52 protein-coding genes, 1 tRNA gene and 2 pseudogenes are annotated in these 57671 nt (G+C 69.6%); 26 read left to right on the plus strand and 29 right to left on the minus strand.

All coding sequences use genetic code 11. The annotated features are described in order from the left end of the window. Nucleotides 1–218: 218 nt before the first annotated feature. From ABT245_RS09390 to ABT245_RS09405, 4 genes are all read left to right on the plus strand, one after another. Nucleotides 219–902, plus strand: a complete 684-nt coding sequence (locus ABT245_RS09390; RefSeq protein ID WP_351730853.1) for a PadR family transcriptional regulator — start codon at nucleotides 219–221, stop codon at nucleotides 900–902. 43 nt (nucleotides 903–945) lie between these two features. After that, the gene (locus ABT245_RS09395; RefSeq protein ID WP_351730856.1) at nucleotides 946–2028 is read left to right on the plus strand and encodes an inositol-3-phosphate synthase; all 1083 of its coding nucleotides are present in this window, start codon (nucleotides 946–948) and stop codon (nucleotides 2026–2028) included. Between the two features lie 87 nt (nucleotides 2029–2115). Next, nucleotides 2116–3393 carry an MFS transporter gene (locus tag ABT245_RS09400; RefSeq protein ID WP_351730858.1) on the plus strand — a complete coding sequence of 426 codons (1278 nt, stop codon included), beginning with the start codon at nucleotides 2116–2118 and terminating at the stop codon, nucleotides 3391–3393. Between the two features lie 98 nt (nucleotides 3394–3491). Next, the gene (locus ABT245_RS09405; RefSeq protein ID WP_351730860.1) at nucleotides 3492–3998 is read left to right on the plus strand and encodes an LppU/SCO3897 family protein; all 507 of its coding nucleotides are present in this window, start codon (nucleotides 3492–3494) and stop codon (nucleotides 3996–3998) included. Between the two features lie 109 nt (nucleotides 3999–4107). Here the strand turns inward: ABT245_RS09405 and ABT245_RS09410 are convergent, their stop codons facing one another. Continuing rightward, the gene (locus ABT245_RS09410) at nucleotides 4108–5550 is read right to left on the minus strand and encodes a CCA tRNA nucleotidyltransferase (protein ID WP_351730863.1); all 1443 of its coding nucleotides are present in this window, start codon (nucleotides 5548–5550) and stop codon (nucleotides 4108–4110) included. A 253-nt stretch (nucleotides 5551–5803) separates the two neighbouring features. On the opposite strand from ABT245_RS09410, the gene ABT245_RS09415 reads away from it, so the two are divergent. The 7 genes from ABT245_RS09415 (at nucleotide 5804) to trxA (ending at nucleotide 15759) form a co-directional block, all read left to right on the plus strand. After that, nucleotides 5804–8185, plus strand: a complete 2382-nt coding sequence (locus ABT245_RS09415; RefSeq protein ID WP_351730865.1) for a DUF6049 family protein — start codon at nucleotides 5804–5806, stop codon at nucleotides 8183–8185. A gap of 46 nt (nucleotides 8186–8231) precedes the next feature. Beyond that, complete coding sequence (murJ, locus tag ABT245_RS09420; protein WP_351730868.1) at nucleotides 8232–10691, plus strand: murein biosynthesis integral membrane protein MurJ; 2460 nt, start codon at nucleotides 8232–8234, stop codon at nucleotides 10689–10691. A 119-nt stretch (nucleotides 10692–10810) separates the two neighbouring features. Beyond that, nucleotides 10811–12535 (plus strand): protein kinase family protein, encoded by a 1725-nt coding sequence (locus ABT245_RS09425; RefSeq protein ID WP_351730870.1) that lies wholly within the window; start codon nucleotides 10811–10813, stop codon nucleotides 12533–12535. A 26-nt stretch (nucleotides 12536–12561) separates the two neighbouring features. Continuing rightward, the gene (sigM, locus tag ABT245_RS09430) at nucleotides 12562–13287 is read left to right on the plus strand and encodes an RNA polymerase sigma factor SigM (protein ID WP_351730873.1); all 726 of its coding nucleotides are present in this window, start codon (nucleotides 12562–12564) and stop codon (nucleotides 13285–13287) included. Further along, nucleotides 13284–14225, plus strand: coding sequence for an anti-sigma factor family protein (locus tag ABT245_RS09435; RefSeq protein WP_351730875.1), 942 nt, complete (start codon nucleotides 13284–13286; stop codon nucleotides 14223–14225). The genes sigM and ABT245_RS09435 overlap by 4 nt, the downstream gene beginning before the upstream one ends. A gap of 191 nt (nucleotides 14226–14416) precedes the next feature. After that, complete coding sequence (trxB, locus tag ABT245_RS09440) at nucleotides 14417–15385, plus strand: thioredoxin-disulfide reductase (RefSeq protein ID WP_351730878.1); 969 nt, start codon at nucleotides 14417–14419, stop codon at nucleotides 15383–15385. A gap of 41 nt (nucleotides 15386–15426) precedes the next feature. Next, nucleotides 15427–15759 (plus strand): thioredoxin, encoded by a 333-nt coding sequence (trxA, locus tag ABT245_RS09445; RefSeq protein ID WP_351730881.1) that lies wholly within the window; start codon nucleotides 15427–15429, stop codon nucleotides 15757–15759. A gap of 118 nt (nucleotides 15760–15877) precedes the next feature. Here trxA and ABT245_RS09450 read toward each other — a convergent pair whose 3' ends face one another. From ABT245_RS09450 to rpmH, 9 genes are all read right to left on the minus strand, one after another. Then, nucleotides 15878–16495 carry a GNAT family N-acetyltransferase gene (locus ABT245_RS09450; protein ID WP_351730883.1) on the minus strand — a complete coding sequence of 206 codons (618 nt, stop codon included), beginning with the start codon at nucleotides 16493–16495 and terminating at the stop codon, nucleotides 15878–15880. Between the two features lie 363 nt (nucleotides 16496–16858). Continuing rightward, entirely contained in the window at nucleotides 16859–17959 is a 1101-nt protein-coding gene (locus ABT245_RS09455; RefSeq protein ID WP_351730885.1) for a ParB/RepB/Spo0J family partition protein, read from the minus strand. After that, complete coding sequence (locus ABT245_RS09460; protein WP_351731242.1) at nucleotides 17956–19029, minus strand: ParA family protein; 1074 nt, start codon at nucleotides 19027–19029, stop codon at nucleotides 17956–17958. The genes ABT245_RS09455 and ABT245_RS09460 overlap by 4 nt, the downstream gene beginning before the upstream one ends. A gap of 330 nt (nucleotides 19030–19359) precedes the next feature. After that, nucleotides 19360–20076, minus strand: coding sequence for a 16S rRNA (guanine(527)-N(7))-methyltransferase RsmG (rsmG, locus tag ABT245_RS09465; protein WP_351730888.1), 717 nt, complete (start codon nucleotides 20074–20076; stop codon nucleotides 19360–19362). Between the two features lie 114 nt (nucleotides 20077–20190). After that, complete coding sequence (locus tag ABT245_RS09470; protein ID WP_351730891.1) at nucleotides 20191–20703, minus strand: Jag family protein; 513 nt, start codon at nucleotides 20701–20703, stop codon at nucleotides 20191–20193. A 15-nt stretch (nucleotides 20704–20718) separates the two neighbouring features. Then, complete coding sequence (yidC, locus tag ABT245_RS09475; protein ID WP_351730894.1) at nucleotides 20719–21981, minus strand: membrane protein insertase YidC; 1263 nt, start codon at nucleotides 21979–21981, stop codon at nucleotides 20719–20721. A 3-nt stretch (nucleotides 21982–21984) separates the two neighbouring features. Beyond that, complete coding sequence (yidD, locus tag ABT245_RS09480) at nucleotides 21985–22350, minus strand: membrane protein insertion efficiency factor YidD (RefSeq protein ID WP_351730897.1); 366 nt, start codon at nucleotides 22348–22350, stop codon at nucleotides 21985–21987. Next, the gene (gene rnpA, locus ABT245_RS09485; protein ID WP_351730899.1) at nucleotides 22347–22718 is read right to left on the minus strand and encodes a ribonuclease P protein component; all 372 of its coding nucleotides are present in this window, start codon (nucleotides 22716–22718) and stop codon (nucleotides 22347–22349) included. The genes yidD and rnpA overlap by 4 nt, the downstream gene beginning before the upstream one ends. Before the next feature lie 21 nt (nucleotides 22719–22739). After that, a complete protein-coding gene (gene rpmH, locus ABT245_RS09490) occupies nucleotides 22740–22877 on the minus strand; it encodes a 50S ribosomal protein L34 (RefSeq protein ID WP_003956500.1) in 138 nt (45 codons plus the stop codon). Nucleotides 22878–23252: 375 nt separating this feature from the next. Here rpmH and dnaA point away from each other — a divergent pair, with 375 nt between their 5' ends. The 9 genes from dnaA to ABT245_RS09535 all read left to right on the plus strand — a co-directional run bounded on the left by dnaA (nucleotide 23253) and on the right by ABT245_RS09535 (nucleotide 36302). After that, nucleotides 23253–25199, plus strand: a complete 1947-nt coding sequence (gene dnaA / locus ABT245_RS09495) for a chromosomal replication initiator protein DnaA (RefSeq protein ID WP_351730902.1) — start codon at nucleotides 23253–23255, stop codon at nucleotides 25197–25199. A gap of 1036 nt (nucleotides 25200–26235) precedes the next feature. After that, the gene (gene dnaN / locus ABT245_RS09500) at nucleotides 26236–27366 is read left to right on the plus strand and encodes a DNA polymerase III subunit beta (RefSeq protein WP_351730905.1); all 1131 of its coding nucleotides are present in this window, start codon (nucleotides 26236–26238) and stop codon (nucleotides 27364–27366) included. Nucleotides 27367–27509: 143 nt separating this feature from the next. Beyond that, nucleotides 27510–28385, plus strand: a complete 876-nt coding sequence (gene gnd, locus ABT245_RS09505) for a phosphogluconate dehydrogenase (NAD(+)-dependent, decarboxylating) (protein WP_351730908.1) — start codon at nucleotides 27510–27512, stop codon at nucleotides 28383–28385. Between the two features lie 52 nt (nucleotides 28386–28437). After that, nucleotides 28438–29562: a DNA replication/repair protein RecF gene (gene recF / locus ABT245_RS09510; RefSeq protein ID WP_351730911.1), complete on the plus strand. Its 1125-nt coding sequence runs from the start codon at nucleotides 28438–28440 to the stop codon at nucleotides 29560–29562. Then, on the plus strand, nucleotides 29559–30101 hold the full coding sequence (locus tag ABT245_RS09515; protein ID WP_351730914.1) for a DciA family protein: 543 nt from the start codon (nucleotides 29559–29561) through the stop codon (nucleotides 30099–30101). Before recF ends, ABT245_RS09515 begins: the two co-directional genes overlap by 4 nt. 461 nt (nucleotides 30102–30562) lie before the next feature. Continuing rightward, on the plus strand, nucleotides 30563–32626 hold the full coding sequence (gyrB, locus tag ABT245_RS09520; RefSeq protein WP_351730917.1) for a DNA topoisomerase (ATP-hydrolyzing) subunit B: 2064 nt from the start codon (nucleotides 30563–30565) through the stop codon (nucleotides 32624–32626). 42 nt (nucleotides 32627–32668) lie between these two features. After that, nucleotides 32669–35266, plus strand: coding sequence for a DNA gyrase subunit A (gene gyrA, locus ABT245_RS09525; protein ID WP_351730920.1), 2598 nt, complete (start codon nucleotides 32669–32671; stop codon nucleotides 35264–35266). An 18-nt stretch (nucleotides 35267–35284) separates the two neighbouring features. Next, on the plus strand, nucleotides 35285–36091 hold the full coding sequence (locus tag ABT245_RS09530; protein ID WP_351730923.1) for a DUF3566 domain-containing protein: 807 nt from the start codon (nucleotides 35285–35287) through the stop codon (nucleotides 36089–36091). Nucleotides 36092–36225: 134 nt separating this feature from the next. Further along, nucleotides 36226–36302: transfer RNA gene (locus ABT245_RS09535), tRNA-Ile, on the plus strand. A 55-nt stretch (nucleotides 36303–36357) separates the two neighbouring features. Here ABT245_RS09535 and ABT245_RS09540 read toward each other — a convergent pair. From ABT245_RS09540 to ABT245_RS09605, 14 genes are all read right to left on the minus strand, one after another. Then, nucleotides 36358–37515 carry a tyrosine-type recombinase/integrase gene (locus ABT245_RS09540; protein WP_351730925.1) on the minus strand — a complete coding sequence of 386 codons (1158 nt, stop codon included), beginning with the start codon at nucleotides 37513–37515 and terminating at the stop codon, nucleotides 36358–36360. Beyond that, complete coding sequence (locus ABT245_RS09545; protein ID WP_351730928.1) at nucleotides 37515–37703, minus strand: helix-turn-helix domain-containing protein; 189 nt, start codon at nucleotides 37701–37703, stop codon at nucleotides 37515–37517. The genes ABT245_RS09540 and ABT245_RS09545 overlap by 1 nt, the downstream gene beginning before the upstream one ends. Next, nucleotides 37700–39094 carry a replication initiator protein RepSA gene (gene repSA, locus ABT245_RS09550; RefSeq protein ID WP_351730931.1) on the minus strand — a complete coding sequence of 465 codons (1395 nt, stop codon included), beginning with the start codon at nucleotides 39092–39094 and terminating at the stop codon, nucleotides 37700–37702. The genes ABT245_RS09545 and repSA overlap by 4 nt, the downstream gene beginning before the upstream one ends. Continuing rightward, nucleotides 39091–40164 (minus strand): DNA cytosine methyltransferase, encoded by a 1074-nt coding sequence (locus ABT245_RS09555; RefSeq protein ID WP_351730934.1) that lies wholly within the window; start codon nucleotides 40162–40164, stop codon nucleotides 39091–39093. The genes repSA and ABT245_RS09555 overlap by 4 nt, the downstream gene beginning before the upstream one ends. After that, a complete protein-coding gene (locus ABT245_RS09560; RefSeq protein ID WP_351730937.1) occupies nucleotides 40161–40331 on the minus strand; it encodes a hypothetical protein in 171 nt (56 codons plus the stop codon). The genes ABT245_RS09555 and ABT245_RS09560 overlap by 4 nt, the downstream gene beginning before the upstream one ends. Before the next feature lie 5 nt (nucleotides 40332–40336). Beyond that, nucleotides 40337–40519, minus strand: a complete 183-nt coding sequence (locus ABT245_RS09565; protein WP_351730939.1) for a hypothetical protein — start codon at nucleotides 40517–40519, stop codon at nucleotides 40337–40339. Nucleotides 40520–40611: 92 nt separating this feature from the next. Then, a complete protein-coding gene (locus ABT245_RS09570; RefSeq protein ID WP_351730942.1) occupies nucleotides 40612–40986 on the minus strand; it encodes a hypothetical protein in 375 nt (124 codons plus the stop codon). Between the two features lie 16 nt (nucleotides 40987–41002). Further along, nucleotides 41003–41191 (minus strand): mobile element transfer protein, encoded by a 189-nt coding sequence (locus tag ABT245_RS09575; RefSeq protein ID WP_351730945.1) that lies wholly within the window; start codon nucleotides 41189–41191, stop codon nucleotides 41003–41005. Between the two features lie 2 nt (nucleotides 41192–41193). Beyond that, nucleotides 41194–41379, minus strand: a complete 186-nt coding sequence (locus ABT245_RS09580) for a hypothetical protein (RefSeq protein ID WP_351730948.1) — start codon at nucleotides 41377–41379, stop codon at nucleotides 41194–41196. 19 nt (nucleotides 41380–41398) lie between these two features. Then, nucleotides 41399–42052 carry a DUF2637 domain-containing protein gene (locus ABT245_RS09585; protein WP_351730951.1) on the minus strand — a complete coding sequence of 218 codons (654 nt, stop codon included), beginning with the start codon at nucleotides 42050–42052 and terminating at the stop codon, nucleotides 41399–41401. 79 nt (nucleotides 42053–42131) lie between these two features. Beyond that, nucleotides 42132–42299 carry a hypothetical protein gene (locus ABT245_RS09590; protein ID WP_351730954.1) on the minus strand — a complete coding sequence of 56 codons (168 nt, stop codon included), beginning with the start codon at nucleotides 42297–42299 and terminating at the stop codon, nucleotides 42132–42134. Between the two features lie 84 nt (nucleotides 42300–42383). Continuing rightward, the gene (locus ABT245_RS09595) at nucleotides 42384–43730 is read right to left on the minus strand and encodes an FtsK/SpoIIIE domain-containing protein (RefSeq protein WP_351730957.1); all 1347 of its coding nucleotides are present in this window, start codon (nucleotides 43728–43730) and stop codon (nucleotides 42384–42386) included. Between the two features lie 2 nt (nucleotides 43731–43732). After that, nucleotides 43733–44062, minus strand: a complete 330-nt coding sequence (locus ABT245_RS09600; RefSeq protein WP_351730960.1) for an SCO3933 family regulatory protein — start codon at nucleotides 44060–44062, stop codon at nucleotides 43733–43735. Nucleotides 44063–44238: 176 nt separating this feature from the next. Beyond that, nucleotides 44239–44973, minus strand: coding sequence for a GntR family transcriptional regulator (locus ABT245_RS09605; RefSeq protein ID WP_351730963.1), 735 nt, complete (start codon nucleotides 44971–44973; stop codon nucleotides 44239–44241). Between the two features lie 1262 nt (nucleotides 44974–46235). Here ABT245_RS09605 and ABT245_RS09610 point away from each other — a divergent pair. Beyond that, complete coding sequence (locus ABT245_RS09610; RefSeq protein WP_351730966.1) at nucleotides 46236–46553, plus strand: hypothetical protein; 318 nt, start codon at nucleotides 46236–46238, stop codon at nucleotides 46551–46553. A 171-nt stretch (nucleotides 46554–46724) separates the two neighbouring features. Here the strand turns inward: ABT245_RS09610 and ABT245_RS09615 are convergent. After that, nucleotides 46725–50108, minus strand: a pseudogene (locus tag ABT245_RS09615) (WD40 repeat domain-containing protein); the annotation flags it as partial. Between the two features lie 945 nt (nucleotides 50109–51053). Further along, nucleotides 51054–51659: pseudogene (locus tag ABT245_RS46020) on the minus strand (nSTAND1 domain-containing NTPase); the annotation flags it as partial. A 636-nt stretch (nucleotides 51660–52295) separates the two neighbouring features. Between ABT245_RS46020 and ABT245_RS09625 the strand changes: the two are divergent. From ABT245_RS09625 to ABT245_RS09640, 4 genes are all read left to right on the plus strand, one after another. Continuing rightward, nucleotides 52296–52796 (plus strand): hypothetical protein, encoded by a 501-nt coding sequence (locus ABT245_RS09625; protein WP_351730969.1) that lies wholly within the window; start codon nucleotides 52296–52298, stop codon nucleotides 52794–52796. A 144-nt stretch (nucleotides 52797–52940) separates the two neighbouring features. Further along, nucleotides 52941–53132 carry a ferredoxin gene (locus ABT245_RS09630; protein WP_351730972.1) on the plus strand — a complete coding sequence of 64 codons (192 nt, stop codon included), beginning with the start codon at nucleotides 52941–52943 and terminating at the stop codon, nucleotides 53130–53132. A gap of 26 nt (nucleotides 53133–53158) precedes the next feature. Beyond that, the gene (locus tag ABT245_RS09635) at nucleotides 53159–54082 is read left to right on the plus strand and encodes an FkbM family methyltransferase (RefSeq protein ID WP_351731247.1); all 924 of its coding nucleotides are present in this window, start codon (nucleotides 53159–53161) and stop codon (nucleotides 54080–54082) included. A 96-nt stretch (nucleotides 54083–54178) separates the two neighbouring features. Beyond that, the gene (locus tag ABT245_RS09640) at nucleotides 54179–54301 is read left to right on the plus strand and encodes a hypothetical protein (protein WP_502982091.1); all 123 of its coding nucleotides are present in this window, start codon (nucleotides 54179–54181) and stop codon (nucleotides 54299–54301) included. A gap of 296 nt (nucleotides 54302–54597) precedes the next feature. On the opposite strand, the gene ABT245_RS09645 is transcribed toward ABT245_RS09640, so the two are convergent. From ABT245_RS09645 to ABT245_RS09655, 3 genes are all read right to left on the minus strand, one after another. Then, entirely contained in the window at nucleotides 54598–55377 is a 780-nt protein-coding gene (locus ABT245_RS09645; RefSeq protein ID WP_351730975.1) for a glycosyltransferase family 2 protein, read from the minus strand. Between the two features lie 8 nt (nucleotides 55378–55385). Then, complete coding sequence (locus ABT245_RS09650; RefSeq protein ID WP_351730978.1) at nucleotides 55386–56174, minus strand: GntR family transcriptional regulator; 789 nt, start codon at nucleotides 56172–56174, stop codon at nucleotides 55386–55388. 381 nt (nucleotides 56175–56555) lie between these two features. Continuing rightward, the gene (locus ABT245_RS09655) at nucleotides 56556–56900 is read right to left on the minus strand and encodes a DUF6344 domain-containing protein (protein WP_351730981.1); all 345 of its coding nucleotides are present in this window, start codon (nucleotides 56898–56900) and stop codon (nucleotides 56556–56558) included. Nucleotides 56901–57248: 348 nt separating this feature from the next. On the opposite strand from ABT245_RS09655, the gene ABT245_RS09660 reads away from it, so the two are divergent. Further along, nucleotides 57249–57377: a DLW-39 family protein gene (locus tag ABT245_RS09660; RefSeq protein ID WP_003999697.1), complete on the plus strand. Its 129-nt coding sequence runs from the start codon at nucleotides 57249–57251 to the stop codon at nucleotides 57375–57377. Nucleotides 57378–57671 lie beyond the last annotated feature (294 nt).

Raw genomic sequence — 57671 nt, forward strand, 5'->3', positions numbered from 1 at the left:
CCGGTGGCATACATGCCGCACAGACTACGCACCGCCAAAACCCGCCTAGCGTCGAAGTTCACCCCAAATCAGGCAAGTTGCTTCCTACGAATCGGTGATGTGATCCCGTTCACCGTCATCCCTCTTGTCCCATCCGATGCGCCGTTCTATCGTCGTGATGTATCGAGTCGATACATCAGAGCGAGATAAGCGTGTGAGACGGACGAGAGGAGGCGATGATGAGCCGGCGTTCTGGCATCCTTGAGTTCGCCGTGCTCGGCCTGCTCCGCGAATCTCCCATGCACGGCTACGAGCTGCGCAAACGACTCAATACGTCACTGGGGGTGTTCCGAGCGTTCAGCTACGGGACGCTCTATCCCTGCCTGAAGACGTTGGTCGCCAACGGCTGGTTGATCGAGGAACCGGGGAACACCCACGAGGACGCCCTCGCCGCGCCCCTCGCGGGCCGGCGCGCCAAGATCGTCTACCGGCTGACGGCGGAGGGCAAGGAACACTTCGAGGAACTGCTCTCGCAGACAGGTCCGGACGCCTACGAGGACGAGCACTTCGCGGCTCGCTTCGCCTTTTTCGGACAGACGTCACGGGACGTCCGCATGCGCGTCCTGGAGGGGCGCCGCAGCCGGCTGGAGGAGCGCCTGGAGAAGATGCGCGCCTCGCTGGGCCGCACCCGGGAGCGCCTCGACGACTACACGCTTGAGCTCCAGCGCCACGGGATGGAGTCCGTGGAGCGCGAAGTGCGCTGGCTGAACGAGCTCATCGAGAGCGAGCGGGCCGGACGGGACCTGAAGGGTTCCGCCTCCGGGGAGACCGCTCAGCGGAACACCACATCTGGAGCGACGGGCGGCCTGCCCCGTCCCGGGGGCACCCCCGGGACGGATACGCCCGACGACACCGCCATGTGAAGCCCACTCAGGGCCTCACTCGTACACACAGGGAGCAACCGGAATGGGTTCGGTTCGCGTAGCGATCGTCGGCGTGGGCAACTGCGCCGCCTCGCTGGTGCAGGGAGTCGAGTACTACAAGGACGCCGACCCGGCGTCCAAGGTCCCCGGACTGATGCATGTGCAGTTCGGGGACTACCACGTGCGTGACATCGAGTTCGTCGCCGCCTTCGACGTCGACGCCAAGAAGGTCGGCCTCGACCTCGCGGACGCCATCGGCGCCTCCGAGAACAACACCATCAAGATCTGCGACGTGCCCACCACCGGTGTCACCGTGCAGCGCGGCCACACCCTCGACGGCCTCGGCAAGTACTACCGGGCCACCATCGAGGAGTCCGACGCCGAGCCCGTCGACGTCGTCCAGATCCTCAAGGACCAGCAGATCGACGTCCTCGTCTGCTACCTGCCCGTCGGCTCCGATGACGCGGCGAAGTTCTACGCCCAGTGCGCCATCGACGCCAAGGTCGCCTTCGTCAACGCCCTCCCGGTCTTCATCGCCGGCACCAAGGAGTGGGCGGACAAGTTCACCGAGGCGGGCGTCCCGATCGTCGGTGACGACATCAAGTCCCAGGTCGGCGCGACCATCACGCACCGGGTCATGGCGAAGCTGTTCGAGGACCGCGGCGTCGTCCTGGACCGCACGATGCAGCTGAACGTCGGCGGCAACATGGACTTCAAGAACATGCTGGAGCGCGAGCGTCTGGAGTCCAAGAAGATCTCCAAGACGCAGGCCGTCACCTCGCAGATCCCCGACCGGGACCTCGGCGAGAAGAACGTGCACATCGGCCCGTCCGACTACGTCGCCTGGCTCGACGACCGCAAGTGGGCCTACGTCCGTCTGGAGGGCCGCGCCTTCGGCGACGTCCCGCTGAACCTCGAATACAAGCTGGAGGTCTGGGACTCCCCGAACTCCGCCGGTGTCATCATCGACGCCCTCCGCGCCGCGAAGATCGCCAAGGACCGGGGCATCGGCGGCCCGATCCTCTCGGCGTCCTCGTACTTCATGAAGTCGCCGCCGGTCCAGTACTTCGACGACGAGGCCCGCGAGAACGTGGAGAAGTTCATCCGCGGCGACGTCGAGCGCTAGACCACGCCGAAATCGCTCCTGCCAGGGCTGTGAGGGGTCCCCGGGTCGCCTGACCCGGGGACCCTGCCGTGTGTGAGGCTGTGCCCCATGCCCGTCGTCCGTGACCTGCGCGTCCTGCTGCGCCTGCGGAACTTCCGCCGCCTGCTCTCCGTGCGCCTGCTCTCCCAGGGCGCCGACGGCGTCTACCAGGTCGCGCTCGCCACGTACGTCGTCTTCTCCCCGGAGAAGCAGACCTCGCCCGCCGCGATCGCCTCCGCGATGGCCGTGCTCCTGCTCCCTTACTCCCTGGTCGGTCCGTTCGCGGGCGTCCTGCTGGACCGCTGGCGCCGGCGCCAGGTCTTCGTCCACGGCAATCTGCTGCGTGCCGTCCTCGCGGCGGCCACCGCCGTCCTGATGGTCAGCCAGGTTCCGGACTGGCTGTTCTATGTCTCCGCGCTGTGCGTCACCGCCGTCAACCGCTTCGTCCTCGCCGGCCTGTCCGCGTCGCTGCCCCGTGTGGTGGATGCCGATCGGCTGGTGATGGCCAACTCCCTGTCGCCGACCGCCGGAACGCTCGCCGCCACCGCGGGCGGTGGTCTCGCCCTCGCGGTACGGCTGCTGGTGTCGGACTCCGACGCCGCGGTGGTGCTGCTGGGCGCCACGCTCTATCTGTGCTCGGCCCTCGTGTCGCTCACCATGGCACCCGAACTGCTCGGCCCCGACCGGGACTCGCTGCAGCCGCACCTCGGCAAGTCCCTCGCGGACACCGCGCGCGACCTGCCGGCGGCCGTGCGGCATCTCGCCGAGCCCCGGCGCCGGGAGGCGGCGTGGGCGCTGTCCTCGATGACGCTGATGCGCTTCTGCTACGGCGCGCTGCTGGTCCTGGTGCTGATGCTCTGCCGGTACTCCCTCGCCGCCACCCCCGAAGAGGGGCTCCGGCTGCTGGGGCTCGCGGTCGGGGTGTCCGGCGCCGGCTTCTTCGCCGCGGCCGTGGTGACCCCCGCCGTGGTGGGACGCATCGGACCGGGCCGCTGGATCGTCGTGTGCGCCGGGGCCGCCGCGGTCCTTGAGCCCGCGCTCGGCCTGCCGTTCGCCACGGCGCCCATGCTGGTGGCGGCGTTCACGCTGGGGCTGACCACCCAGGGCGCGAAGATCGCCACGGACACGATCGTCCAGTCGTCCGTGGACGACGGCTTCCGGGGCCGGATCTTCTCCGTGTACGACGTCCTGTTCAACGTCGCCTTCGTGGGTGCCGCGGGGGTGGCTGCCCTGATGCTCCCGCCGGACGGCCGCTCGATCGTGTTGGTGGTCGTGGTGGCCCTTGTCTACGCGGCGGTTGCGGCGACTATGGGCCGCTTTGAGCGGCGAAGAGTGTCACATCAATGACACAGAGCCCCTCCGGATGAGGGGGTTGTCAGTGGCAGCCGCTAACTTACGTGAGTCTTATTTCGCGCCACGCGCACAAACGTTCCAGGGGGACCCCCGTGTCAACTCCACCGCCGCCCCAGGGGCAGGCTCCCTACCCGCCTCAGGGTCAGGCCCCTCACCCGCCCCAGGGCGGCCACCCGCAGCAGGGTCAGGTTCCGTCTCCGCAGCAGCCTTACGCCCCGTTCCCCGCTCAGGGTGCCCCCGTTCCTCCGCCGCAGCCCGCTCCGCGCAATCGGATCGGCAAGAAGGCGATACGCGTCATCGGCGGCATCGTCGTCGCCATCATCGTGATCGCGTTGAAGTTCGGTGCCGGCTGGTTCCTGAGCCGCGACGACGCGGAGACCACCTCGGTGGGCGCCTGCATGCACAACAAGGGGTCGTACACCAGCCCCGACCTCAATGAGGTCGACTGCTCCTCCAGCGACTCCCAGTACCAGGTCGTCGAGAAGTTCGACGGAACCAGCGACGAGAAGAAGTGCGAGTCCGTCAAGGACTCCACGATCTACTACGTGCAGTCGGGCGGCGGTCATAACGTGGTGCTCTGCCTGAAGGAGACCAAGTAACAGCGCGGGTGATCCGACGACCGAGGGGCGATGTTTCACGTGAAACATCGCCCCTCGGCGTTCCCGACCCGGTCATGTTTCACGTGAAACATGACCCCGTTTCACGGCCTCAGCCCTGCTCGGCCCACCATTCCTTGAGTGCCGCCACGGCCGCGTCGTACTCCATCGGGCCGTTCTCCAGTCGAAGCTCCAGCAGATGCTTGTACGCCTTGCCAACCACCGGGCCGGGCGCTACTCCCAGGATCTCCATGATCTGGTTGCCGTCCAGGTCAGGGCGGATCGCATCGAGTTGCTCCTGCTCCTGAAGCTGCGCGATGCGCTCCTCCAGACCGTCGTACGCCCGGGACAGTGCCACCGCCTTCCGCTTGTTCCGGGTGGTGCAGTCCGAACGGGTCAGCTTGTGCAGACGATCGAGTAGGGGTCCCGCGTCGCGGACATAGCGGCGGACGGCCGAGTCGGTCCACTCTCCGGCGCCATAGCCGTGGAAGCGCAGATGCAGCTCGACCAGACGCGAGACGTCCTTCACCAGGTCGTTGGGGTACTTCAGCGCCGTCATCCGCTTCTTGGTCATCTTCGCCCCGACCATCTCGTGGTGATGGAACGAGACCCGGCCGTCCTTCTCGAACCGACGGGTGCGGGGCTTGCCGATGTCATGGAGCAGCGCGGCCAGCCGGAGCGTCAGGTCGGGCCCGTCCTCCTCCAGCGCGATCGCCTGCTCCAGGACGATCAGCGTGTGGTCATAGACGTCCTTGTGCCGGTGGTGCTCGTCGCGCTCCAGACGAAGCGCCGGCATCTCGGGCAGCACATGGTCGGCAAGGCGGGTGTCGACCAGCAGCGACAGTCCCTTGCGCGGGTTCGCGGACAGGATCAGCTTGTTCAGCTCGTCCCGGACCCGCTCGGCCGAGACGATCTCGATACGGCCGGCCATCTCCTTCATCGCCGCGACGACTTCGGGGGCCACCTCGAAGTCGAGCTGGGCGGCGAAGCGGGCGGCCCGCATCATCCGCAGTGGATCGTCGGAGAAGGAGTCCTCGGGGGTACCCGGCGTGCGCAGCACGCGGGCCGCGAGATCCGCAAGTCCGCCGTGCGGGTCGATGAACTCCTTCTCCGGCAGGGCCACGGCCATCGCGTTGACCGTGAAGTCACGCCGGACGAGATCAGCCTCGATGGAGTCGCCGTAGGCCACCTCCGGCTTGCGCGAGGTGCGGTCGTACGCCTCCGACCGGTAGGTGGTCACCTCGATCTGGTAGCCGTCCTTCTGCGCACCGACCGTACCGAAGGCGATCCCGACCTCCCAGACGGCGTCCGCCCAGCGCCGCATGATCGTGAGTACATCCTCGGGACGGGCATCGGTGGTGAAGTCCAGATCGTTGCCGAGCCGGCCGAGCAGCGCGTCCCGCACCGAGCCGCCGACCAGGGCGAGTGAGAACCCGGCCTCCTGGAAACGGCGGGCGAGATCGTCGGCGACGGGGGCCACCCGCAGCAGTTCGCTCACCGCGCGCTGCTGCACCTGGCTCAGGGCAGTGGGAGAGTCTTCATTGGCGTTCGGCACAACAGAACAGGGTACGTGGCCCTGACCACCGGAAGCGCCCCCATTAAGCACGGGCGAACATCTCCGTCCGTACCTGCGCAAGCGCTGCCATCACGGTGCACTCGCGCTTTCCGTCCGATACCGAGCATGCCGGACGGACCGTCGCCGTCACCGATCTTGTGAGGCGGACCGCGGCACTTCCCCTCAGCGGGCATCGTTACCATGCGTGGACGCACATTGGGACGACCACTGACGACGAGGGACGGGCGAGCGCGTGGCCGAGGCGGCAGACTTCCAGGGGACGACTCCCTCACCTGCCCGCCGGTGGCTGCGGCGCACCGGGGCACTGCTCGCCGGTGTGCCCCTGCTGGCGGGTGCGTTCCTGCTGCCCACGGCGGCGCCCGCACAGGCCGCCACCTCGGGCACCGTATCCGTCTCTGTGGACACCCTCACGCCCAGCGCCCCCACCGAAGGGGACACGCTGACCGTGTCGGGCACGGTGACCAACAAGGGCAAGCAGGCGGTCACCGATGCCCATGTGGGAGTCCGGGTTGGCCCGCTGCTGACCACCCGCTCGGCTGTCGACAGCACCGCCCGGCTTTCCTCCGACCCCCAGGGCATCGTCGCCGCCGAGGTCGGCGGCAAGTACGTGGAGACCTTCGACAAGCTCTCTCCAGGAGTCTCCGAACGCTTCAGCATCTCCGTGCCGGCCGACCAGCTCGGCCTCGGTCAGGACGGCGTCTACGAATTCGATGTCTCGCTCTCGGGTGAGACCTCCGCCCAGCCCTGGGAGCAGGTGCTGGGCGTCCGGCGGACCTTCCTGCCCTGGCAGCCGACGGAGGCCGGCACCCGCACGAAGACGACGTTCCTGTGGCCGCTGATCTCCACCGTCCGCATGACCGCGCAGACCGGTCCCGGTGAACACCAGACGCCGGTCTTCCTCAATGACGACCTCGCCAAGGAGATCGCGCCCGGCGGCCGGCTGTCCCAGATGCTGGCGCTCGGCACGGGACTCGACGTCACCTGGGTGATCGACCCGGACCTGCTGGCCACGGTGGACGCGATGACGCGCAACTACCAGATCCAGGGTGAGGGAGACACCACGACGGCCGGCACACACCAGGCACTGGCCAAGCAGTTCCTCGCGGACCTGCAGAAGGCGGTGGCCGGCAAGCAGGTCGTCGCCCTCCCGTTCGCCGACCCGGACCTGGCCTCCCTCGCCCACAACGGCACCAGCGTCACGGGCTCGCTCAGCCACCTCAAGGACGCCACGGACGTCGCCGCCACCACGGTCCAGACGGTCCTCCACATCACACCGAGCACCGACTTCGCCTGGCCGGTGGAAGGCGCCGTGGACCCGTCGATCATCAAGGTGGCGACCTCCGCGGGCGCGGACAAGGTGATCGCCCGCAGCGACAGCCTCCAGGAGACCGGCGGCCTGCCCTACACGCCCTCCGCGGCCCGTCCGGTGGGCGGCGGCACCACGGCCGTCGTGGCCGACACACGGCTGTCCACGGCGTTCGAGGGCGATCTGACGGCGGCGGGCCCGACCACCCTCGCCGTGCAGAAGTTCCTCGCGCAGAGCCTCGCGCTCAACACCCAGACCGACAAGCAGCGCAGCATCGTCGTCGCCCCGCAGCGCATGCCGACCGCGAGCCAGGCCCGGGCGATGGCCCAGGCGATCACGGCGCTGGAGGGCGGGAACTGGTCCCAGTCCCAGGACCTCACCGCCGCCGCCAAGGCCAAGCCCGACCCCGCCGCCACCACGAAGATCCCTTCGAGGTCCGGGTACCCCTCCTCGCTGCGCAAGCAGGAACTGCCGCGGACGGTCTTCGAGCAGATCGCGCGGACGCAGGACAAGCTCGACAACTTCCAGGTGGTCCTGTCCGACGAGTCCCGCGTGGTGACCCCCTTCGGGCGGGCCATAAACCGTGAGATGGCCACGTCCTGGCGGGGCAGGGGCCGCTCGGCGAACGGCTTCCGGCAGGGCGTGGAGGGCTGGCTCGACCATCTGACCGACCAGGTCAAACTGATCGACAAGTCGGAGATGAAGCTCTCCGGCCGCAGCGCCACCATCCCGGTCACCGTCCAGAACAACCTGGTGCAGGGCGTCGACCACCTGGTGCTGCGGCTCACCTCGACCATGCCGACCCGTCTCAACGTCGGCGGCAAGGCCTACGCGGAACAGCCCGTCGATGTCTCCGGCGGGCACAGCCAGTCCGTGAAGTTCACCACCTCGGCCAATGCCAACGGCCGGGTGACCGTCATCGCCCGGCTGTACACGGAGGACGGCCAGGAGTACGGCGCCCCGGTCAGTTTCGACGTGAAGGTCACCGAGGTCACGCCCACCGTCATGCTGGTCATCGGCGGCGGCGTACTGCTCCTCGTCCTCGCCGGCTTCCGGATGTACACGCAGCGCAAGCGCGCCGCCGCCCGGCAGGCCGAGGAGGACGGCCCGGACACCGCGGGGGATGAGGCCGACGGGCCGGAGAACCCCGGGGGGCCGGAGAACCCCGAGGGCCCTTCGGAGCGTCTCCAGAAGGAGTCCGAGACCCGTTCCGGGGCATCCGAGCCAGAGCAGCCGAGTGACCCGGCACCGGACACCGCATCGGAAAGCGTCGACCCGTCCGCGACGGGTGAGAGAGTGGACCGTTGAGCGATGTCGTGGCCGGTCGGCCCGGGGACGATGAGGTGGGGTAACCATGAACGCGCCGTACGACGGTGACCGCGGCCAGGGCGCGGCCGGCTCGGGCTACCCCGAGCCGCCGCCCGAGCCCGGCCAGGTGCCGCCGCAGCACGCGGCGGACATGTATCTCCAGGACGCCTACGAACAGGACCCCTACCGCGCGCAGGACCTCGCCGCCCAGGACCCGGTCGGCGAGGCGCTCTACGACCGGGCCGCGCACCCCCCGCCGCCCCCGGGGACCTATCCGCAGCAGCCGCTGTACGGCCGGCCGGCCCAGTCGCCCTACGCCCCCGACCCGCGTGTGTGGGCCCAGACCCCACCGCCCGAGGCGGCCGGACCCACCCAGCATCTGCCGTACGGCGACGACCCGCGTACGACTCAGTACGTGGGCGTGGACGATCTCGTCACCCACTCCGGCGAGGAGCACCACGAGCCGGACGCCTTCGCTCACCTCTTCCGGGACCAGCAGCAGGGCGGCGGACAGCCGCCCATGGAGTCTTCGGCCGGGCCCGGCCCGGGCGGCGGGCAGGCCCCGGCGGGGCAGTACCCGGCGGCCCCGCACCCCGGGAACCTGAACCCCGGCACGTCGAACCCCGCCGCGCAGTACCCGGCGGGCCCGTACCAGGGCACCCAGTACCAAGGGAGCCAGTATCAGGGGGCCCAGTCCCCCGCGGATCCCCACCAGGCGGGGCCGTACCAGCAGGCGCAGTACCAGACGGCGCCGCCCGCGGCCGGTGCGCACGCGCCGACGGACGCCGCCCCCGCCGCTCCTGCCGCGCCCGCACCCGCCGCGGCCCCGGCGCCCGAGCCCGCCGCCGCACCCGCCGCCGCACCCGCCAAGAAGGGCGGGCGTGCTTCCGGTCTGCTGAAGTCGAGCGCCGTGATGGCGGCGGGCACGATGGTCTCCCGCCTCACCGGATTCATCCGCTCCGCGTTGATCGTGTCGGCGCTGGGCGTCGGTCTGCTCGGTGACACCTTCCAGGTCGCCTACCAGCTGCCGACGATGATCTACATCCTGACCGTCGGCGGCGGCCTCAACTCCGTCTTCGTGCCGCAGCTCGTGCGCGCCATGAAGGAGGACGAGGACGGCGGCGAGTCCTACGCCAACCGTCTGCTGACCCTGGTGATGGTGGCGCTCGGCGCGCTCACGGTGCTCGCGGTCGTCGCCGCTCCGATCCTGATCCGCCTGCTGTCGGACTCGGTGGCGAGCGACCCGGCAGCCAACGAGGTCGGCGTCACCTTCGTCCGCTACTTCCTGCCCTCGATCTTCTTCATGGGCATCCATGTGGTGATGGGTCAGATCCTCAACGCGCGCGGCAAGTTCGGCGCGATGATGTGGACCCCGGTCCTGAACAACATCGTCATCATCGTGACGCTCGGCATGTTCATCTGGGTGTACGGCACCGCGGCGAACTCCGGAATGAAGGTCACGAACATCCCGCCGGAGGGCGAGCGTCTGCTCGGCATCGGTGTGGTGCTCGGCCTGGTCGTCCAGGCCCTGGCGATGATCCCGTATCTGCGGGAGACCGGTTTCCGGCTGCGGCTGCGGTTCGACTGGCGCGGCCACGGCCTCGGCAAGGCCGCCACGCTCGCCAAGTGGACCATCCTGTTCGTCCTCGCCAACCAGGCGGGCGCGCTCGTCGTCTCCCAGTTGTCCACCGCGGCCGGCAAGAATTCGCCCGTCGACGGCACCGGTTTCGCCGCCTACGCCAACGCCCAGCTGATCTGGGGCCTGCCGCAGGCCATCATCACCGTCTCGCTGATGGCGGCCCTGCTGCCGCGCATCGCACGCTCGGCCGCAGAGAACGACGCGGGCGCCGTCCGCGACGACATCTCCCAGGGGCTGCGGACGACGGCCGTGGCCATCGTGCCCGTCGCGTTCGGCTTCCTGGCCCTCGGCATCCCGATGTGCACATTGATCTTCGGCTCCTCGGGCACCGGTGGAGCCACCAACATGGGCTACATGCTGATGGCCTTCGGCCTCGGCCTGATCCCCTACTCCGTGCAGTACGTCGTCCTGCGCGCCTTCTACGCCTACGAGGACACCCGCACCCCCTTCTACAACACGGTCATCGTGGCCGCGGTCAACGCGGGTGCCTCGGCCGCCTGTTACTTCCTGCTGCCGGCCCGCTGGGCCGTGGCCGGCATGGCTGCCTCCTACGGCCTCGCGTACGCGATCGGCGTGGGCGTCGCCTGGAAGCGGCTGCGCAACCGGCTCGGCGGCGACCTGGACGGGGCCCGTGTCCTGCGGACGTACGCGCGGCTGTGCATCGCCTCCGTACCGGCCGCCGCGCTCAGCGGTGCGGCCTGCTACGGCATCGGCCACTCCCTCGGCCAGGGCGTGGTCGGCTCGTTCCTCGCGCTTCTGGTCGGCGGGGCGCTGCTGCTCGGTGTCTTCTTCGTCGCGGCCCGCCGCATGCGCATCGAGGAAATCAACTCCCTCACGGGCATGGTGCGCGGGCGTCTGGGACGCTGAGGCGGGGGTACGCGCACAACCATCACGCGCCCCCGTGTGTCGTGCATAGCGGCAGACTGTGGGCACAATTGGTTTCGGCGTCGGACAGCGTGCAACGGATGGGGAGGCAGGGAACGACGGTGGCGGAACGGAGCACGGCTGCCGTCGACGTGGCAGGCAACAGCGGCGACGAGCCGCTGACCGCCAAGGCGGACCAGTCCACGGCCGACGGGGTGGCCCAGAACCCGGAGCGGGACACGGGCAACGACGGGGCGCAGGGGAGCGACGGGACCGAAAGCCCCGGGAAGAAGGCCTCGCCTCCCGAGTTGCACAGCGGTCACAAGCTCGCCAGACGCTACCGTCTCGAAGAGTGCGTCACCCGTCTGGACGGATTCAGCAGTTGGCGGGCGGTCGACGAGAAGCTCCGCCGGGCCGTCGGCGTGCACATTCTGCCGGCCGAGCATCCGCGGGCCCGTAATGTCCTGGCCGCCGCCCGTTCCTCGGCGCTGCTGGGCGACCCCCGCTTCGTGCAGGTCCTGGACGCCGTCGAGGAGAACGACCTCGTCTACGTCGTGCACGAGTGGCTGCCGGATGCCACCGAGCTGACCCCGCTGCTGTCCTCGGCGCCGCTGGATCCGCACGACGCCTACCAGATGGTCAGCCAGGTCGCCTCCGCCATGGCCGCGGCCCACCGCGAGGGCCTCGCCCATCTGCGTCTCAACCCGAACGCCGTGCTGCGCACCTCCAGCGGCCAGTGGCGCATCCGGGGCCTGGCCGTGAACGCCGCGCTGCGCGGCATCGACTCCGACACCCCGCAGCGCACGGACACCGAGTCGATCGGTGCTCTGCTGTACGCCGCGCTCACCCAGCGATGGCCGTACGAGAACGACGCCTACGGCCTGTCCGGACTGCCCAAGCAGGTCGGTCTGATCGCCCCGGACCAGGTGCGGGCGGGCGTCCACCGTGGCCTGTCCGAACTGGCCATGCGGGCGCTCGTCAACGACGGTGCCACCGCCTCCCGGCACGAGGCGCCGTGCACCACGCCGGAGGAGCTGGTGAAGGCGATCGGCGAGATGCCCCGCATCCGCCCGCCGGAGCCGGCATTCACCGCGCCGCCCGAGTACCAGCGCACGACGTACCAGCAGGGCACCTACGGCCGACCCACGCCGCACCCCGGCGTCACCCAGCCCATCCAACCCCCGCCGCCCCCGCTGCAGAGCCGCACCGGCAAGGCCCTCAAGTGGGCGGTCTCCGCCCTCCTGATCGCCGCCCTGGGACTGGGCAGCTGGCAGCTGGCGGAGGCCCTGATGGACCAGGGCAACCAGTCCGACGACACCAACAACACCCAGACGACGGGCGAGGGCGACAAGAGCAAGGACAAAGCCAAGCCCGCCACGGCGCTCAAGATCCGGGGCGCCCAGGAGTTCGTCGCCGAGGGGGACGCCCAGCACCCCGGTGACGTCGACAAGACATACGACGGGGACACCTCGACGACTTGGCGAACCAAGACCTTCACCGGCGGTCCATCCATCGCGCCGTACAAGCCGGGCGTGGGCATCGTCTACGACCTCGGCTCGGTGAAGGAACTCTCCACGGCGTCCATCGGGCTTCGCTACGCTGGCGATCACACCACCGTCGAGCTGTACGCGTCCGACTCTCCGACGCCGTCGTCGCTCGACGCCATGGACAAGATCGGCAGCGTCAGGACGAACGGTACCAACGCCACGGTGAAGCTCGGCAAGCCGGTGAAGACCCAGTACGTCCTCGTGTGGCTCACCGCGGTGCCGCGCTCCGGCCCAGACCCCGCCGAGTACAGCGGCGCCGGATACAAGCAGGCCATCACCGAGGTGAAGTTCGCGGGCTGACGTTCACCGGAGCCGGAGGGGGTCGGATGGCGGACGGCAGCGGATTCGACGGAGTGAGCGATCAGGACCTGCTCACCCGGCACGCCACGGGTGATCCCGATGCCTTCGGGGAGCTGGTCCGCCGCCACCGGGACCGGCTCTGGGCGGTCGCCCTGCGCACGCTGGGGGACCGCGAGGAGGCCGCTGACGCCGTCCAGGACGCCCTGGTGTCCGCCTACCGGGCCGCCCACACCTTCCGGGGCCAGTCGGCCGTCACGACCTGGCTGCACCGGATCACGGTGAACGCCTGTCTCGACCGGGCCCGCAAAGCGGCCTCCCGCAAGACCGCCCCCGTCGACGACACCGAGCGGCTGGAACAGCTGCTGGAACCGCATGAATCGGCCTCGGCACCCGCCGAGCGCAACGATCTGCACCGGCAGCTCCTGAAGGCTCTGGGAACGCTTCCGCACGACCAGCGTGCCGCCCTCGTCCTGGTGGATATGCAGGGCTACCCGGTCGCCGAGGCCGCCCGGATCCTCGATGTGCCCATCGGGACCGTGAAGAGCCGCTGCGCCCGTGGCAGAGCCAGACTCCTTCCCCTGGTCTCCCATCTACGGGCGGAAGAGGCCGGGGACGACAAGGAACCGGATCCGGCACGGAACCGGTCGGAGGGGACATCCGTCCCACCGGCAGCGGGCCCCGGGGACAGCGGTCCACAGCCAGCGGGATCCAGTGATTCAGCCGCAGTGAAGGGCGGAGGTGGGCGAGCATGACTTCCTTGACGGATACGACCGGGCACCCGGACGTCGCCGAGATCTCCGACTTCACCGAAGGTCTGCTCCCGCCGTCCCGGACCACGGAGGTACGACGGCACCTGGACGCCTGCGGCCTGTGCGCGGATGTCCACCGTTCCTTGGAGGAGATCCGCGGGCTGTTGGGCACCCTGCCGGGCCCGCCGCAGATGCCCGCCGATGTGGCCGGCCGGATCGACGCCGCCCTCGCCGCGGAGGCGCTGCTCGCCGCCACGGCTCCCGGCGACCCGCTGCCCAGCGCGGTCTGGGCGAGCGCATCCCCGGGTGGGCCCGACGAGAACACCGCGACGCATGTTTCACGTGAAACATCGACTCCGGTGGACCGGCCCGCCGGGCGTCCTCATGCGGCGACCGGTCCGGGACGCAAGGCTCGCCGCCGGGGGCGCCGTAGGACCGTCGTCATGGGCGCCGTCCTCACGGCTGCCGTCCTGGGCGCCGGCTCGTTGCTGTTCCAGACCCTCGGCACCGACAAGCCGGATACGACCGCGCAGGGGAGGCAGACCCCCACCGCCGGCACCTTCTCCGAGAAGAGCCTTCAGAGCCAGGTGACCGACCTCCTCACCACACAGCAAGGCTCCCCGCACGGCTCCGGCAGCCAGCGTCCACGGCTGGACCTCGGGCCGGAGTCCCGTAGCCCGGGTGCCGGGGAAAGCGCGGACACCCTGCGCCACGCAGCGGCCCCGGTCCCGGACTGTATCCGGCAAGGCCTCAACAGCAACGCGGACATCCTCGGCGCCAAGCAGGGGACGTACGACGGGAAGGCCGCCTATCTCGTCGTGCTGCCCGACATCGGCGACAGCACACGGGTCCACGCGTATGTCGTCGACGCGGCCTGTGTCGGCCGGGAGCCCGTGGCGCCGGGCACCGTCCTGTGGAAGCAGTCCTTCACCCGTTCCTGAGCACCCGCGGTTCTCCTTCCTCGGCGGCTGGGATTCGGCCCGGTCCCCAGCGGCAATCCTCCTGTGGGACTTCCCGTGTGCCCGGGCACAGCGGGAATGCAGGCCCCGTAGGATCCGTTGGGTGGGGTGAGAGTTCTGAAAGGGGCTCCCACCGGTCGAACTGACGTAGACCAGAGACGAGGAATGCAGCCGTGAGCGACGTCCGTAACGTGATCATCATCGGCTCCGGGCCCGCCGGCTACACGGCGGCGCTTTACACCGCGCGCGCGTCGCTGAAGCCTCTGGTGTTCGAGGGCGCCGTCACCGCCGGCGGCGCGCTGATGAACACCACCGACGTGGAGAACTTCCCGGGCTTTCGCGACGGCATCATGGGCCCCGAGCTGATGGACAACATGCGGGCCCAGGCGGAGCGCTTCGGCGCCGAGCTGGTGCCGGATGATGTCGTCTCCGTCGACCTCACGGCTGAGATCAAGACCGTCACGGACACCGCGGGCACCGTCCACCAGGCGAAGGCCGTCATCGTCGCCACCGGCTCCCAGCACCGCAAGCTGGGCCTGCCGAGCGAGGACGAACTCTCCGGCCGGGGTGTCTCCTGGTGCGCCACCTGTGACGGGTTCTTCTTCAAGGACCAGGACATCGCGGTGATCGGCGGCGGTGACACCGCGCTGGAGGAGGCCACCTTCCTCTCCCGGTTCGCCAGGTCGGTGACGATCGTCCATCGCCGGGACACGCTGCGCGCCTCCAAGGCGATGCAGGAACGCGCCTTCGCCGACTCGAAGATCAAGTTCGTCTGGGACAGCGAGGTCGCCGAGATCCAGGGCGGCCAGAAGCTCTCCGGTCTGAAGCTGCGCAATGTCAAGACGGGCGAGCTGTCCGACCTCCCGGTGACGGGTCTGTTCATCGCGATCGGACACGACCCGCGCACGGAGCTGTTCAAGGGCCAGCTCGACCTGGACGAAGAGGGCTATCTGAAGGTCGACGCCCCCTCCACCCGGACCAGCCTGACCGGTGTCTTCGGCGCCGGCGATGTCGTCGACCACACCTATCGACAGGCGATCACCGCGGCCGGCACCGGCTGCTCCGCCGCTCTCGACGCCGAGCGCTTCCTTGCCGCCCTCGCGGACGGAGAGAAGGCCGAGCCCGAGAAGACTTCCGTCTGACCCCTTCCGCCCCACCGTACGATCAAGTTAAGGAGCCCGCCGTGGCCGGCACCCTGAAGCATGTGACCGACTCCTCCTTCGATGAGGACGTCCTCAAGAGCGACAAGCCCGTTCTGGTGGACTTCTGGGCCGCCTGGTGCGGTCCGTGCCGCCAGATCGCTCCGTCCCTTGAGGCCATTGCCGCCGAGTACGGCGACAAGATCGAGATCGTCAAGCTCAACATCGACGAGAACCCGGCTACGGCCGCCAGGTACGGCGTCATGTCGATCCCGACCCTGAACGTCTACCAGGGCGGCGAGGTCGCCAAGACCATTGTCGGTGCCAAGCCGAAGGCCGCGATCGTCCGCGACCTTGAGGACTTCATCGCCGAGTAGTCGGCTGAGTCGTCGCACCGACGGGGCATGTTTCACGTGAAACACGAATGGGCCAACCCGGAAGGGCTGGCCCATTCGCTTGAGAACGCCCGCATCAACGACGGCATACACAGAACGGCTAGAGCGGCCGAAGCGCTGGTTCCTTGTGTACGGCCCCCAGGAGCCGGTCGATGGCCATCTCCACGTCTTCCTTCCACGACAGCGTCGTACGCAGCTCCAGGCGCAGTCTCGGGTAGGCGGGGTGGGGCCGTACCGTCTTGAAGCCCACCGCCAGCAGATGATCGGCGGGCAGAACGCAGGCGGGTTCCCTCCAGCGCGCGTCCCCGAAGGCCTCGATCGCCTTGAACCCGCGGCGCAGCAGATCCTTGGCGACCGTCTGCACCATCACTCGGCCCAGTCCCTGCCCCTGATAGCCGGGCATGATGAACGCGGTCATCAGCTGCACCGCGTCGGGGGAGACGGGACTCGTCGGGAACGCCGTGGAGCGGGGGACATAGGCCGGAGGCGCATAGAGCACGAAGCCGACCGGCACCTCGTCGACATAGACCACCCGGCCACAGGATCCCCAGTCCAGAAGGACGGCGGAGATCCAGCCCTCCTTCTCCACCGTGGCCGTGCCCGCCTTTACCGCGGCCTCGCCGCTGACCGGGTCGAGTTCCCAGAAGACACACGAGCGGCAACGCTTGGGAAGATCCTGAAGATTGTCCAGCGTGAGCGGTACGAGCCGGCGCCCCATGAAGGCTGTTCCTCGCTTCCTTCGCCCGCCGCGTCGCGAGCGGCTGTCAAAGCGCTCCGTTCCCTGAGCAGACTGCCGACGAAGCCGCCGAGCACGCCCAGTCCCAGGCCCGCGCTCACCACTCCGGTCCGGCTCACCGTTCGCATGACCCCCGCCTTCCACCGAGAGGTGCTGCCAGGTGAATGCGCCATACCCGTACGCATCGTATCCACGATGCGTTTGCATCGATACCGACAAAAAGCAAAGAGCGGATCGTGTTCCGGTACACACCGGACACGATCCGCTCCGTCGTCCGACACCAGCCGCTCCGTCGTCCGACACCAGCCGCTCCGTCGTCCGACAGGGGCAGGGACGCCCGTGCTGTCAGTCCTCCGACGCCTCGGGGTCCCCGTCGTGGAGACCCTGCTGGAAGACCGGACCCTCACCCGGAGCGAGCGTGCCGAGGATCCGCTCAAGGTCTTCCATGGAGGCGAACTCGACCGTGATCTTGCCCTTCTTCTGACCGAGGTCGACCTTCACCCGTGTCTCGAAGCGGTCCGAGAGACGGGTGGCCAGCTCGTTCAGCGCCGGGGAGACACGGGCTCCGGCCCGGGGCCCCTTGGACCGCTGCGTCGTCTGGGGACGGGAGCCCATCAGGGTCACGATCTCCTCGACGGCACGTACGGAAAGCCCCTCGGCCACGATCCGGTGGGCGAGTCGGTCCTGCTCCTCGGAGTCCTCCACGGACAGCAGCGCCCGGGCGTGTCCGGCGGAGAGCACACCGGCGGCGACCCGTCGCTGGACGGCCGGCGACAGCTTCAGCAGCCGCAGGGTGTTGGAGACCTGGGGGCGAGAACGCCCGATCCGGTCGGCCAGTTGGTCATGGGTGCAGTTGAAGTCCTTGAGCAACTGGTCGTAGGCGGCGGCCTCTTCCAGAGGGTTCAGCTGGGCGCGGTGCAGGTTCTCCAGGAGGGCGTCCAGGAGGAGCTTCTCGTCCTCCGTCGCCCGCACGATCGCGGGGATCGCCTCAAGCCCTGCCTCCCGGCAGGCGCGCCAACGCCGCTCACCCATGATGAGTTCGTAGCGGGCGGGTCCCAACTGCCGTACGACGACAGGCTGGAGGAGACCGACCTCCTTGATGGAGGTGACCAGTTCTTGCAGCGCGTCCTCGTCGAAGACCTCACGCGGCTGGCGCGGGTTCGGAGTGATGGAGTCGAGGGGGATCTCGGCGAAGTGAGCACCCATCGGCGGTGCTGGCGTCTCGGTGATGCTGAAGACCGCTGGTTCCTCGGTTTCATGTGAAACAGGCGGCAGCGTGGTCACCTTCGCCGCGGCCACCCCACGGTCCGTCGTCAGCACCGGAACCGGGGCGGGCGACGGAGATGGCGCTCCCCCCACCGCGGCCGAGGCCGGGTTCTTCTCGGTCGGGGCAGCAGGGATCAATGCGCCCAGCCCGCGGCCCAGCCCCCTCCGTCGCTCGCTCACTGAATCCCCTCCACCATGTTCGGGTTGCTCTGTGGCCCGATATGGGCCTGCGTCGGGTCGTAGCTGACGCCGACGCCCCTCAGCGCGATCTCTCGTGCCGCCTCAAGATAAGAGAGGGCGCCACTCGATCCAGGATCGTAGGTCAGCACCGTCTGCCCATAGCTCGGCGCCTCGGAGATACGGACCGAGCGGGGAATGCTCGTCCGCAGCACCTCGTCACCGAAGTGGCTGCGCACCTCTTCCGCGACCTGGGAGGCAAGACGCGTCCGGCCGTCGTACATGGTGAGCAGGATGGTCGACACATGCAGGGCGGGGTTGAGGTGGCCTCGCACCAGGTCGACGTTGCGCAGCAGTTGCCCCAGTCCCTCCAACGCGTAGTACTCGCACTGGATGGGGATGAGGACTTCGGCCCCGGCCACCAAGGCGTTGACGGTCAACAGGCCGAGGGACGGCGGGCAGTCGATGAGGATGTAGTCCAGCGGCTGCTCGTACGCCTGGATGGCCCGCTGGAGCCGGCTCTCCCGGGCCACCAGCGATACCAGCTCGATCTCCGCACCGGCGAGATCGATCGTGGCGGGGGCACAGAAGAGGCCCTCGACGTCGGGGACCGGCTGCACCACCTCCGCCAGCGGCTTGCTCTCGACCAACACATCGTAGATGGAAGGGACTTCGGCGTGATGGTCGATACCCAGCGCGGTCGAGGCATTGCCCTGCGGGTCGAGGTCGACCACCAGGACACGGGCGCCGTGCAGAGCGAGTGAAGCGGCAAGGTTGACCGTCGTCGTGGTCTTGCCGACGCCACCCTTCTGATTGGCGACCACCATGACTCGGGTCTGCTCGGGCCGTGGCAGCCCTTCGCCGGCGCGGCCCAGAGCCTCCACCGCCAATTGGGCAGCACGACCGATGGGAGTGTCGTCCATCGGGGGCGGTGTTTCACGTGAAACATCCGCCCCCATCGACTCGGTACGGGGACCGGGGACCGGATCGGTCATCGGTCCCGCGATGTTGGCGTCGGACCGCAAGGATTCACTCTCCTCGACTTCAGGCTCGCGATGAACAGAGCCTCCCATGCCTTCGGGGTCATGAACCAGTGAGGCCTGGTGTTCTGTGGAGAAATCCACCTCTGTGGACAACTCCGGGCCCCCACAGGGGGACGGAGCGTCATTCGAGGGGAGCGTTTCCCCGAGTGACCCCAGAGGCTTGCGGTCGCGGGGTTCGGCCGCGGCGCGGCCGCGACTGATGATGCCGTGCAAGAGTGAGCGACGTTTCACGTGAAACACGATGCACAGCGACTGCGGCCGTATTCTTCGCGACACTCCGGGTTGCGTAGGTTTGGAGGCTTGTGTGGAGTACGGGTGGTCGTCAGGACGGATCAGCATCACTCATCCGTTCTGACATCCTCAACGACGTCTGCGGGCCCGCCCGGTACGGGCCGCCTTTGCTCGCTTGGCCGCGAAACGCACACCGCCGGGACTCTCCCCGACCTCGACCCGTACGACGGTGGACAGCGGGTCCACGACGCCCTCGCCCACACGCAGGATGGAGGTCGACACCGCTCCCAGCTTGCTCAGCGCGGCACCTGTGGCCTTCAGCTCCTCCTCGGCCGTGTCTCCCTTCAGCGCGAGCATCTGACCGTACGGGCGCAGCAGAGGGATCCCCCAGGTGGCGAGCCGGTCCAGCGGGGCAACTGCCCGAGCCGTCACCACGTGGACCGGCGGCAGCTTTCCCATGACCTCCTCGGCTCGGCCACGGACGACGGTCACATGGTCCAGCCCCAGCAGTTCGACGACCTCGGCGAGGAAGTTGGTACGGCGGAGCAACGGCTCCAGCAGGGTGATCTTCAGGTCCTCGCGGACGAGCGCGAGGGGAATGCCGGGCAGGCCGGCGCCCGAGCCCACATCGCACACCGTGACCCCTTCGGGGACGACCTCGGAGAGCACCGCACAGTTGAGCAGGTGTCGCTCCCACAGGCGGGGCACTTCCCGTGGGCCGATCAGACCACGCTGCACGCCGGCCTCGGCCAGCAGCTCCGCATAGCGGACCGCATCGGCGAAGCGATCGCCAAACACTTCCCGCGCCTGTTCGGGCGCAGGGGGGAGATCCGCTGCCTCCGTCACGGGGACCGTCCTTCCGTACAGCGCCGACGCCGTGCGCCGACCACAGAACTACCAGGCTGACAAAGTTCGGCCCCGTCTGGGCAACAGACGGGGCCGGTGGAACGTAGGGGCCGATCAGGCGGGCAGCACGACGACGAACCGCTGTGGTTCCTCGCCCTCGGACTCGCTGCGCAGCCCCGCGGCCTTGACCGCGTCGTGCACGACCTTGCGCTCGAACGGGGTCATCGGCTCGAGCTTGACGGGCTCGCCGGTGTTCTTGACCTCGGTGGCGGCCTTGGCGCCCAGCTCGGAGAGTTCGGCGCGCTTCTTGGCGCGGTAGCCCGCGATGTCCAGCATCAGCCGACTGCGGTCCCCGGTCTCCCGGTGCACGGCCAGGCGGGTCAGCTCCTGGAGGGCTTCCAGCACCTCGCCGTCACGGCCGACCAGCTTCCGCAGATCGCGGCTGCCCGTGTCGCTGATGATCGACACGGAGGCGCGGTCGGCCTCAACGTCCATGTCGATGTCGCCGTCGAGGTCGGCGATGTCGAGCAGACCCTCAAGATAGTCCGCCGCGATCTCACCCTCCTGCTCCAGGCGGGTCAGGGTGTCTGCACCCTCGGCAGCGGCGGAGGTGGTGCCTTCCGTCACGGGATGGGCTCCTTCTTACTTCTTGGACGGGGACTTGGGCCGCTGTGAACCCTTGCGCTGACCGGACTGGGCCTTGCTGCGGGTGCCGGCGCCCTGCTGCGGGGCCTGCTTGGCTGCGGGCTTGGCGTCCTGCGGCTGTTCGGACTTGTTCAGCGACGTGGTCGGCGCGTCGTCACCGGCCTGCTTCGGGTTGCCGGACTGGCGCTGGGCCTTGGTCTGACGCTTGGGCTGCTGGCGCTTGGGAGCGGTGGTGGTCGCACCGTCCTCGGCCTCGGCGACGGCCTGGCTCTCGCTCTTGATCACGGAGCCGTCGCTCTGCGCGGCGAGGCCCGCCTTGCTCAGGCCGTTGATGAACTTGCGCTCGTACTCGTTGCGGTCGCGGCCCTTGGTGACGATCGCCTTGACGATGACCTTCTCGCTGCGCCGACGGACCTTGCCGTGGTGCGTGACGTGCTTGGTCAGGCGCTCCAGGTAGGCGGCCTGGGCCTTGGAACCCGGGGTCGGGTTGTTGTGGATGACGTACATCTGCTGGCCCATGGTCCACACGTTGGTGGTCAGCCAGTAGACGAGGACACCGACGGGGAAGTTGATACCGAAGACAGCGAACATGACCGGGAAGATGTACATCAGCATCTTCTGCTGCTGCATGAACGGCGTCTTCACCGTGGTGTCGACGTTCTTCGTCATCAGCTGGCGCTGCGTGTAGAACTGCGACGCCGACATGAGGACGATCATGATCGCGGTGACGACGCGGACGTCGGTCAGCGAGGCACCGAGCGCGGAGACCTTGTCCGCACTGTCGGTGAACTTCGCGGCCAGCGGGGCGCCGACGATGTGCGCCTTCTGGGCGCTGGCGAGCAACTGGTCGTTGATGACACCGATGGTCTTGCCCGACGCGATGCCGTTGAGCACGTGGTACAGGGCGAAGAAGAACGGGGACTGCGCCAGGATGGGAAGGCACGAGGAGAGCGGGTTGGTCCCCGACTCCTTGTACAGCTTCATCATCTCTTCGGACTGACGCTGCTTGTCGTTCTTGTAGCGCTCCTGGATCTTCTTCATCTCGGGCTGCAGCGTCTGCATGGCCCGGGTCGCCTTGATCTGCTTCACGAAGAGCGGGATCAGGCAGATACGGATCAGAATCACCAAGGACACGATCGACAGGCCCCAGGCCCACCCGGTGTCAGGGCCGAAGATGGCGCCGTACACCGTGTGGAACTGGACGATGACCCAGGAAACGGGTGTGGTGATAAAGCTGAAGAGGCTGGCAATCGTGTCCACTAATCATGCTCCTTGGGCATGGGACGAGGTCTCTGCGGCCGGGCTTGAGGGAAGCCCGGAGGGGAGCTTCGCCTCGGTGGCCGGTTCGGCGGCGGAGGGCCCGCCCTTGCGTGCGCGCCAGGCGCTGCGCAGCTTTTCGTGCCACCGCGGGCGCTTGCGCGGCGGAACATGGTCCACACCGCCGAGCGACCACGGATTGCACCGGAGGATGCGCCAGGCGGTCAGTGCCGTGCCCTTGATCGCACCGTGCCGGTCGATGGCCGTGTAGCCGTAGTGGGAACACGACGGGTAGTACTTGCACACCGGCCCGAGCAGTGGACTGATCGTCCACTGATAGAGCTTGATCAGAGCCAGCAGCGGGTACTTCATCGCGCGCCCCCTCCCAGCAGTCGCCCCAAGGCGGCATCCAGGTCTCGGGCCAGCTGTGCATGGTCTGCGTCACCCGATCCGGGCAGCGCTCGTACGACTACCAGGCTACCGGGGGGGAACAGGGCGACTCGGTCACGCATCAGATGACGAAGTCTGCGCTTCACTTTGTTGCGCACGACCGCACCGCCCACGGCCTTGCTGACGACGAAACCCGCACGCGTCGGGGAAGCGCTCTCCCCAGGCGCGTGCGGGTCCGTGGCACCGCTACGAAAGTGGACGACGAGGAGCGGGCGTCCGGCCCGGCGCCCCCGTCGTACCGCGGTCGCGAAGTCCTCGCGCCGCCTCAGCCGGTTCTCGGTGGGCAGCACGACGTCATGACCTGATCGGGATCAGGCGGACAGACGGGCGCGACCCTTGCTACGGCGGGACGCGAGAATCGCGCGGCCGGCACGGGTGCGCATACGCAACCGGAAGCCGTGGGTCTTCGCGCGACGACGGTTGTTCGGCTGGAAGGTGCGCTTGCTCACTCGGGGGCTCCAGAAAGAATCAGTAGTGGCGGGGTGCCGTCCTGGCTGTCACCGTGCGCCCACGAGTAGCTCGCAGTGACGCCCGAGTGCACCGCTTACCGATCACCTGACGTGACCTGTGCCCATCGGAGGCAGGCGGCAGCAGCCATCGACAACTCGACCTGGTTACGGTACGCGCGGCTACGCCATCCGGTCAAACCCGGGGTCACGCAGGGACACTGTCCACAGGCTGGGGACAACAACTTGAACCGTACCCGCCGCGCTGACTACCGTGACTGGACCCCGATTCGTTCCCTTGTCCCCCGCACCACCCCTTTTAGATCCCGACCCGTCCCACAACCACACGTTCGTGGGACCTGCGAGAGAGCGTGCCCTGTGGCTGACGTACCTGCCGATCTTGCCGCAGTGTGGCCACGCGTACTGGAGCAACTCCTCGGGGAGGGCCGTGGTCAGGGCGTGGAGGCGAAGGACGAGCACTGGATCCGGCGGTGCCAGCCGCTTGCCCTGGTCGCGGACACCGCGCTGCTCGCCGTGCCGAACGAGTTCGCCAAGGGCGTGCTGGAGGGCCGGCTGGCGCCGATCGTCAGCGAGACCCTGAGCCGGGAGTGCGGCCGCCCGATCCGCATCGCCATCACCGTCGACGAGTCCGCGGGCGAGCCTCCTGGGCCCCCCGCCCCGCGGCGCGCGCCCCCGGCCGAGGAGACCGCGCCGACGGTGCCGAAGTCCCGTTACGAGGAGCCCGAACTGCCGTCGGCCCCGTACGAGGGGTACGGCCGGCACCGCACCGAACAGTTGCCGGGCACGGAGACGAGCATCAGGCCGGACCGGCTCCCCGCCCCCCGCCCCGCCTATCCGTCCGAGTACCAGCGGCCCGAGCCCGGCGCGTGGCCGCGGTCCGGCCGGGACGAGTACGGCTGGCAGCAGCCGCGGCTCGGCTTCCCGGAGCGTGACCCGTACGCGTCGCCGCCGCAGGACTCCTACGGTTCGTCCGCGCGTGACGCCTATGGGCCGCCGGACTCCTACACCTCGGGCCAGGACGCGTACGGCGCCGGGCAGGACTACCGCCCGCAGGGCATGGAGCGCCCGCCGTACGAGCGGCAGCGCTCCGGCTACGAAGGATCACGCCCCGACTACGACCAGCGGGACCCGGCCCGGCGCGAGCTGCCCGAGCCGCCGGCCGGCGCCGGCCAGGTGCACCGCGGCGGTCCCGTGGGCCCGAACCTGCCGACGACGGGTGCCCCCGGGCCGCTGGCCGCGCAGCCCGCGCCGGCGACCGGTCCGGGCGAGCCGACCGCACGGCTGAATCCGAAGTACCTCTTCGACACGTTCGTCATCGGCGCGTCCAACCGCTTCGCGCACGCGGCCGCGGTCGCCGTCGCCGAGGCACCGGCGAAGGCGTACAACCCCCTTTTCATCTACGGGGAGTCGGGGCTCGGCAAGACGCATCTGCTGCACGCCATCGGGCACTACGCGCGCAGCCTGTACCCGGGCACGCGCGTGCGGTACGTCAGCTCGGAGGAGTTCACCAACGAGTTCATCAACTCCATCCGTGACGGCAAGGGCGACAGCTTCCGCAAGCGCTACCGCGAGATGGACATCCTTCTTGTGGACGACATCCAGTTCCTCGCGGACAAGGAGTCGACGCAGGAGGAGTTCTTCCACACCTTCAACACGCTCCACAACGCGAACAAGCAGATCGTGCTCTCCAGCGACCGGCCGCCCAAGCAGCTGGTCACCCTGGAGGACCGGCTGCGCAACCGCTTCGAGTGGGGTCTGATCACCGACGTCCAGCCGCCCGAGCTGGAGACCCGCATCGCGATCCTGCGCAAGAAGGCGGTGCAGGAGCAGTTGAACGCCCCGCCCGAGGTGCTGGAGTTCATCGCCTCCCGGATCTCCCGCAACATCCGCGAGCTGGAGGGCGCGCTGATCCGGGTGACGGCGTTCGCCTCGCTCAACCGGCAGCCGGTCGACCTGGGCCTGACGGAGATCGTCCTCAAGGATCTGATTCCCGGCGGCGAGGACACCGCCCCCGAGATCACCGCGCCGGCCATCATGGCGGCGACGGCCGACTACTTCGGTCTCACGGTCGAGGACCTGTGCGGCACCTCGCGCGGTCGTGCCCTGGTCACCGCCCGGCAGATCGCCATGTACCTGTGCCGGGAGCTGACCGATCTCTCGCTGCCGAAGATCGGCGCCCAGTTCGGCGGGCGCGACCACACGACGGTGATGCACGCCGACCGCAAGATCCGCGCGCTGATGGCGGAGCGCCGCTCCATCTACAACCAGGTCACCGAGCTGACCAACCGCATCAAGAACGGCTGACGGCGGCCACAGCACGGCACCGGGCGCCCTCGGGAGAGATCCCCGGGGCGCCTTTCCGTGTCTCCGGCGCGTGCTCGGCACGCGACCGGATCGCGGCTGGCACGCGGCTGGGACGCGGCCAGGACGGGGCCGGCAGACGGCCGGGACGCGGCTGGAGGCCGTCGGAACGCCGCCAGAGCGCCGCCGGAACGCCGTCGGATCGCCGTCGGAGCCCGTCCACAGGCCAGGCTCGGCGGCGCGCGTCGGCGGCCACCCGACGCCCGCCCGTCACCACGTGTTCGATTACCCGCCGGGTTACGGCCGCTCTCCACAGATTCGGTGAGTTTCTTCCGTCCACATCCTGGGGATCGCCGAGTTGTCCAGAACGTATCCACAGCCCGGCCGGGTGAAGGAACATCGAGGCAGGTCACCCGGCTGTGGATTAGTGGACGAAAGATCTCCACAGCCTGTGGACAAAGCGGGGATCCACAGGCTGTGCACGGAGTTGTCCACCGTCGGCCCACAGGCTGGGGCCGGTTGTCCCCAGTGATCCCGGGCTTCTCCACATCTCTGTCCACTGTTCGGCAACACGACGCACCCGATCACCGCCTCGAGTGAAAGGCGTCACACCAAGGTGCCGGGTTGGGCTGTGGGAAACCTGGGTAAACCTGGGGACGCAGCTGGGGAGAAGTGGCCTCAGGCTGTGGGTGGGGTGTGCAGAACTTCTTGTTCTCCACAGAGACCCCTGGTTGTCCACCGCCTCCGCCCACAGGGCCAGTGGACAAAATTTCCGCGCTGAGCAGGGCAAACGTGGTTATCCACGGTATCCACAGGCCCTACTACTACTCCCAATCAGAGAGAGAGCGGAATCCGTTTCGAAGCGGGGCCTGTGCACAACTCGCCCTCTCGTGCCCGACCACCCCCCGGCACGACTTGACCGCGACGGGCACCTACTGTCAGTGCGGTGCGTCAGACTGGTCGCCGGTGTTCTTCCCTACCCATGGGGCAGTGACACCGGGTCGTAGGACTCAGTAGCAACAGCAGGAGGCGGCTTACGGTGAAGATCCGGGTGGAACGCGACGTACTCGCGGAGGCAGTGGCCTGGGCGGCACGCAGCCTCCCGGCCCGTCCGCCGGCGCCTGTCCTCGCCGGCCTCCTCCTGAAGGCCGAGGACGGCCAGCTGAGCCTGTCCGGCTTCGACTACGAGGTCTCCGCGCGCGTGAGCGTCGAGGCGGAGGTCGAGGAGGAGGGCACGGTCCTCGTCTCCGGCCGCCTGCTGGCCGACATCTGCCGCGCCCTGCCCAACCGCCCGGTGGAGATTTCCACAGACGGTGTACGGGCGACGGTGGTCTGCGGCTCCTCGCGCTTCACCCTCCACACCCTGCCTGTGGAGGAGTACCCGGCCCTGCCGCAGATGCCGAACGCCACGGGCACGGTCCCCGGCGAGGTCTTCGCCTCCGCCGCCGCACAGGTCGCCATCGCGGCCGGACGCGACGACACGCTGCCCGTCCTGACCGGTGTGCGCATCGAGATCGAGGGCGACACCGTCACGCTCGCCTCCACCGACCGCTACCGCTTCGCGGTCCGCGAGTTCCTGTGGAAGCCCGAGAACCCGGACGCCTCCGCGGTCGCCCTGGTGCCCGCCAAGACCCTCCTGGACACCGCCAAGGCGCTGACCAGCGGGGACAGCGTGACGCTCGCCCTGTCCGGCTCCGGTGCCGGCGAGGGCCTGATCGGTTTCGAGGGTGCGGGCCGGCGGACGACCACGCGCCTGCTGGAGGGCGACCTCCCCAAGTACCGCACGCTGTTCCCGACGGAGTTCAACTCGGTCGCCGTGATCGAGACCGCCCCCTTCGTGGAGGCCGTCAAGCGCGTCGCCCTGGTCGCCGAGCGCAACACCCCGGTGCGGCTCAGCTTCGAGCAGGGCGTGCTCATCCTGGAGGCCGGCTCCAGCGACGACGCACAGGCTGTGGAAAGGGTCGACGCGCAGCTGGAGGGCGACGACATCTCCATCGCCTTCAACCCGACCTTCCTGCTCGACGGCCTGAGCGCCATCGACTCGCCGGTGGCGCAGCTGTCGTTCACGACGTCCACGAAGCCCGCGCTGCTCAGCGGCAGGCCCGCGGTGGACGCCGAGGCGGACGAGGCCTACAAGTACCTGATCATGCCGGTGCGCCTCAGCGGCTGACCGCCCGCACCGGCAAAGCCCCAGGTGAGGGGCGTACGTATGAGCGCGTATGCCCACAGCTGTGCATGGCGGTCCGGGTTTAGGCTCGGACGCGGGTACGAACGTGCCCCGTACGTCACACAGCAACCGAAGGACAGCAACTGATGGAGCTCGGTCTCGTCGGCCTCGGCAAGATGGGCGGCAACATGCGCGAGCGGATCCGTCGCGCGGGCCACACCGTCATCGGATACGACCGCAACGCGGACCTCGCGGATGTGCACAGCCTGGAGGAGCTTGTGGGCAAGCTCTCCGGTCCGCGCGTGGTCTGGGTGATGGTCCCGGCCGGCGAGCCCACCCAGTCCACCATCGACGAGCTGGCCGGTCTGCTGGAGCCCGGTGATGTCGTCGTGGACGGCGGCAACTCCCGCTGGACGGACGACGAGAAGCACGCCGAGGAACTGGCCGCCAAGGGCATAGGCTTCGTCGACTGCGGTGTCTCCGGCGGGGTCTGGGGCCTGGAGAACGGCTACGCGCTGATGTACGGCGGCGACCCGGAGCATGTCGCCAGGGCGCAACCGGTCTTCGACGCGCTCAAGCCGGAGGGCGACTTCGGTTCGGTGCACGCCGGCAGGGTCGGCGCGGGCCACTTCGCGAAGATGGTCCACAACGGCATCGAATACGCGATGATGCAGGCGTACGCGGAAGGCTGGGAGCTTCTTGAGAAGGTCGACTCCGTCACGGACGTGCGGGAGGTCTTCCGCTCCTGGCAGCAGGGGACGGTCATCCGTTCCTGGCTCCTGGACCTCGCGGTGAACGCCCTCGGCGAGGACGAGCACCTGGCCGGGCTGAAGGGTTATGCACAGGACTCCGGCGAGGGCCGGTGGACCGTGGAAGCCGCCATAGACCACGCGGTGCCGCTGCCCGCGATCACCGCGTCGCTGTTCGCCCGGTTCGCCTCGCGGCAGGACGACTCCCCGCAGATGAAGATGATCGCGGCGCTGCGGAACCAGTTCGGCGGTCACGCGGTCGAGAAGAAGTAATCCACAGGGCCGCACATCGGTCCACAACATTGGGGGAGGTCGGCGAACGACCATGCACGTCACGCATCTCTCGCTGGCCGACTTCCGCTCGTACGCCCGGGTCGAGGTCCCGCTCGACCCGGGCGTCACCGCCTTCGTCGGCCCCAACGGGCAGGGCAAGACGAACCTCGTCGAGGCGATCGGCTATCTCGCCACCCTCGGCAGCCACCGCGTCGCCTCGGACGCCCCCCTGGTCCGCGTGGGGGCCGAACGCGCGATCATCCGAGCCCAGGTCAGACAGGGCGAGCGGCAGCAACTGGTCGAGCTGGAGCTGAACCCCGGCAAGGCCAACCGCGCCCGCGTCAACCGGTCCGCGCAGGTCCGGCCCCGGGACGTGCTGGGCATCGTACGGACCGTGCTGTTCGCGCCCGAGGACCTGGCGCTGGTCAAGGGCGACCCCGGGGAGCGGCGCCGCTTCCTGGACGAGCTGATCACCGCCCGGGTGCCGCGGATGGCCGGCGTGCGCTCCGACTACGAGCGGGTCCTCAAGCAGCGCAACACCCTGTTGAAATCGGCCGCGTTGGCCCGCAGGCACGGCGGCCGGGCGGGGACGGATCTGTCCACGCTCGACGTCTGGGACCAGCATCTCGCGCGCGCGGGCGCCGAACTGCTCGCCCAGCGCCTCGATCTGATCGCCGCGATCGAGCCGCTGGCCGACAAGGCGTACGAGCAACTGGCCCCCGGGGGCGGTCCCGTGGCCATGGAGTACAAGCCGTCCGCGCCCGGCGAGGCCCACACGCGCGAGGAGCTGTACGGCCAGCTGACGGCCGCGCTCGCCGAGGCGCGCAAGCAGGAGATCGAGCGGGGCGTCACCCTCGTCGGCCCGCACCGGGACGATGTGATCCTCAAACTCGGCCGGCTGCCCGCCAAGGGGTACGCCTCGCACGGCGAGTCCTGGTCCTGCGCGCTGGCGCTGCGCCTGGCCTCGTACGACCTGCTCCGCTCGGAGGGCAACGAACCGGTGCTGGTCCTGGACGACGTCTTCGCCGAGTTGGACGCCCGGCGGCGGGAGCGGCTGGCCGAACTGGTCGCGCCGGGCGAGCAGGTCCTGGTGACCGCCGCGGTCGACGACGACGTACCGGACGTCCTGGCCGGGGCCCGGTACACGGTGTCCGACGGGAGGGTGGAGCGCGCATGAGCAGCGACGAGCCGGCCCCGGCGCGGTCCCAGCGGCCCGCCGAGCCCTCGGGCGTCGACCTCGCGCGCGTGGCGCTGCGCGCGGCGAAGGAGGCGGCACGCGCGCGTGGGGACGCGGCACGGCAGAAGAAGCAGGCGCGGCGCGGGGGGCTGCGCTCCGGCGCGCGGGCCGACGGCCGCGACCCGATGGCGCTGGGCGCCGCCATCAACCGGCTGATCACCGAGCGCGGCTGGGAGGCGCCCGCCGCGGTGGGCGGGGTCATGGGCCGCTGGCCGCAGATCGTCGGCGACGACCTCGCCAAGCACTGCGTGCCGCATCGCTACGACGAGGACGAGCGCGTCCTGTCCGTGCAGTGCGACTCCACGGCGTGGGCGACCCAACTGCGGCTGCTCGCGCCGACGCTGGTCGCCCGCCTCAACGAAGACCTGGGCCACGGCACCGTGAAGCTGATCAAGGTGCACGGTCCGGGCGGTACCGCCCGTCGCTACGGCCCTCTGCGCGCCCCGGGCAGCACGGGCCCCGGCGACACCTACGGGTGACCGACGCCTCACCGAGGGGGGCGTTCACGGGGCCGTCGAGCGGGGCTGCGACGCGCCCGCCGATCAGGTGACCGACCTCACATCTTCGCTGGTCGGGCGCCCGTTTCTGACCGTCGCGGGCGGGTTGACCGGGGGATCGCGGGTGAACGCCCGGCGCGAGCTGACCCTGGAGTAGCCAGGGGTTGACAGCCGGAAGCGCTGAGTGGCGCTGTGAGCCTCTTGGAGCCCCCTTCCGTATATCGGGACCCGGCCGAGACCGGTTGAGGGCGGCACATGGGGACTCAGGTACCGGCAAACCCCCATCACTGTCGGCGCTACCGGTAGACTGGAGCCGATCCCGCCCCGAACGTGGGGACCGTCCGGGAAAAGCTGAGCAACGCTGATCAAGGCTTACCAACGCAACATGCCGCAGCCGCTCCGGCAACCCTCCCCCAGAGGGGGCACCCCCAGGAGCCTGGCTCGTGCTGTGCCAGAAAGGGCGCTTCGTGGCCGATTCCGGCAACCCCAACGAGAACATCCCGTCCCCTGACGCCGGCGCGAACGGCGAGGTCACCGCCTCGTACGACGCCAGCGCGATCACCGTGCTCGAGGGCCTGGACGCGGTTCGCAAGCGACCCGGTATGTACATCGGCTCGACCGGCGAGCGCGGTCTGCACCACCTGGTGTACGAGGTCGTCGACAACTCGGTCGACGAGGCGCTGGCCGGGCACGCGGACACGATCGACGTGACGATCCTGGCCGACGGCGGCGTCCGTGTCGTCGACAACGGCCGTGGCATCCCGGTCGGCATCGTCCCCTCCGAGGGCAAGCCGGCCGTCGAGGTCGTCCTGACCGTGCTGCACGCGGGCGGCAAGTTCGGCGGCGGCGGCTACGCGGTCTCCGGCGGTCTGCACGGCGTCGGCGTCTCCGTCGTCAACGCCCTGTCGAGCAAGGTGTCGGTCGAGGTCAGGACCGACGGCCGGCGGTGGACGCAGGACTACAAGATGGGCGTGCCGACGGCCCCGCTCGCCGAGCACGAGGAGACCGAGGAAACCGGCACCTCGGTCACCTTCTGGGCCGACCCGGACATCTTCGAGACCACCGACTACTCCTTCGAGACGCTCTCGCGGCGCTTCCAGGAGATGGCGTTCCTCAACAAGGGCCTGACCATCCGGCTCACCGACGAGCGTGAGTCGGCGAAGGCCACCTCGGGTGCCGATGAGGCGGGCGCCGACGAGAAGGACGAGGTCAAGTCGGTCACGTACCACTACGAGGGCGGCATCGTCGACTTCGTGAAGTACCTCAACTCCCGCAAGGGAGACGTGGTGCACCCCACCGTCATCGACCTGGAGGCCGAGGACAAGGACAAGAGCCTGTCCCTCGAGGTCGCGATGCAGTGGAACAGCGGCTACAGCGAGGGCGTGTACTCCTTCGCCAACATCATCCACACCCATGAGGGCGGCACGCACGAGGAGGGCTTCCGGGCGGCCCTGACCTCGCTGATCAACAAGTACGCGCGCGACAAGAAGCTGCTGCGCGAGAAGGATGACAACCTCACGGGCGACGACATCCGCGAGGGTCTGACCGCGATCATCTCGGTCAAGCTGAGCGAGCCGCAGTTCGAGGGCCAGACGAAGACCAAGCTGGGCAACACGGAGGCCAAGACCTTCGTGCAGAAGGCCGTCTACGAGCACCTCAACGACTGGCTGGACCGCAACCCGAACGAGGCCTCGGACATCATCCGCAAGGGCATCCAGGCGGCCACCGCGCGCGTGGCGGCCCGCAAGGCCCGCGATCTGACCCGTCGTAAGGGCCTGCTGGAGACCGCGTCCCTGCCGGGCAAGCTGGCGGACTGCCAGTCCAACGACCCGGCCAAGTGCGAGATCTTCATCGTCGAGGGCGACTCCGCCGGCGGCTCGGCCAAGTCCGGCCGCAACCCGCAGTACCAGGCGATCCTCCCGATCCGCGGCAAGATCCTCAACGTCGAGAAGGCCAGGATCGACAAGATCCTGCAGAACCAGGAGATCCAGGCGCTGATCTCCGCCTTCGGCACGGGGGTGCACGAGGACTTCGACATCGACAAGCTCCGCTATCACAAGATCATCCTGATGGCGGACGCCGACGTCGACGGCCAGCACATCAACACCCTGCTGCTGACCTTCCTGTTCCGCTTCATGCGGGATCTCGTGGAGCGTGGCCATGTGTACCTCTCCCGGCCCCCGCTCTACAAGATCAAGTGGGGTCGGGAGGACGCCGAGTACGCGTACTCCGACCGCGAGCGCGACGCCCTCATCGAGCTGGGCCGCCAGCGCGGCAAGCGCATCAGGGAGGACTCGATCCAGCGCTTCAAGGGCCTCGGCGAGATGAACGCCGAGGAACTGCGCGTGACGACGATGGACGTCGACCACCGGGTCCTCGGCAAGGTAACCCTCGACGACGCCGCCCAGGCCGACGACCTGTTCTCGGTCCTGATGGGCGAGGACGTCGAGGCCCGCCGCCAGTTCATCCAGCGCAACGCCAAGGACGTCCGCTTCCTCGACATCTGAGTCGGTCTCAGCTGACCGCACCGGGAAGGATCTTCACCAGCAATGGCCGACGAGAACACGCCAGTCACGCCCGAGGCCGAGGGCGGCGACACCACCATGCGCATCGAGCCCGTCGGGCTCGAGACGGAGATGCAGCGCTCGTACCTGGACTACGCGATGTCCGTCATCGTGTCCCGCGCGCTGCCCGACGTCCGTGACGGCCTCAAGCCCGTCCACCGCCGCGTCCTGTACGCCATGTACGACGGCGGCTACCGGCCCGAACGCGGCTTCTACAAGTGCGCCCGTGTCGTCGGCGACGTCATGGGCAACTACCACCCGCACGGCGACAGTTCGATCTACGACGCGCTGGTCCGCCTGGCCCAGCCGTGGGCGATGCGCATGCCGCTCGTCGACTCCAACGGCAACTTCGGCTCCCCGGGCAACGACCCGGCGGCGGCCATGCGCTACACCGAGTGCAAGATGGCGCCGCTGTCGATGGAGATGGTCCGCGACATCGACGAGGAGACCGTCGACTTCACGGACAACTACGACGGCCGCTCCCAGGAGCCGACCGTCCTGCCCTCCCGCTTCCCGAACCTGCTGATCAACGGCTCGGCGGGCATCGCGGTCGGCATGGCGACCAACATCCCGCCGCACAACCTGCGGGAGGTCGCGGCCGGCGCCCAGTGGTGCCTGGAGAACCCGGACGCCTCGCACGAGGAACTGCTCGACGCGCTCATCGAGCGCATCAAGGGCCCGGACTTCCCGACCGGCGCCCTGGTGGTGGGCCGCAAGGGCATCGAGGAGGCCTACCGCACCGGGCGCGGCTCGATCACCATGCGCGCGGTCGTCGAGGTCGAGGAGATCCAGAACCGCCAGTGCCTGGTGGTCACCGAGCTGCCGTACCAGGTCAACCCGGACAACCTGGCGCAGAAGATCGCCGACCTGGTGAAGGACGGCAGGATCGGCGGCATCGCGGACGTGCGCGACGAGACGTCCTCGCGTACCGGCCAGCGCCTGGTGATCGTCCTCAAGCGGGACGCGGTCGCCAAGGTCGTCCTGAACAACCTGTACAAGCACACCGACCTGCAGACGAACTTCGGCGCCAACATGCTGGCGCTGGTCGACGGGGTGCCGCGGACCCTCTCCCTGGACGCGTTCATCCGGCACTGGGTGACGCACCAGATCGAGGTCGTCGTCCGCCGGACCCGCTTCAGGCTGCGCAAGGCCGAGGAGCGGGCGCACATCCTGCGCGGCCTGCTGAAGGCCCTGGACGCCATCGACGAGGTCATCGCGCTGATCCGGCGCAGTGCGACCGTCGAGGTGGCCCGCGCCGGCCTGATGGACCTCCTGGAGATCGACGAGATCCAGGCGAACGCCATCCTTGAGATGCAGTTGCGCCGACTGGCCGCCCTGGAGCGCCAGAAGATCGTCCAGGAGCACGACGAACTCCAGGTGAAGATCAACGAGTACAACGAGATCCTCGCCTCGCCGGTCCGCCAGCGCGGCATCGTCAGCGAGGAACTGGCGGCGATCGTCGAGAAGTACGGCGACGACCGCAAGACCATGCTGGTGCCCTACGACGGCGACATGTCCATCGAGGACCTGATCGCCGAGGAGGACATCGTCGTCACCGTCTCGCGCGGCGGCTATGTGAAGCGGACGAAGACGGACGACTACCGGGCGCAGAAGCGCGGCGGCAAGGGCGTGCGCGGCACGAAGCTGAAGGAAGACGACATCGTCGACCACTTCTTCGTCTCCACCACGCACCACTGGCTGCTGTTCTTCACCAACAAGGGCCGGGTGTACCGGGCCAAGGCGTACGAGCTGCCGGACGCCGGCCGGGACGCGCGCGGGCAGCATGTCGCGAACCTGCTGGCCTTCCAGCCGGACGAGTCGATCGCCGAGATCCTCGCGATCCGCGACTACGAGGCGGCGCCGTACCTGGTCCTCGCCACCAAGGCGGGTCTGGTCAAGAAGACGCCTCTGAAGGATTACGATTCGCCACGCTCCGGCGGTGTCATCGCGATCAACCTACGGGAGCGGGAGGACGGGTCCGACGACGAACTGATCGGGGCCGAGCTGGTGTCGTCGGACGACGATCTGCTTCTGATCAGCAAGAAGGCGCAATCGATCAGGTTCACCGCCTCGGACGACACCCTGCGGCCGATGGGCCGGGCCACCTCGGGTGTCAAGGGCATGAGCTTCCGCGAGAGCGACGAGCTTTTGTCGATGAACGTTGTTCGAACCGGTACGTTCGTGTTCACTGCCACGGACGGTGGGTACGCGAAGCGGACCGCCGTCGACGAGTACCGCGTCCAGGGTCGCGGCGGCCTCGGCATCAAGGCTGCCAAGATCGTGGAGGACCGCGGCTCGCTCGTCGGCGCGCTGATCGTCGAGGAGAGTGACGAGATCCTCGCCATCACCCTGTCCGGCGGTGTGATTCGTACGCGAGTCAGCGAGGTCAGGGAGACGGGCCGTGACACCATGGGCGTCCAACTGATCAACCTGGGCAAGCGCGATGCCGTCGTCGGTATCGCACGTAACGCCGAGGCGGGGCGCGAGGCGGAGGAAGTCGACGGTGACGTGGCCGTGGACGAGATCGCCGAGGAGGCCGCGACCGCCGGCACGGACGAGGGTGAGGCGCCCTCGGCTGAGTAGCACGAGGAGTGTGTCATCGTGAGCGGAGCCACGGGCGCCGGTTCGGTCGGTATCCCGACCGGCAACGATTCCGGTAAGGGAACGGGCGACGGCGGCCGTGGCTCCGCCGCGGGCGCCGCGAACCCGACGGATCCGCACACGACCAATCTGAAGCCGGTCAAGTCGCCCGCGACCGACCCGCACTCGCCCGACTCTCATGGATCCCAGGGGGGAACTGTGACGGACACCCGAGGCCCGCAGACCCAGCACTACGGCGCTGGAGCGGGCCCGGCCGCTCCCGGCGCCCAGCCCCCGGCAGGGGAGGCACACGGTGCCTCGCCGCTGCCGGGCGAGCGACGGCAGCAACAGCCCAACGGGCCCTACCACCCGCCGCAGGCCTACCCGGCGCAGACCGAGTCCGAGTCGGGAGCCGGAGCCGTGCGCCGGCCGCGCACCGGCGCGCGCACCACGCCCCGCACCCGCAAGGCGCGGCTGCGCGTGGCCAAGGCCGATCCGTGGTCGGTGATGAAGGTCAGCTTCCTGCTCTCCATCGCGCTCGGCATCTGCACGGTCGTCGCGTCCGCGGTGCTGTGGATGGTCCTGGACGCGATGGGCGTCTTCTCGACCGTCGGCGGCACCATCTCGGAGGCGACCGGCTCGAACGAGGCGAACGGCTTTGACCTGCAAGCCTTCCTGTCGCTTCCGCATGTGCTGATGTTCGCGGCGATCATCGCGGTCATCGACGTCGTCCTCGCGACGGCGCTGGCCACGCTCGGCGCGTTCATCTACAACCTCTCCGCCGGCTTCGTCGGGGGTGTGGAGCTGACGCTGGCGGAGGACGAGTAGGGCGGGCGGCATACCGCGTCCCGACGCCTTCCAAACCTCTGCCGTAGAGCCTGCGACAACCGATTTTGGGACTGCCCCGGTCGTGCGCTAATCTTCAGGAGTCAGCGCGCGGGACACACACCGCAGAGCGCGGCGGGGCTATAGCTCAGTTGGTTAGAGCGCATCCCTGATAAGGATGAGGCCACAGGTTCAAATCCTGTTAGCCCCACCAGCGAAAAGAACCCCCAGTCTCAGTGGCTGGGGGTTCTTGACATCTACGGCTGACATCAACCGATGAGCGGATCTTCCAGCAGCTCGGCGAGCATGGCGACGGCTTCCCGTTCCTCGGAGCCGACCACGTGCGTGTAGACATCCATGGTCATGCTGATCTGGCTGTGCCGCAGGATCGCCTGAGCCACCTTGGGATGCACCTTCAGGAAGGCCAGCAGAGTGCCACAGGTGTGCCGGGCAAGGCGAACCGTGATCCGGCGGACGCCGGCGCGCGTCACGAGCCGGTTGAAGGTCCGGGAGAAGCCCACCGGATCGAGCATTCCGCCATGCTCCGAGGAGAAGATCAGGTCATGGTCCGACTCCTGCGACCAGTGCTCACCGGCGATCTTCCGCTCCAGCTCTTGTAGCTCCCGCCGCTCTTCCAGTGCGCGGGCGCAGAACTCGGGGAGAGGCAGCACGGCCTGTGAGGACTCGGTCTTGAGGTCCTTGAGGACCAAGCCGGCGCCCTTGACCCGCTGCACCTGCTTGAGCGGAGTGAACTGGCGGGCCTCAAAGTCGATGTCTTGCCAGCGCAGGCCCAGAACCTCACTGCGGCGGAGCCCGAGCACGAGCACCAGGACACAGGCCGCGTACAGACGGTGGGAACGAGCCGTGCGGAGGAACGCCACGGCCTCACGAGCGCTCCATGCCCTCCCCTTGTCCTTGCTGACCTTGGGCATGTCGACCAGGAGGGCAACATTGCGTGTCAGGATCTCCTCACGCATGGCCCTGTTGAGCGCGTTGCGGAGGACACGCAGTACCTCGAAGCGGGTGGAAGCGCCCACCCTCTCACGCTTCAGTGCAGCCATGAACGTGCGGATCAGCGACGGCGTGAGCTTGGTCAACGGCTTCTTGGCCAGGTGCGGCAACAGGTAGAGCCTGACTTTGGACTCGTACTTGACGTACGTGTTGTGCTCCCGCTCCGGCTTGACGATGTGCTCCAGCCAGTAGGCCAGCCACTCCCCGAGCGTCCAGGCCCGAGAGGGCACCGGAATGCCGTTCCGCTCCTGATCCTGGAGCTTGCCGAGCTTCTCGTTGGCCTCGTCCCAGGTCGCGCCGTAGACGTACTTCCGGACGCGGTTGCCGTCGGTGTCGGTGACGTACGTGGCACCCTGGTAACGCCCGTCCTTGCGCTTGGTGATCGTTCCCCCGCCGTTGGGGCGACGCTTGGCCATCAGGCAGCCTCCCCAAGCCGACCATCGATGAACTCCCGCACCGCGTCCGTCGGGATACGGCGGCAGCCGTCGACCTTGATGGACACCAGCCGGCGCGTGCGGATCAGGTCGTAGACCTTGGTACGGCCGACCTTGAGCCGTTCCATGACCTCAGGGACGGTCAGTAGCTCAGGCGTGGCGGTGGTCATGCGGCGGCTCCTTCCAGGTCGAGCAGGCCGGGTAGTTCCTCGCGGGCGGTTTCGCGGTTGTACTGGATCTCGCGGCGGATGTTGGCGGCGAGCCAGGACTCGCCGGGGGTGTGGCCGTGTCCGGCGTAGGTCCAGTGGGCGAGGGTGAGCGTGGTCGCCTCGGGGCTGTCGTCGGGGTCGGGCAGGCCGAGGGAGGCGCGTTGCTGGGCGGCTCGATAGTCGGCGCGGACCTGCCGGAGGGCGCCCAGGGTGGTGGAGTAGCGGCGGGACTTGGTGGAGAAGTGGCCCCGGAAGCCGAGCATGTGAGCCCAGTCCCGGAGCTTCCGGTCCGGGTAGAGGGCGTGCAGGTCGAGACATGCGGCGATGAGCCGGGCGGGGTGGTCGGGTACGTCGAGCAGAACCAGGGCCTCTTTGTTGCCGATGCGGCGATCCACGGTGCCGGTGGTCTCGGCTGCTTTGGTGGCGTACTTGGCGACGTAGGAGGCGACGGCCTGTTCGGTGATCTCTTCACCGTGGCCGAACGCGCCGATCGGCTGGACATCGAGCTGTGTGCCCCAGCGCAGGATGCGGGACGGCTGGTCTCCCGCGGGCGGTACGTCGACAGCGACGCGGGCAGCGGCGGCGCGGATCGCGTCGGTGAGAACGTCGAGGGTGGCCCAGGCCGGCGGCGGACTGTCGGGTCCGTCGGGTCCGTCGAAGCGGATCACGGCATGGAAGTGCACGGCCCCGCGCTTCTGGTATTCGGCGACCTTGCCGAAGGACACCCGGGACTGTTCATGGGCGGCTTTCTGGGTGAGTCCGGCCCGCTTCGCGATCTCGCGGCGCAGGTAGATCGTGAAGTAGCGCCACAGGTCGGAGGCGTGGTTGTTCCACAGCACGGCGCCCGCATAGTCGTACGTGTCCGGGTCGAGGGGGGTGCCGAGTTCGGGCGCGTCCTCAGGGTGGCGGGTGCCGCAGCGGCAGGGCCGGTTGCCGGGGCGGTTGTGGACGGGGCCGAACGAGGGCGCCGTGAGGGTGGCGAAAACGCGGGGGTGATCCCGAATGGTGTGCGGGGTGCCCTTGTCGGGGTCGCCGGCGAGGCCGGCGCGGATCAGGTGGTAGGTGTCTCCGGCGTAGGTCCAGGCGCAGGCGGGGCAGCGGGAGGCACGGCGGTTGCCGCAGGCGATACGGAGCCGGCCGCCGGGTTCGGTGTCGGTCGAGTAGGAGTGCAGCACGTGGCCCGTGGCCGCGTCGCGGGTAACGGTGGAGCCTTGCAGGTGGATGGGGTCGGAGCAGCCGCCGGTGCGGCGGATCTGGTCCTGGATGCGGTCGAAGCCGGTGGACCCGGCCAGCCTCAGCACGTCGGCGAGGGTGGCCGGGTCCAGGCCCGCCATGGTGGCGGTGTCAGTCACGCGGCGACCTCCAGGACGGCGGGGATCAAGGGGCGTACCAGGGCGGTCGCGAGCGGGGGTGGAACCGCGTTGCCGATCTGCTCGAACTGCTTGGTCCGGGAGCCGGTCCACGGGTAGGAGGCGGGGAATCCCTGAAGCGCAGCCGCTTCGGTGACGTCCAGGCGGCGGATGGGGGTGCCGTCGGCGTCGATCCAAGAGACGTCGTTGAGGGCCTTGCCGAACAGCAGAGTGGGTGCGGGTTGGTCCAGGCGCCGGCGGGTGGCGGCGGGGCGGTTGCCGACCTTGAGCAGCCAGGAGCGGGCACGGCCGGTGATAGCCCAGGACGGGCCGGTGGTGGGAAAGCGGCTACCGCCCGTGGTGTGGTTCCCGCGAGTGACGACGACGCCGGGCGGGCAACCCAAGGCGTCGCGCATGGTCCGCCACGGGGGAAGCCCGTCGCCGAAGAGGTCGGCGAAGGTGCCGCCGTCGGCATGGGTGGGTTCCGGAGGCAGGGCCGGGCGGGTACGGGAGGCCATCAGGAAGGCGCGCCGGCGGGTCTGCGCCAGGCCGAAGTCAGCCGCGTTGAGGACGCCGGTCCACGTCGAGTAGCCGACAGCGGCCAACAGGTGGGCGGTGTGCTCGAACAAGGGGAGCACTGCGGGGACTTCCTCCAGGGCTATCCAGTCGGGGCGCAGGTCGAGGGCATAGCGCAGCGGCTCGACGACGAGGAGGGAACGCGGGTCGGCGCAGGCGGCGCGAAGTGCGGCGCGGGTGTCGCTCCCGCGGGCGATGTCGTCAAGGCCCTGGTGACACAGGTCCATGTCGTCGTTCCCGGCGCGCAGTCCAGCAGCGCTGAAGGTCTGGCAGGGCGGGGACGCGATGAGCCCGGAGACCTTCCCACGAAGCGGTGCGGTGGGGTAGGCGGCGACATCGGCGCGGACCGTGGTGTGCCCGGCGGCGGCGCGGGTGGCGCAGGCGGAGGGGTCGATCTCGATACCGATGTCTCGCAGACCGAGGGCACGCAGTCCCTCCGACCAGCCGCCGGGACCGGCGAACAGGTCGAGGACGCGGGAGCGGCGTGCGGCGGTCACTTGTCGCCCTCCTTCGAGGTGTGGGCGTCGATCCATTCCTCAGCGCAGACCTTGTGGACGGGCTTGCCCCGGTCCGAGCGCAGCGGAGTGGGCTTGGTGCAGATCACGCAGGGCTGGTCGCCGGTGTGGTCGTAGTGCTCGGGAGAGCGCCAGTTCAGAAGAGCCACGGCGGTCACCTCCCGGTCGGCGCGAGGACGATGGCGGAGGTGGTGTGGCCGGTGCCCTTGCAGGTGGGGCAGGTGACGCGGAGGGTGGCGCGGGTGCCGTCGTGGTGGCGGGTGCCGGTGGTGACCATGGCCGACGCGAAGCCGTTGCAGTCGAGGCAGACGCGCGGGTTCCGGGCGTGCTGGGGCATGATGGGTGAGCCCTTTCGGGTCGAGAGATCGGGAAGTGAGCGAGCCGTCCGGGGCGGCGGATACTTGGCGGTAGAGGCCGCCCCGGAGGGTGTTACTTGTGCCGACGGGTCTTGGAGCGGACCGGGCGGGCAGGCAGGGACTTGTACGGCGAGCGGGAGCGCCGGCGGGTGCCCGCGCGGGGTAACTCCCTGGTCTTCCTGGCGCGGTTGATCGTGTAGCTCAGTCCGCCGGTAGCCGACAGGACCGAGACGGCAGCGCCGGCGACGACCTGAGCGACGAACGCGATCACCAGCAGCACGGCCACCGATCCGGCGATGATCAGCAGGGTCAGGGCGATCGGGCCCTTGTAGGAGCGCGGGGCCTGCTGGACGATCACGACCTTGTGCAGGTCGGTGCCGGGCGGGATCTGCCGGTAGATGTCGGCGGGAATGTGGCCGGCGCGGAGCTGGGCATCGGGTAACTGCACGGGACAGCCCTCCAGGTCAGGGGTTGCAGCGGTGGGTGCGTGCGGCGAGTTCGGCGGCGGACCGGTCCCGGTGCTCGGTGGAGAAACCGCAGCCGGGGGCGGTGCAGGCGGCGGTGTGCCGGGTCTGGCCACGGCCGTTGTTGAACGTGCCGACCTTGACGGGGCCGATCTGGATCACGTCGTAGAAGCGGTTCGGACGCGGCATGGTCAGCCCTCCGTTCGCAGGCTGCGGCCGGGGAAGTCAGCGAGGATGCAAGCCGCCTCCTGCGGGTCCGCAGTGCGATCGGCGGCTTCCTCAGCCAGCAGACGAGCCAGCGTCGGACGACCGGAGTCGGCCATCTCACGGGCCGCGTCCAGGTAGTCAGCCGCACGGTTGAAGGTGAACAGGGCCATGCGTGGATCTCCTTCTCTGTCAGGCGAGTTGGGCGACGATCGCGCCTGCCAAGTCCTCGGTGAGGCCGAGGCGGGCGCGGAGTGTGGCGGTGTCGATGTCCGTGCCGGTGCGGGTGCGGTGCTCGGCCGCGACCTTGCGTGCGTGGTCGACCAGGGCCGGGGGCACGCTCGGTGCGGCCGGTGCCGGCAGCGCGGGGGCCGGGGCGGGCTCGGTGATTCCGGGTGCCGGTTCGGGCGGCTCGGGGCGGTCGACCACCAGCGCGGGTTCGGGCTCCGGGGTGGGGATGGGCTCGGGGTCGGGGGCTGGTTCGGTGGTGTGGGGCTGGTGGGCGAGCAGGGTGCCGCCGAGGAAGGCCAGTGCGGGCCAGCCGGCGACGACGATGCGCAGCCAGGCCGGGACGTGTTCCAGGTCGAGGAGTCCGGCGGTGGCGATGTTGGCCCCGAGCGAGGCGACCAGAGCGATCAGGAACCAGAACCAGGCGAGCCCGGATCGTTCGGTGCGCAGTCGGCGCCACACGGCGACCAAGAGCAGGTCGACGGAGACGGGGTAGGCCCATGCCTTCCATCCGGTCTGTCCGGCCGCTTCGGCAAGGTCGTGCAGGTGGGCGAAGGACAGCGCACCGGCGATCACGGCCTGGACCAGGACAGCATCCGGTCGGATTGAGCGGGGCACGGGTCTTCACCTCCTTCAGGGAGTCGGGCCGGGACGGGCGGCGGGGCAGGTGTCCGGCCGCCCGGTCCCTGACGGGGATTCAGTCGTCGGCGGGGATCTCGCCGGCGCCCAGGCAGCCCAGGCAGATACCGGTCTGCTCGCCGGCGTGGCGGCGCTTGCGGCCCACCCGCACAGCACGGGAGACCTCACCGGTGCCCTTGCAGGCCGGGCACTGCTTGACAGTCGGCTTGCTGGTCTTGCGTGCCATGAGCGATCTCCGTTCGGTTTTCGGCATGGCTCGGGTAGGGACCTGGCGTGAGACGGTCACGCCGACCGGGAAGTGCAGAGGGTGCTACTCGCCGACGGGCTGCGGCTGAACGAGCGGCGGCATGTCGGGCATCGGCGGGATGGTGATCTGCCCCACCGGGCGGAACGGGGCGAGGAACGGCAGTCGAGGGGTGAGGCGGGCAAACTGGCGGCAGACGGCCGCCGCTTCGTCCGGGCTGGTCTCGGGGGTCCGGATCCGGGACCAGCCCCCGGAGGTGTCGCCGGCCACCGCAAGGCCGGGGCGGTCCGGAGCGATCCCGGTCACGGACATCACCGCGTCCGGGGCGATGTCACCCAAGCCCATCTCAGCCGTCTGCTTGTCGTTGACGCGGTGCACCACACGGCCGGTGAGCTGAGCCCGCAGGGCGGTCGCGCCCCGGCCCAGATCGGAACCGAAACGCTGCCCGCACACCTCCAGATAGATCCCGATCGCGCGGGCCATCTGTCCGAGCCGGACCAGTTGCATGACCGTACGGTCGCGGGCCGGTTCGTCCTTCTTCGAGGTCACCAGGAACAGTTCCGCCACCTCGTCCACCAGGACGACCAGCGGCACCGGCCGGACCTCATCCGGCAGCTCCCACAGGTCCGAAACCCCGTAGAGGGCGAGCAGATCGAAACGGTCCTCCATCTCGGCCACCAGCGCGTCTATGAGACGACCGGCGGACTCCGGATCGGTGACCAGCGCCGACAGACGGGGCGCGTACCGGCCCTGCTCGACACCGCGCTTGCAGTCGATACCGATCAGCCCGACCGGGAGCTGAGCAAGCCCCTTGATCAGGTTGCGCTGATACACAGACTTGCCCGACTGGTTCGCGCCCAGCGTCAGGGCGTGCGGGATCTTGCGGTAGTCCCGCTCGAAGACCGTGCCGTCCTCCCGCAGCGCGACCGGAACCACCAGGTCACGAGGCTGAGCGGTGCGGGGCAGACGGACCCGGCACAGCACGTCGTACCCGGTCATTCGCAGTTCCACGTACCCCGGCTTGGTCTCGGCCACGGTGACCGAGCGCACTCCCCAGGCATGGCGCAGGCGTTCGGAGGACGCGGCGAGATCGGCGGGCTCCAAGCCGGCGGGAAGCCGCAGGGTCACCCGCAGCCCGACCGACGTGGGATGGACCCGGCGGACCTTGGGCGGCACCGGCCGCACCTCGCTACGGGCCAGGTTGCGCCTGACAAAGGCACGAAAGCCGGACGGCTGAACCGTCAGCCCGCACACCTCCATCGTGTCCCGGTAGGTCCAGGTGAACCGGCCCCAGGTGACCGGGAGACCCACCAGCGACCAGTACACTCGCGGCGCCCGGTACTTCGCGTAACCGAGTCCGCTCGCGCCGGCCGCAGCAGTCCCGGCCTCCAGCCAGGTCACCAGGTCCGCCATGGTCAGGCCCCCGCCGTGATCGCAACCGCGCGGAAGCTGATCCCGTGCCGCTTCTGACCGTTGAACTCGTTCTCCCAGTCACGGGCCTTCAGCCCAACCACCCGCACCGGCATGCCCGGCGTCAGGTTCTCGGGGAGACCGGTCTCCGGGATCGCGACTTGGTACAGGTTGCCCTCACCCTCGTCCGACACCAGCAGGCCCACCGTGTGCAGCGGCGCGCGGGTGTCCTTGTCGATGGCGATCTCACCGGTCTGCTTGTTGACCATCTTCGGCACGGGCGCAGTCGCCACGAACACCACAGCGGTCGAAAGGTCGATCTTGAAGGACGGCATGAAAGGCACACTCCTCAGAGAGGCGAGAACGGGAGCGGGATTACCTCCCTAGGGAGATTGAAGCGCAACCTCCCTAGGGAGGTCAAGCGATCCGCAGCGGCGAGCACCTCCGGAAACGTCAAAAAGGCCCACCGAAGTGGGCCTTTCCGTCTCGCTATGAAGTTTCTGACGCTGCGTCAGCTACCAAAGGTGTAGCGCAGCGCATAGGCACCGGCGTCAAGCAACATCTGATTGACCTCAACCGGTCTCCCGTCCGAGGTGTATGCCGTTCGACAGATCTCGATCACGGGTGTGCCAGGGAGGATGGCCAAGCCTGATACCTCTTCAGAACTAGGCATGCGTGCGCGCAGGTCTTCACTGAAGTGGACCGGCTCCGCACCCAGCTCAGCCAAGCGCTTGTAAGTGCCACCCGGCCCCGAATCCGGCTCGGCGATGCGTGAGCCACGCACCAGGTCGGCGGGGAGGTACGAGACGGCTTTCTGTACCGGCTCACCGTCGACCATGAACCGACGACTGCGCACGACGACGCGAGCGCCTTCGTCAAGATCCAGGATGCGAGCCACCCATCGCGGTGCTTCCTCTTCGAACACCTCAAGATCTGTCACGGTCATCGGGCGCTCACCGACGTCAGCCGACCAGATCGACTTTCCGGCTGCCCACTGATCGCGAGAGAGGCGCTTAGTCGCATCCCGCAAGATCGGCTTAAACTCCCGCACGTAGGTACCGGAGCCAGGGCGCGAGACCGCCACCCCCTCCGCTACCAGCAGCTTCAAGGCACCACTTGCTGTCATCTTGGCTACGCCGTAGTCCCTGACGAGCGCGGGTTCCCCAGGTAGCCGAGCACCAGGCCCAAACTCACCGTCGTTGATCCGTGCCCGCAGGTCGTCGGCGATCTGCCGCGCGTCGGGCATAGATCAGCCTCCAGTTCCCTAGGGTGGTTCCAGGCTAGTGGGTACCCACCAATGGCGCGAACCCAGCCCCGGAGCTGGAGCCGGGTTGTTACAGGTTTCTCTACCTCATCAAGCCCCACCCTTCGGGCGGGGGAGGGGGAGTCCCACCAGGTCACAGCCCGCAGCATCCGGCGGGCCTCAGCCGTGGCGCACTTGGGATGACAGAGCACCAGCGCGCCACCGCAGGATCTCAGCTCTCTCATGCTTCACCAGGCCCAGGAGCAGCACCTCAGCCCCGGCCCATGGCCCACGGCTCGCAGGACAGAGCAGGGGCTCTTGGCCTCGGCCATCCTGTGCGCTGGCCGACCGGCTTCCTTGCCGCCGCTACGGAGACCACACCCCACCGGCCCGCACTGCGGGCCGGCGCGGGCTCGGGGCTCGGGGCTTCGCTCCTGCCTTCGGCCCGCGCCGCCCCGGCCCCGGCCCCGCGCCACCGAATCGTTGCCCCGGGGTGATCCCCGTTTCACGCTCTGGCACACCGGGGGCCGATACACAGGACCGCGCCTGATTCCTCGCCCGTCCCGCAGCACCAGGCCCTGACTTGGGCAGGCACCGCCGCATGGTCGGCACGCGTTATCCGCACGAACCCGACACGACGCTTTGTGATCAAAGACAGGTGCGCCACGGCTGAGGCCCGCCGGACACCACAGGCAGCGGAGGGGCGGGACAGTGGGGGCTGGGGACGGTCGCTCCGAGACTTTAAGGTCTGGTGACCTGCGGGGACCCCTCCGAGAGCAAGAAAGGGGGCCGAGTGCCTGCTTCGCACGGTGAGGGCGGTAGCCCTCTCCATTGGATCAAGTGTAATTGCCCCCTTTCATGCTCTCGCCCCGCAGATCACCAGACCTCAAACTCTCTCCCCCGACCGCGTGGGCAGCTAGTACGCTGAGTTGGGCTTGTCAAGAGGGCTCCTGTTTCTGACATCAGCGGCTGACACCAACAGGCGCGAACAGCAGCGGTCGAGGCCGAACCTCAGCGGACAGTCAGGCGAGGAACAGAGCGAGTTGACCGACGCCAACGACTCCCCCTGATCGACCTGATAAGGATGAGGCCACAGGTTCAAATCCTGTTAGCCCCACCAGTGTGAAGACCCCCGGCCGGTCATGGTCGGGGGTCTTTGTTGTTTTCCGGGCTGGGGTGCGGGGGCGTATGGGGCTAGCGTGGGAGAGGGGGGAAGAGGGACATCTGGTGGATGTCCGGCGTCGGGCGAGGGAACGGGACTCGACATGACCGCGCAAGCAAGCAGGACAGATGCCGGCAGCGCGCAGGCCAGCGCGCCGGTTCCGATCAAGAGGTCCCATGGGGCCCGTGCCGCAGCCGAACACGTCGTCTCGGACGATTCGGTGACCGTGCGCGTGGGCGACCTGCGGGTCGAACTGCCGCCCAAGGACCAGCTCGCGTTTCTCGCGGGCCTCGGTTTTCTGGCGGCGCTCGAACTCATCGAATGGCCGGTGGCGCTCGCCATAGGTGTCGGGCACGAACTGGCCCGCAGCCGGCACGGCAGGGTGCTGCGCGAGTTCGGGCAAGCCCTGGAAGAAGCGTGACCTGCGGTTCGGCGTCCGCCGATGTGGTCTGGAAGTGCTCGACCGCTGGCGACGGGGGATGCACCAGCGGTCGAGCTATGGCCAAGGGTAACAAGGGTGGTCGGTCGGCGGGAGCCAACTGTCGGACAGTGGGCGTGAGTTGTGATCTGGATCACGGCCGCCCGTGGGGTGTCAGCGCTCGCACGGGGGGTCGTACGAGAGCCGGGGCAGGTACTCGTGCCACTTCTCCCGGGTCAGCACGCCCCGGGTCGTCGCGCAGATATGGCGGACGGCCTGGTCGACGTCCAGGTTCCACAGCCGTACGGTGTCGGCGCCGCTCGACACTCCGAGCATGCGGCTGTTGGGGCTGAACGCCAGGAAGTTGCCGGTCTTGGCGTTCGGGCTCAGCGACTGGCCGATCGGGGACGCCTTGGACGGGTGGGCGACGTCCCACAGCCGTACGGTGTTGTCGTTGCCGCCGCTGGCCAGGGTGTCGCCGTTCTGGCTGAACGTCAGCGAGACGACCGCCTCGGTGTGGCCGGTGAGGGGCGCATCCAGCGCGGTGGGCCCGGCCGGGTCGCCGATGTCCCACAGCCGTACCGTGTCGTCGTCGCTGCCGCTGGCCAGGGTCCGGCCGTCCGGGCTGTAGGCGAGCGTGTTGACCGGGCCGAGGTGCCCCGTGAGGGGGCTGCCGGCGGGCGCCGCGCGGCGCGGGTCGGCCACGTTCCACAGCCGTACGGTGCCGTCCGCGCTGCCGCTCGCCAGGGTGTGGCCGTCGGGGGCGAACACGAGGGAGTTGACATAGCCCTTGTGGCCGGCGAGGGGCTTGCCGAGCGGCACCGGGTCGGCCGGGTCGCTGACGTCCCACAGGCGGATGGTGCGGTCGTCGTAGGCGGTGGCCAGGGTGCGTCCGTCCGGCGTGAAGGCCAGGGCGTTGGGGCCCGTGAAGCGTGTCCGCAGGGTGAGCGGCGCGCCGTAGGGGACGGGCCGGTAGGGGTCCGAGACGTTCCACAGCTGTAGCGAGCGGTTTCCCATCCGCACCGCGAGGACACGGCCGTCGGAGGAGAACGCCAGGGTCCGCACGTCGCCGTCCCCCGGCATGAAGGGCTCGGACAGCGGCGTGGGCCGGGCGGGATCGGCGATGTTCCACAGCCGGACCTTTCCGTCGCGTGCGGCGGTGGCGAGTACATGCCCGTCCCGCCGGAACGCGCCGATGCGGCCGATCATGTCCGAGGTCGGCAGCGCCCACAGCCGGACCTTGCTGTCGCCGCTGCCGGTGGCGAGGGTTTGGCCGTCGGGGCTGAAACCCAGCGCGTACATCTCGCCGCTGCCGCCGGACAGGGGCTCGCCGACCTGGGACGGATAGGCCGGGTCACTGACGTTCCACAGGGTCGCGGTGCTGTCCGCGCTGGCCGCGGCGAGCATGTCGCCGTCCGGGCTGAACGCCACCGACCACACGGGGCCGCTGTGCCCGGTGAGCGGGGTGCCGAGCGGTGCCGCGCGGCGCGGATCGGCCACGTCCCAAAGGCGTACGGTGTCGTCCGCGCTGCCGCTGACGAGGGTGCGTCCGTCCGGGCTGAACGCCAGGGAGTGCACCGTCGTGGTGTGCCCGGTCAGCGGCGTGCCGAGCCGGGCCGGCCGGCGTGGATCGGTCATGTCCCACAGCCTGATCGAGCCGTCGTCCGCGCCCGCGGCCAGCGTCCGTCCGCCAGGTCCGAAGGCCACGGAACGGACGGCGTGGGTGTGTCCCCTCAGGACGCCGAGCGGCTTCGGCCGGCTCGGGTCGCGTACGTCCCACAGCCGTACGACGTGCCGGTCGGTGGCCGCGGCCAGGGTGCGGCCGTCCGGGCTGAAGGCGACCAGGTACACGGTGCCGTCGTGCCCGTTCAGCGGGGTGCCGAGCGACCGCGGCCGGCTGGGGGAGGTGACGTTCCACAGGCGGACGGTGCCGTCGTCCGAGGCGCTGGCGAGCGTGCGGCCGTCCGGGCTGAAGACGGCGCTGCTCACCCAGCTGGAGTGGCCGGTGAGGGGCTTGCCGAGCGGCCTCGGGCGGGTCCGGTCCGTCACGTCCCACAGCCGTACGGACCGGTCGTAGCTGGCGGTGGCCAGGACGTCGCCCTTCGGACTGAACGAGGTGAGGTAGACGGCGCCGGTGTGGCCGAGCAGCGGCGTGGCCAGCGGGGCGTTGACGATCGAGATCAGCCGGTTGTTGGCGCCCTCGTCGCCCGGCCGCAGACGGTGCGCCACGAGATCGAGCTGGGCGGACAGCGACGGATCCGTGTACTGGACGCGATCGGCCTCGGCGACCACCTGCTCGAACACCGCGTCGTTGCGCTGCTGCCAGGCGATCACCGCCGAGCCGACGGCCAGGACCGCGAGCACCACGAGGGCCGACACCGCGCCCCGGCTGATCCGTACCGTGCGCTTGCGCAGCCTGACCGAGGCGGCCAGGAACTCCGCGGCGCTCCGGGTCAGGGAGGTGTCACCGGCGGACGCCGCCCAGGCGCGGGCCTGCTCCAGCCGGGAACCCCGGTAGAGCAGCGACGCGTCGCGGTTCGAGCCCTCCCAGGCCCGGCCGTCCTCCTCCAGGCGCTGGCGCAGCAGGTTGCCCTGCCGGTCCTCGTCGATCCAGTCGCGCAGCCGGGGCCAGGCGTGCAGCAGCGCCTCATGGGTGATCTCGACGGTGTCCGCGTCGAGCGTCACCAGCCGGGCGCGGACGAGGGCTTCGAGCGACTCCTCCGTACCGTCCGGGTCCGTCGACTCCTCGGCCAGCTGGCGTCGCGTGCCCCGTCTGCGGGTGGCCTGGGTGTCCTCGCCGAGTCGTACCAGTCTGAGCAGCAGCAGCCGGGCCGCCGTGCGCGCCTCCGGGTCGAGGCCGGACCAGGCGCGCTCGGCGGTCGCCGCCACCGCGCCCTGGATGCCGCCCGCCGCGCGGTAGCCGGCCAGCGTGAGCCTGCCCGCCTTGCGCCGCTGCCAGGTGGCGAGCAGCGCGTGGGACAGGAGCGGGAGGACGCCCGCGTCGTGTGCGCCGCGGGGGCCGTCCGCGCTGACCTCGCGGAGGATCAGCTCGGCGAGGCCCGGTTCGAGTTCCAGGCCCACCGCCTTGGCCGGCCCGGTCACGGCCTCGCGCAGTTCGGTGGCGGTCAGCGGGCCGAGCACCATGTGCCGGTGCTGGAGCGCGTCGGCCAGTTCGGGATAGCCGAGGCACTGCTCGTAGAAGTCGGCGCGGATGCCGAGGACGACGAGTACGGGGGCCGGGGCGTGCGGTCCGGCGGGCGTGCAGGCGGCGTGCAGGATGCGGACGAAGGCGCGTCGGTCCGCCTCGCGTGCGCAGAGGGTGAACGCCTCCTCGAACTGGTCCACGACAATCACGGGGCGGGCGGTACCGGGTGCCTCACGCTCCGCCCAGGCGGCGACGGCCTCGCCGACCGCCCGGGCGAACCGGGGGGCACCGGGCTCCTCGGACGCTGGCGCGGGGTGCGCCGCGGTCGGGAGGAGCGGGGCCAGTTCGGGGATCCGGCGGGTCAGCTCCGCGAGCGGGTCGCTTCCGGGCACGAGCGAAAGCACCAGCCGCCGCGGGCGGTCGCCTTCGCGGGGGTGGCGGTGGGTTGGGGGGTGGGTTTCCGTGGGGGGTCGGTCTTGGGCGGGGGGTTGGGTCTGACCGTGGGGGCGGTGTTGGGCTGGAGGGTGGGTTTCCCCGCGGGGGTGGTCTTGGACAGGAGGCTGGGCTTCCGTACGGGGGCGGTCTTGGCTGGGGAGTTGGGTCTGACCGCGGGGTTGGTTTTCGCCGGTTGGTCGGGGCTCCGCGCGTGGTTGGTCTTCGTCGAGCGGCGGGGTCTCGCCGTGAGGTTGGCCAAGGCTGCCGGGGCGGCCTTCCCCGCGCGGCCGGAGGTCTGTGTCGCCCGGGGCGAGTGCGCCCGCAGTGTCTGCGCCGGGGCCGCTTCCGTTTCCGTCCGCCGTGCCGTCGTCGTGGGGGCGGCCTTCGCCTTCCCCGCGCGGCCGGAGGTCTCCGTCGCCGGGGGTGCCTGCGGGCGCGGTGCTTGCGCCCGAGTCATCTGCACGGGCAGGGCCTCCGCCTGAGCCGCTGGTGCCCGAGCCGATTCCACCCCGGGCGTTTGCGTCCGTGGTGCTTGCGCCCGAGGCGTTTGTGCCCTCAGGGCCTCCGTGCGAGCCGCTTGTGCCCGCGGTGATGGCCCCCGAGCCGCTGGTGCCCGCGGCGTTTGTGCCCGCGGTGCTTCCAACCCAGCCCATTGCGCCTGGGGCGCTTGCGCCCGTAGAGCCTCTGCCCGGCCCACTTACGGGGGCGGTGCTTGAGCCCGCGCCGCTTGTGCCTGTGGTGCTCGTGCCCGCGGTGTTTCCGTCCGAGCCGCTTGCGTCTGAGGGGTTTGGGCCTGTGGTGCTTGTGCCCGGGCCGCTTGTGCCCGGGCCGCTTGCGCCTGGGGCGGTTGCGCCCGCCGTGCTTCCGTCCGAGCCGCTTCCGCCCGGGGTGTTTGCGTCCGGGGGGCTTTCGGACGTCGTGGTTTCGCGCAGGGCCGGGGCGAGGCCGGCGTTCAGGAGGGAGGACTTTCCCGCTCCCGAGGCGCCGACGAGCATGACCAGGCCGCCGGTCCGTTCCGCCGCGCGGAGCTGGTCGATGAGGGCTTGCGTGCTCCGCTCCCGGCCGAAGAACCAGCGGGCGTCCTCCCGGCGATAGGCGGCGAGCCCCCGGTACGGGCATACTCCGGGCACGGCCGACGCCTCCCCCGAGGCGCCCTCCGCCTCGTCCGGGGACGCCGGGCGGTCGGTGACCGGGTCGGCCACCGCGCGCTCCCACAGGCGCTGCCACTCGGCCAGGTCGTACAGGCCCGGGTAGACCGGAGTCGGTCGCGCGCGCCGGGCGTCGGGTACCAGCACATGCAGCACCGCGGCGAGCGCGCCGAACTGGGCGGGCACGTTCTTCGCCCGTCGCCAGTCGCTGATGCGCTGCGCGGACACCCGCACGGGCCGGCCGCGCTCGTCGATCCGCTGCAACCGGACGACGGCCTCGGCCACGCGCTTGAGGGGAGGATTGCCCGCTTCCTTGTAGAGCAGCGCAAGACGTTCCGCGAAGGCTGTGCGTGCCCCTGAGTCGGAACTCAAGGTCTCCACCCCTTACTCCCCGCCTCTGGACGTCCGGACCGGAAAACTCACCCTATATGGCTGACCTGCGGCGATGCCCTGCGCCGGGCTCCGGAGCCTCGTCGCTGGGCGCCGCAGATGGCAGGATCGCGACGCAGTAGCGGACCGGTTACGCCCCGTCCGCGCGTCGTCCGGACAGGTCAGCACCCCAGAGCTTCGGAGAGTCGGCTCATGGCGCCGCATGTTCTCGGTCAGCTTCTCGGTCAGCCTCCGTCGGAGTCAGAAAACGGTGGCGAAGGCCCGGACGGGTAGGCACCACGTCCGGACCCGAAAGCCCGGAAGACGCGCGTCGCGAGCCTTCTTCCGGCGGTCGTCGCGGTGACTTCGGGGCCGCGACGCTTCTCCTTCGATCCGCGCCGCCGACGCCGTTGCGGTGCGGATCGACATCGCCCGCGGCGTCCGGCACTGGTCTCCACGTGGGGAGGGACCAGTGCCGGGCGGCGGGTCCCCGGCCCGGCGGCAACGCCCCGTGTGCTCTCGCTATGACCCTGTAAATCTGACGGTACGTCAGTTATGGTCGCCGTCGGGTAGTCTCCGAAGGGGTGAAGTGCGGTGGACACACGTCTGCGGAGCCCGGAGCCTCCGGGTACGCCACGCTGGGTCGCGATGTTCTACGAGCCGGACTCGGCGTCATGGCGGGTCGGCGCCGAGTCGTCGTACCGCTCCCCCGTGGTGCACGCCGTGGGCGAGATGACGCAGACCGTGCGGGCGCGCGGGGGCGAGCCGACCGTCGTCCTGTGGGGGCCGCGGGACGGCGCCTGGCACCGCTTCGAACGCTCCGCGACCCCGACGACGCCAGGTCCGGTCGGTACGGCAGTACGGCCGCCCGCCCGACCCGCGGACCAGCCGGCCGAGTCCGTGGAGCCGAGCAGGCCCGCTGAGCCGAGCAAGCGCACAGAGCCGAGCAAGCGCACAGAGCCGAGCAAGCTCGCTGAGCGCATGGACGACCGGCGGCACCAGGTGCTCATGGCGGGACTGGGCCGGGCGGGCCTCTACGACCTCACACCGGACGATCTGACCGCCGTACAGACCCTGGTGGAGCGGCTTGACGAGACCACCCTGCGCAAGCTCGCCCACTGGCTCGCGACCGCGGGTGCCGACGGGTAGCCGCGACACCGGCTTCGCACGGGCCGCCCGCCCGGAGGCCGGTTCGCCGTACCGTTCGCGGGGCAGTGACGTCGTGTGAGTCATCTGCTCCGCACCGGCCCGGCGCTCCCGTTCGGACGGTGCCCGTTTGCGACCGGAGTGCGCATGACGGTCTCCCCCGACCCCGGCCCGCCGTGTCACGCCTCCGGCGCGTGCGCCGACCGGGTCCCGCCCGTCGTCGCGTGCCAGGACGGATACGGCCTCGTGCGGTCCGCTCGCGAGCACAGCGGAGGCGATGCGCTCGTCCAGGAGACGGCCGAGCGGTGCGCCTCCCAGTCGATGACGGTCATCGCATGACGGGGACCGGCGGAGCGGCGGATCGGATGCGCGGTCCCCTGTCGGAGCTGGTGGTCACGCTCGGCCGCCGGTATGTGCGCGACGCCCCGGGCTCGTTCGGCAAGGCGACCCTCGCCGCCCGCTGGCTGAACCCGTATCTGCGGGACCATCCACGCCGGCGCGTCGTGATGACCCACTCCGGCGCACGGTTCGCGGTGGACACCCAGGACCTCATCCAGCGCTATGTGTATCTGTTCGGGGTGTGGGAGCCGCACATGACGAGCTGGCTGCGGCGCCGGCTGAAGCCGGGGGACGGCTTCGTCGACGTAGGGGCGAACGTGGGGGTCTTCAGCGTCCTGGCGTCACGGCTCGTCGGGGAACGGGGGAGGGTCGTGGCGATCGAGGCGTCGCCCGCGTTCCACCGCCGCCTGCTGCAGCAGCGCGCGCTGAACGACTGCCGGAACATCCGTGCCGTCAACGCCGCGGTCTCCGACGGCCTCAAGACCCTGACCTTCGTGCTCGCCAGTTCCCGCAACATGGGGGCGAACAGCATCGTTCCCTACGACGGCCCCGCGGAGTCCACCTTCGAGATCGAGGCCCGTCCGCTGCCGGAACTGCTCGAACCGGCGGAGATCGCGAGCGCCCGGGTGATCAAGATCGATGTCGAGGGCGCGGAGGGTGGCGTCGTCCGCGGCCTCGCGCCCCTGCTGGACAGGCTGCGGCCCGACGCGGAGATCAGCGCCGAGGTGACCCCCGAGCGCATGGCCCGGCTCGGGGACTCGGCCGACGAACTGCTCGGGACGATGACCGACGCGGGCTTTCACGTCTATCGGCTGGCCAACGACTACGCGCCCGGGAGCTACCCGTCGGCGCTGAGCGGCCCGGCGGGCGTGCCCGTTCGTTGGCGCGGGCCCGTGGAGGCGGAGTGCGATCTGATCTTCTCCCGGGTGGACGCGGAGACGCTGCCCTGACCCGTGCGGCGACGCTGCCCTGACCCATGCGATGGCACTGCCTGACCCGTGCGATGGCACTGCCTCGAACCTTGCGATGACGATGGCGCTGCCCCGATGCGTGACGGCCGAGGCGCGCTGCGCCGTTTCCTGCGGCGCAGCTACGCCGTGGTGGAGGGGGAGGAGGACGTCGTGACGGCCGTCGAACGCGGGCTCGGCACGCTGTTCGGCGGCGTATGACGACGCCCCGCCCCACGCCCCGAGGCCCGCGCCCCGAGGGCCCGAGACGACGGCCCGCCCCCTGACCGCGACCCGTGATCTGCGGGGCGGGGCCGTATGCGCGCATGGCTGTGGCCCGCGCCCCGAGGTCCGCGTCCAGCGCGCCGAGACCTCAGATGGCGCCCGTCCCTGGCCGTGACCCTGCCTGACTCGCGGCCTGCGGCCCGCGGGGCCGAGGTGACGGTCCGACCCCTGCACGCCGAGGGCCCAGGGCCGAAGGCCGCGGGGCATGGGCAGGAGACAGGGGGCCTGGGGCGTCAGTCGGTGGACGGCGTGGGTGAGCCGGTGAGCGGGGTGTGCCATCCGAAGCGTGCCAGCGCCCGCGCCCTGGCCGCGACGACGGCCATCCGCGCGTCCCGCTCGGCCGGGTCGACGTGCGGGGCCTGGCCCGTGACCTGACCCTCCCACTTGCGGTAGAGGAGTCCCACCTGCCGGGAGAACCAGCCGCGGCTCACCGAGTTCAGGGCCAGCAGGAGCCCGGTGTCCTCGGAGGCCGGCAGCGCCATCCAGCCGCCGAGCGCGAGCAGGAGGTCACGTCGTACGCACAGCGTCGCCGGGTGGACCTGGGCGCGGAAGCCGTTCCGCGCCCAGTACTCCGTCACGACGCCGCGCTCGATCGGCCCGTCGTCGGGGTCCGCGGGGAAGCCCGCCGTGGAGCCGTCCGGCATGAGGTCCAGCACCCGGGAGGTCGCCCAGCCGATGCCGGGGTCCCCTTCGAGGACGGCCAGATCGCGGGCGAGGGCGCCCGGGGTGAGCTGGTCGTCGGCGTCCAGGACCTTGACGTACGCGCCGTCGGCGTGTGCGAGCGCCATCGTGCGGGCCACGCCGGGGCCGCCGGGCCGTCCCTGCCGGAAGGTCACCCGCGCGTCGTCGGGGACGTACGGACGGACGTCGTCCGTCTTCCCGTCCTGCTGGATCACCCACTGCCACGTCCAGCCGTCGGGCAGTTCCTGCGCGCACAGCGACTTGTGGGCCTCCGCCAGGAACGGGGCCGAAGGCGCGTGAACCGCGGTGACGATGCTGACGCGCCGGCGCACGGCGGCCCTCACCACCTTTCCAGGGACGTGGTGAAGAGGAGTTCCGTGCGGTCGCCGGGGAGGGTGACATGGGTGATGTCCACGACGCGGTCCTCGATGTCGTACGACGTCTTCCGCAGCAGGATCACCGACGTACCCGGGGGCAGCTCCAGCTCCTCGGCCTCCTCCGGCGTCGGCGGGCGGGCGGTGAAGCGCTCCTCGACCCGGTCCACCTCGATGCCCGCGGTGTACAGCTGGTGCTGGGTGCCGCCCGGCCACGGCTCGTTGCGGTCGTCCAGCAGATCCGGGTTCACGGCGATCATGTCGCGGACCAGATAGGAGGTGACCAGGTTGAACGGGGCGGTCTCGGCGGCGTGGCGGGTCCGGTAGGTGCGTTCCAGAAGGACGGTGTGCTCGGGCACGCCGAACGCGTCCGCGAGGTCCTGGGGCGCCTTGATCTCCCGGTATCTGGCGTAGAAGACGAGATCCCGCAGTTCAAGGCCGGTGTCGCGCTCGGTCGCGCCGGTCTGGGCCCGCTCGGCCTCCGGTTCGCGGGCCCGGCGCTTCTCCCACTGGTGCCGGCGGTTGTCGCGGACCGCCCGGGTGCGCGGACACCGGACGAAGGTGCCGCTGCCGTGCCGCTTGTCGATCAGACCTTCCTCGTTCAGCACCCGGAGCGCGTTCTGGATCGTGGGCACGCTGCGCCTGTACTGCCGTGCCAGGTCCGCCTCCGACGGCAGGCGTTGGCCGGGCTCGCGCCCGCCCTCGCGGATGGACCGGCGGATGTCGTCCGCGATCACTTCGTACGCTTTGGGCACAGGAGTCACCTCACCATCAGGCTACGACTCCTGAAGAGGTCCTTACGACTTGGGGTCGGGCGGGGAGAGCGGGCATGCGAAGGCCCCCGGCCGGGGGAGGGGGAGGCCGGGGGACTCGCGCTGATGTGGAGCTGTACGCAAGTTCGCCATCAGGTGTTGCTGTTCTGCCGTGTTGCCGTGTTGCCGTGTTGCCGTGTTGCTGTTCTGCCGTGTTGCTGAGGTGCTGAGTTGCTCTCACTGTGGCTTGGGCGCCGCACGTTCTGCGTGCTGCTGCCGCTGTACCGCTGGGTGTCCGGCTCCGTTCGGGCCCGCCGGTCGGATTCCGGCTCGGTTTCGGTCAAGTTCCGTCAGGTCCGGCGTCAGCGGTGGAGGAGCGTCGGCTCAGCAGGTGAGCGGTGCCGGGGCTGCCAGGCCCCTCAGGATGTCCGCCGCGGTGTCTTCGAGGGGGCTGTGGCGGCAACTGGGAGATGTGCCGTGGGCCTCGGCCCGGATCCGTTGCTTCATCGTGGGGGGCAGCGCTCTGGCTTCGGACCAGGACCAGGAGCCTGGCCAGGACCAGTGGTGCGTCGCCGGCATCGGAGCGGGTGCGCTGCTCTTCTGCGGGGCCTCGGTCTGCGGGGCGGCCGCGGCCGTGGCCGAGGAGGCGAGCCCGAGCGCCGCGAACAGGGCGAGGAAGGCGGTGACGATGACGGTCCACAGATTCATGACCTTGTTGCTCCTGGCCATGACCCCTCACTTTCGGGTTGGGCGATTTGCGTACTTTCCTCATGATGTGTATGAGCGTCGCGAAGTGGTGGACCCGCGCACGTGGCGCGGCGATGTTCCGATGAACACCACTCGGATGGGTGCAAAGCGGAAGAAAATCTCCCAAATAGGGATCTCGGGTGGTGAAGAGGGAGCAAAGTAACGGTGCGTGGATGTGCGGCAACCGTCCGCTCAGGACCCGCCGTCCGCGGCTAAAGCGCTCTTGTGGGCGGGAGTTGGGGGCTCGGCGCAGGTCACCGAACGATATCGGGCGGTGTGTATAGTCGGGCGCCAGAGGTCCCCTACGTCAAGGAAAGACGAGGTCGCGCGGTGAAGAAGCTGCTCCTGGTCGCACTGGCCGCCATCGGCGGGCTCCTCGTGTACCGCCAGATCCAGGCGGATCGCGCCGAGCAGGATCTGTGGACGGAGGCGACTGACTCCGTGCCCACGGGTTCGTGAGTACAGACAACGGAAACCGATCAGGCCCCGACCGCCCCTGCGGTCGGGGTTTTGTGTTGCCCGGGCGCCGATGAGGGGGTAGGGCCGCGCGCGAGCGGGGCGTTTCGGACGGCCGCACGGATTGCCGGGATGAGCCGGGCGCGCGCGGGGCAGGATGGGCCACGGCCCGGTACGGCGCGACGCCATGTGGTGCCCGTGGGCGGTCACGGCCACCGTTGACGCAGTGCGGCTGTCGGCCGTTCTCGACTAGCGGAACGCGGTTTCGGGCTGTAGAGGGCGACGGGCGGTCTTCTC

Source organism: Streptomyces sp. NPDC001508 (assembly GCF_040298665.1).
GTDB lineage: Bacteria > Actinomycetota > Actinomycetes > Streptomycetales > Streptomycetaceae > Streptomyces.

Excerpts from the sequence above, each read along its gene's own strand:
- ABT245_RS09610 (WP_351730966.1), top strand. The coding sequence starts at position 46,236 with ATGACCGCGCAAGCAAGCAGGACAGATGCCGGCAGCGCGCAGGCCAGC.
- ABT245_RS09400 (WP_351730858.1), top strand. The coding sequence starts at position 2,116 with ATGCCCGTCGTCCGTGACCTGCGCGTCCTGCTGCGCCTGCGGAACTTC.
- ABT245_RS09565 (WP_351730939.1), bottom strand. The coding sequence starts at position 40,519 with ATGCCCCAGCACGCCCGGAACCCGCGCGTCTGCCTCGACTGCAACGGC.
- ABT245_RS09640 (WP_502982091.1), top strand. The coding sequence starts at position 54,179 with ATGCGTGACGGCCGAGGCGCGCTGCGCCGTTTCCTGCGGCGCAGCTAC.
- ABT245_RS09540 (WP_351730925.1), bottom strand. The coding sequence starts at position 37,515 with ATGGCCAAGCGTCGCCCCAACGGCGGGGGAACGATCACCAAGCGCAAG.
- recF (WP_351730911.1), top strand. The coding sequence starts at position 28,438 with ATGCACGTCACGCATCTCTCGCTGGCCGACTTCCGCTCGTACGCCCGG.
- ABT245_RS09580 (WP_351730948.1), bottom strand. The coding sequence starts at position 41,379 with ATGGCCCTGTTCACCTTCAACCGTGCGGCTGACTACCTGGACGCGGCC.
- ABT245_RS09630 (WP_351730972.1), top strand. The coding sequence starts at position 52,941 with ATGACGGTCTCCCCCGACCCCGGCCCGCCGTGTCACGCCTCCGGCGCG.
- yidD (WP_351730897.1), bottom strand. The coding sequence starts at position 22,350 with ATGAAGTACCCGCTGCTGGCTCTGATCAAGCTCTATCAGTGGACGATC.
- gyrA (WP_351730920.1), top strand. The coding sequence starts at position 32,669 with ATGGCCGACGAGAACACGCCAGTCACGCCCGAGGCCGAGGGCGGCGAC.
- sigM (WP_351730873.1), top strand. The coding sequence starts at position 12,562 with ATGGCGGACGGCAGCGGATTCGACGGAGTGAGCGATCAGGACCTGCTC.
- murJ (WP_351730868.1), top strand. The coding sequence starts at position 8,232 with ATGAACGCGCCGTACGACGGTGACCGCGGCCAGGGCGCGGCCGGCTCG.
- ABT245_RS09575 (WP_351730945.1), bottom strand. The coding sequence starts at position 41,191 with ATGCCGCGTCCGAACCGCTTCTACGACGTGATCCAGATCGGCCCCGTC.
- ABT245_RS09515 (WP_351730914.1), top strand. The coding sequence starts at position 29,559 with ATGAGCAGCGACGAGCCGGCCCCGGCGCGGTCCCAGCGGCCCGCCGAG.
- ABT245_RS09460 (WP_351731242.1), bottom strand. The coding sequence starts at position 19,029 with ATGGGAGGCTCTGTTCATCGCGAGCCTGAAGTCGAGGAGAGTGAATCC.
- ABT245_RS09605 (WP_351730963.1), bottom strand. The coding sequence starts at position 44,973 with ATGCCCGACGCGCGGCAGATCGCCGACGACCTGCGGGCACGGATCAAC.
- ABT245_RS09545 (WP_351730928.1), bottom strand. The coding sequence starts at position 37,703 with ATGACCACCGCCACGCCTGAGCTACTGACCGTCCCTGAGGTCATGGAA.
- ABT245_RS09600 (WP_351730960.1), bottom strand. The coding sequence starts at position 44,062 with ATGCCGTCCTTCAAGATCGACCTTTCGACCGCTGTGGTGTTCGTGGCG.
- ABT245_RS09635 (WP_351731247.1), top strand. The coding sequence starts at position 53,159 with ATGCGCGGTCCCCTGTCGGAGCTGGTGGTCACGCTCGGCCGCCGGTAT.
- ABT245_RS09395 (WP_351730856.1), top strand. The coding sequence starts at position 946 with ATGGGTTCGGTTCGCGTAGCGATCGTCGGCGTGGGCAACTGCGCCGCC.
- ABT245_RS09390 (WP_351730853.1), top strand. The coding sequence starts at position 219 with ATGAGCCGGCGTTCTGGCATCCTTGAGTTCGCCGTGCTCGGCCTGCTC.
- ABT245_RS09655 (WP_351730981.1), bottom strand. The coding sequence starts at position 56,900 with ATGGCCAGGAGCAACAAGGTCATGAATCTGTGGACCGTCATCGTCACC.
- ABT245_RS09450 (WP_351730883.1), bottom strand. The coding sequence starts at position 16,495 with ATGGGGCGCCGGCTCGTACCGCTCACGCTGGACAATCTTCAGGATCTT.
- gnd (WP_351730908.1), top strand. The coding sequence starts at position 27,510 with ATGGAGCTCGGTCTCGTCGGCCTCGGCAAGATGGGCGGCAACATGCGC.
- ABT245_RS09435 (WP_351730875.1), top strand. The coding sequence starts at position 13,284 with ATGACTTCCTTGACGGATACGACCGGGCACCCGGACGTCGCCGAGATC.
- ABT245_RS09595 (WP_351730957.1), bottom strand. The coding sequence starts at position 43,730 with ATGGCGGACCTGGTGACCTGGCTGGAGGCCGGGACTGCTGCGGCCGGC.
- ABT245_RS09625 (WP_351730969.1), top strand. The coding sequence starts at position 52,296 with ATGTTCTACGAGCCGGACTCGGCGTCATGGCGGGTCGGCGCCGAGTCG.
- ABT245_RS09590 (WP_351730954.1), bottom strand. The coding sequence starts at position 42,299 with ATGGCACGCAAGACCAGCAAGCCGACTGTCAAGCAGTGCCCGGCCTGC.